This is a genomic window from uncultured Roseovarius sp. (assembly GCF_913054395.1).
Taxonomy (GTDB): Bacteria; Pseudomonadota; Alphaproteobacteria; order Rhodobacterales; family Rhodobacteraceae; genus Roseovarius.
On the sequence record NZ_CAJXIP010000016.1, the window covers coordinates 1 to 45,386 of the forward strand.

A 45,386-nucleotide genomic window follows, 5' to 3' on the forward strand; every position below is an offset into this window, starting at 1 on the left:
ATTGGCGGCTTCGAGAGCCTGACCCAGATCATAGCGACCCGCCGGATGGCGCAACCCGGTCTCGCGGGCTAGATCGCGGGCACGTGTCAAATCAGCGGGTTTAAGGAAGGGTATTTCAGCAGCGCGTTCCTCGCCGATGGTGGTGACGGTGTCGGGGTCGGTCCAATAGTCCCATTCCTGCTTGCCGATCATATAGCTGGCATTGGCAAACACCGGATCGTCGAAATCATCCAGAACCCCCCAAAGGTGGTCGGGATGGCCGTGGGTAAAGACCACGTGGGTGATGTCATCCGGCGCCACGCCAAGGGCATCGAGCGTATCCACCAGATCGCCGGCACTTGGCATAAAGCCGCTGCCCGATCCGGCATCAAACAGAATGGTGCGCTCGCCGTCCTGAAGCAGGGTAACATTGCACGGCGGGCGCATCACATCGCCGGTGATCCCGTATTTTTCAAGGATGGGGGCGGCCTCGGCGGCGGGCAGGTCGCCAAGCAGAAACTCTTTCGGCAGCATCAGGTGGCCGTCGCTTGCCGTGGTGATCCTGGCCTGTCCCAATGTTATCTCGCTGGCCGCAAATGTCATGCGCGGCAAGCCGAAAACCGCGCTTGCGCCGAGGGCGCCAAGAACCTGGCGTCTGGTCGGTTTCATTCTCTTTCCCCCCATTTATTCGTATTTGTGAATATGACCACAGGGCAGGGTCAGAGTACAAGGGTTATTTTGCCGTTGCCCATGGGTTGCGCGGCTCTGTTTCCTGCTGATTTCCCGAATGCGATGGGCTATCCTGCGGTGAGCAGAGAGATTTCAGAAGGCGCTTTTCAAAGTATGGATACCCAACAGCCCGCCTATTTGACGACCAAGGAGGTGGCCGATCTTTTGCGTGTGAAAGAGCGCAAGGTTTATGATCTGGTCGCCGCCGAAGAGATCCCGCACCGCAAGATCACTGGCAAGCTGTTGTTTCCCGCCGCAGAATTGACCGCCTGGATCGAGGGCTCTGGCGAGGGGGCGGGTGGTGAGCGTCCGGCGGTTGTGACCGGCTCGCATGATCCGTTGCTTGACTGGGCGCTGCGCGAATCCGGTGCCGGATTGGCAACGCTTTTGAACGGAAGCCGCGAGGGCCTTGAATGTTTTGCCCGCGGTCAGGCGGCCGTGGCGGGGATGCATATCCCGGACGAGCAGGGCTGGAACATCGCGGCGACCAAGGCGGCGGGTCTGCGCGATTGCGTGTTGATCGGATGGGCCGTGCGGGCGCGCGGGCTTATCCTGTCGGAAGGTGCGGCACGGAATGTGCAGGGGGTTGCCGATCTGCGCGGCAAGCGGGTGATCCTGCGCCAGCCCGGCGCCGGGGCGGCGGCACTGTTTCAGCGGCTCATGGCCGAGGTGGGGCTTGGCGAAGATGATATCGTCGTGACGGGCGGGCGGGCCCATACCGAAAGCGATGCGGCCGCTGCGGTTGCGGCAGGCGAGGCCGATGCGACGCTTGGGATCAAGGCAATGGCGCAGCAGTTTCACCTGCCGTTCGTGCCGCTTGTGGAGGAGCGGTTTGATTTGCTGATTGACCGGCGGTCCTATTTCACCGAGCCGGTACAAAACCTCTTGCGCTTTGCCCGGAGCGAGGCCTTTGCCGCCAAGGCGGGGGCGCTTGGCGGCTATGATATCGGTGATCTCGGGCAGGTGCGCTGGATCTCGAAATAGAGGCGGGCTGATCTAGCCCGCGTTCGGGAAGAACAGCTGTTGGCCGTCGACCTTGTAACCGGCGATCGCGGCCTGGCCCTCATCCGACAGAACCCAGTCGATAAAGCTCTGACCGGCCTCGGCCTTGACGTTTCCATGCATCTCGGGGTTCACGAGGATGATGCCATATTGGTTGAACATCTTCGCATCGCCCTCGACCGCGATGCCATAGTCGCCCTTGTTGCCAAAGGCGATCCACGTGGCGCGGTCGGTCATGATATAGGCGCCCATGGCGGTGCCGGTATTGAGTGTCGCGCCCATGCCCGACCCGGTTTCGCGATACCATCCGCCAGAGGCGGCGCGCGCGTCGATACCGGTTGCTGCCCAAAGGCGCAGTTCTGCCTTGTTGGTGCCGCTGTCATCCCCGCGCGACGCAAACGGCGCCTCTGCCTCGGCGATGCGTGTAAGGGCGGCCACAACATCGGACATGCCCGCAACACCGGCGGGATCGGCGGGCGGCCCGACGATGACAAAGTCGTTGTACATCACGTCAGAGCGGGCAAGCCCGTGACCCTGGGCGACGAATTTTTCCTCGGCGGGTTTGGCATGCACGAACAGGACATCACCATCGCCATTGGCGGCGTTCTTGATCGCCTGCCCGGTGCCGACGGCCACAACGCGCACTTCGATTCCGGTCTTTTCGGTAAAGATCGGCAGGATGTGATCGAACAGGCCGGAATTCTGTGTCGAAGTGGTAGATTGCACGACAATAAAGTCGTCCTCGGCCTGCGCGGCCCCGCCAAGGCCAAAGGCCAGAACTGTGGTGGCGGCAAGGGCCAGGAAATGACGTCTGATCATTAAAAGTCTCCGTAGGGTTTGAATAAGGGGTCAGGGGGCCGGGGCGGTGTAAAGCCGCCCTTCAAGCCAGGCCCGCGTCGCGGCGGATTTCGGGGCGGCCAGAACGTTCTTGAGGGTGCCGGTTTCGGCCAGCTTGCCGTCCTGCAAAAAGATGAGATCGTCGCCGATGCGCCGGGCCTGTCCAAGATCATGGGTGACCATCACGATGCTGACACCGCGTTGGCAGGCGGCGTTGATCAGATCCTCGATCGCGCGGGTCGAGGCGGGATCAAGGCTTGAGGTGGGTTCGTCGAGGAACAAAAGCCGGGGCTGCCCGACAAGGGCCCGCGCCAGGGCAAGGCGCTGCTGCTCGCCCCCAGAGAGAACCCGCGCGGGGCGCCGTGCCATATCCGTGAGCCGGGCCATGTCAAGCGCCTCGGCGGCTTTGGCCGCGCGGGCCGCGCCAGTGATACCACGCACCGTCAGGGCAAACCTGAGGTTGGCAAGCACCGACCGGCGCAGCATCACGGGACGCTGGAACACCATTGCCTGTGCGGCGCGCGCGCCTCGGTCAAGCGGGCGGCCCTGCCAGAGCAGCTCGCCGGTGGTGGGCGCGATCAGCCCGTGCAGAAGGCGCAACAGCATGCTTTTTCCGGCGCCGTTCGGACCCATCACCAGGGTGCGCCGACCGGGGTGGATTTCAAGCGTCAGATCATCAATCAGCCGTTTGCCGCCCGCATCGAACGACAAGCCCTGACAGGCCAGCAAGGCAGGCGCCGTGGCACTGTCGGCTGTGTGCATATCCAGGGTCATGTCACGCATAGGCCGCCCGCACCGCAGAAGCCCTGAGCGCCATCACAAGAGCATTCACGATCACCGCGATCGACAACAGCAAGAGCCCGAGGGCGAGGGCCAGTTCAAGGTTCCCCTTTGAGGTTTCAAGCGCGATGGTGGTGGTCATCACGCGGGTCACGTGGTTGATATTTCCGCCAACGATCAATACCGCGCCAACCTCGGCCACGGCGCGGCCAAACCCGGCGAGCGCCACGGTCAGAACGCTATAGCGGGCATCCCACAAAAGCGCAGTCATACGGGCAAAGGCGCCGACGCCAAGCGAGGCAAACTGTTCTCGGTACTCGTCGTGCAGATCCTCGACCACCTGCTTGGTCAGTGCCGCTATGATCGGGGTGACAAGGATGGTTTGTGCGATGATCATCGCGCTTGGGGTATAAAGCAGTTGCAGCACCCCAAGTGGCCCCGAGGCCGAGAGCATTAGGTAGACCACCAGCCCCACCACCACCGGCGGAAGGCCCATCAGGGCGTTCAGCACAACGGTGACCGTGCCGCGCCCGGTAAAGCGGAACGCCCCGACCATTGCGCCAAGCGGCAGGCCGATCAGGCAGGAAATCACCACCGCCGTCAGGGTCACGCGCAGTGAAAGCATCACGATCTCGCTCAGGTCCCGATCCCATGTCAGGATCAGGCCAAGCGCCTCGCTCAGGATGTCAGTCAGGCTGAACACGTGTATTTCCTCCCCTATCTGGGAAAAAATACACAATTATGCACAGCAATCCAGTCAAAAGCGACTGGATCAGGCGAATTATCCGGGATTTCCCCGCAAGCGCCAGATTTTCAGGGGTTGAACAAGCTGCTGACCGGTGGGCCCGTTGACCACGTTCTGGGCGAAAAGCCGGGCCAGATCGTGGCGCAGGCCCTCGGCCAGAGCGCGGCGGGCAGGATCAACCGCGCTCAGATAGTCGATGAAGGCCTCAAGATCGGGCATCGGTGTGGCGCGCTCATAGATCACCGGCGCGGGGCCGGTGGCTTGCGACTGCGCCAGGATGTCGTCGATTGCGCGTTGCGCGGCCTCGCGGATTTCGGTTTCATCCTCGACCGGGCGCATGACCTCGAAGAACGACCCTTCTGCCAGCGGTTCGACAATGATCATCTCGCCGTTTGGGCGCAGCACGCGCAGCGCCTCTTTCAGGGCGGCCTGCATGTCGGGCACGGGGACGTGGTGCAGCGCATTGAGGAATATCGCCGCGTCAAAACTGGCCGGGGCGAAGGGAAGCGCTTCGGCCCCGGCGGTGACGAAGGTGGCGCCCGGAACGCGTGTTGTGGCCGCTGCGATGGCCTCGGCACTTGGATCGAGGCCGGTCACGTGAAAACCGTCGCGGCAGAGGCTTTTGGCAAGCGCGCCATGGCCACAGCCGATATCAAGCACTTCGCGTGCGCCGATGTCTTGCAGGATGGCGACGATGCGCGCGCGGGTGTCGGCGGGATTACTCATGCTCAGGTCCGCAATCACCCTCGGGGGGCTCGACCTCGATCGCGCGCCTCTCCGGCATCGATTGGCGGCCAATCGGCTTGAGGGGTCTGGTTGTGGCAAGGTTGGTCATCTTGGGGGTATCCCTTTGGGCCGGTGCGAATTGCCCGCGCATATAACAGGGGATCGGGCGTGATTGACAAGTGTGGCACGCGATAGGGTTTGCCTATGTCTCAGTAGGGCGTTTCCGGGCTTTGTGGCTTGTGACGGATATTTGGCCGCGCTAGCCTTTGGGCCGCAGATGATCCTGCCTATTTTGCAGGCAGGTCTTGCGGTTTGTGATCGGGGAGCGCACAAATTTGCTGACAATACGCAAAAATAATTTTACCAATTGGTAAAACAAAAAAGCTGCCAACAAGGAGAGACCCATGACCACCCTGAAAACACGGACCAATGCGCCCCTGTCGCGCCGCCAGTTCATGGCCAGCACCGCCGCCGTGGCGCTTGTTGCCGGGGCGTCGACGCTGGCCACGCCCCTGCGTGCCGCAGAGCCGATCAAGACCGCCGGTATCTATACCGTGCCCGTTGAGCAGCAATGGGTAAGCCGCATTCACAAGGCTGCCACCATCGCGCAGGAACGCGGCGATGTGGACTATGTGTTCTCGGAGAATGTCAGCAATACCGATTACGCCCGCGTGATGCGCGAATATGCCGAACAGGGTTACAAGCTTATCATCGGCGAGGCCTTCGCCGTGGAACAGGAAGCGCGCGAAGTGGCGGCGGAATATCCCGATATCGCCTTCCTTCTGGGCTCAAGCTTCAAGCCGGACGAGGCCCTGCCGAACTTCGCCGTGTTTGACAACTATATCCAGGATGCCTCCTACCTGTCGGGGATCATCGCCGGGTCGATGAGCAAGACTGGCAATATCGGCATGGTCGGCGGCTTTCCGATCCCCGAAGTGAACCGCCTGATGCATGCCTTCATGGCGGGTGCGAAAGAGATGAACCCGGATATCAAGTTCCAGGTCAGCTTTATCGGTTCGTGGTTCGATCCGCCCAAGGCCAAGGAAACCGCCTTTGCAATGATCGAGAACGGCGCCGACCTTTTGTATGCCGAACGCTTTGGCGTGTCGGATGCGGCGATGGAAAAGGGGATTCTTGCGATTGGCAACGTGATCGACACGCAGGCGGATTATCCCGATACGGTTGTCGCCTCGGCGATCTGGCACTTTGAACCGACGCTGGACAAGGCGATTGCCGAAGTGAACGCCGGCACTTTCAAGGCCGCCGATTACGGGGTCTATTCCTTCATGAGCGAGGGCGGTTCGTCGCTGGCGCCGCTTGGCACATTCGAGGGCAAAGTGCCCGAGGCCGCCATCGCGCTTGTCGATGAACGCAGCGCGGCGATCAAGGCAGGCACCTTCACGGTAGAGATCAACGACGACGAACCGAAGTCGTCATAAATGACGGGCGCAGAGGCGGCGCAGGTCGTTCTGCGCCTTGATCGCATTACCAAGAGCTTTGGCAAGCTGGTCGCGAATGATGCGGTCAGCTTGTCCTTGCATCGTGGCGAGGTGATCGCGCTTTTGGGCGAGAACGGCGCGGGCAAGACGACGCTTATGAATATCCTGTTCGGCCAGTACACCGCCGACAGTGGCCGGGTCGAGGTCTTCGGTCATGACCTGCCGCCCGGCAATCCGCGCGCGGCGCTGGATGCGGGGGTTGGCATGGTGCATCAGCATTTCACGCTGGCCGACAACATGACCGTTCTGGAAAACGTCGCCCTGGGCACGGTGCCGCTCTGGCGGCCCCGTCTTGACCGGGCGGCAGTGCGCGCCAAGATTGCCGGGCTGGCCGAAGATTTCCGCCTTGCGGTCGATCCCGATGCCCGCGTCGGCACCCTTACCGTGGGCGAGCGTCAGCGGGTCGAGATCCTCAAGGCGCTTTACCGCGAAGCCAAGATCCTCATTCTGGACGAGCCGACGGCGGTGCTTACCCCGCAGGAAACCGATGACCTTTTCGCGACCCTGCGCAAGGCGGTGGCGCTTGGGCTTTCGATCGTGTTCATCAGTCACAAGTTGCACGAGGTCATGGATATTTCCGACCGGGTGGTGATCCTGCGTCATGGGCGGCTTGTGGGCGAGATGCGCACGCAGGATACCGACCGCCACGCGCTTGCCGCAGCCATGGTCGGCGCCGAGGTGAGCGCCCCCAAGGTGGCCCCCGCCACCCCCGGCGCGGCGCTGTTGCGGCTTGGCGAGGTGAGCACCCCCGATAAGGGCAATGCGCCGGGGCTCAAATCGGTCTCGCTTGATCTGCGCGCCGGGCAAATCACCGGGCTTGCGGGGGTGTCGGGCAACGGGCAGGCGGCGCTTGCCGATCTGATTGGCGGGTTGTGCGCCCCCAAGACCGGGCAGCTTGATCTTGACGGTCAGGCGCTTGCAAGATGGTCGCCGCGCATCGCGGTACAAAGCGGCATCGCGCGAATTCCCGAAGACAGGCACAAAACCGGCACGATTGCCGATTTCAATCTCACCGAAAATGCGATTCTCGAAAGCTATCACACCCCGCCAATGAGCAAGCATGGCTGGATGAACTGGACTCGTGCCGAGATTGCCACCCGTGACATCATCACGCGGTATGACGTGCGCTGTCCGGGCCCCGAGACGCGGATCAGGCTGTTGTCGGGCGGCAATATGCAAAAGCTTATCCTTGGTCGGGTGCTTGAGGCCGCGCCGCGCATCATTCTGGCCAATCAGCCGGTGCGCGGGCTTGATATCGGCGCGGTCAATTACGTGCATTCGCAATTATTGGAGGCCCGGGCGCGCGGCGCGGCGGTTTTGTTGATTTCCGAGGATCTCGACGAGATCATGGCACTGTCAGACGTGATCCACGTGATTTCCGAGGGGCGGCTTTCGCCCGAATTCGGGCGCGGCACCATGGCCCCTGCCGATCTTGGCGTGTGGATGGCCGGGCATGGGTTTGAAGAGGGGCTAGCCCATGCGTCTTGAACCGATTGCCAACCCAAGCCTTGCCCGCACGATCCTGCCGCCTGCGATCGCGATTGCGATGACTGTCGTGGTGGCATCCTTGCTTGCGATGCTGGCCGGGGCGAACCCGTTTTCGGTTCTGGGTTTGATCCTGAAGGGCGCGTTCGGGTCGAAATTCGCCGCGTTGGAGACGTTGAACCGGGCCACGCCGCTTATCTTTACCGGCCTGTCGGTCGCGGTGGCGTTTCGCGCGCGGCTCTGGAATATCGGCGCCGAGGCACAGCTATACGCCGGGGCGCTGATCACCGTTGTGCTTGGCACCGGGGCCCTGCCTTGGGGGGCGGGGGCGCTTTTGCCGGTGCTGGCGCTTGGCGCGATGCTGGCGGGGGCGCTTGTGCTGTTGGTCCCCGCCCTCTTGAAGGTGCGCTTTGGCGTTGACGAGGTGGTGACGACGCTTTTGTTCAACTTCATCTTCCTGCTGTTCATCTCGATGCTTCTGGAAGGGCCGCTCAAGGATCCGATGGGCATGGGCTGGCCGAAATCCGAACGCCTGATCGCCGAGGCGCGCCTGCCGCGGATGATGGAGGGGCTGCGCCTGCACTGGGGGTTCGGGCTTGCGATCATTGCGGCGGCTGTGGTCTGGGTCATTCAGCGACGCACGACGCTTGGCTATGAAATGCGCGCGGTCGGGCTTAACCGCGATGCGGCGCGCTTTGCCGGGATTGCGGTCAATGGCGTGCTGATCAAGACGGCGCTTTTGTCGGGCGGATTGGCGGCGCTTGCGGGCTTTTCCGAGGTGGCCGGCCTCAAGGGAAACCTGACGCTCGATTTGTCACCCGGCTTTGGCTACACGGGGATCATCGTGGCGATGCTGGCGCTTCTCAACCCGCTTGCGGTGGTCGCTGCCGCGCTGTTCGTGGCGGGCATCTTTGTCGGCGCAGACAGCATGAGCCGCGCCATCGGGGTGCCGACATATCTTGCCGATATCATGCTGGCGACGGCGCTTTTGCTTATGGTACTGGCGATATTGCTCACCCGGTTCCGGGTGGTGAGGGAATAGCCATGGACATGCTCGATATCCTCTTATCCGCCAGTTTCTGGGCCGCCGCGATCCGTATCGCGAGCCCGCTTATATTTGCCACCCTGGGCGAGCTGATCTGTGAACGCGCCGGTGTTTTGAACCTCGGAATCGAAGGGATCATGGTTGCCGGGGCCTTTGCCGGCTGGATGGCGGTCTATTCCGGCACCGGCCTCTGGACCGGGGTGCTGGTGGCGATGGTGGTGGGGATGATGTTCGGGCTGATCCATAGCGTGCTGACCGTGCCCTTTGGATTGTCGCAGCATGTGGTCGGTCTGGGGGTGACCCTGCTGGCGACCTCAAGCACTTATTACGCCTATCGCCTTGCCCTGCCAGAGGTGACAAGCCCGCCCAAGATCACCGCGTTTCAACCCTTTGAGATACCGATCCTGTCGGATATTCCATTACTCGGTCCGGCGCTTTTCGCGCAGACACCGATGACCTATCTGGCCTTCGTCCTCGTCGCGGTGGTGGCCCTTGTACTGTACTGCACGCCGCTTGGGCTGGCCCTTCGCGCGGCGGGGGAAAACCCCTCGGCGGTGGCGGCGCAGGGGCTTTCGGTGACGGGCATCCGCATGGGCGCGGTGATTGTCGGTAGCGGATTCATGGCAATGGGCGGCGCGTTTCTGACCATGTCGGCGTTTGATTCCTTCTTCTTCGAGATGGTCAACGGGCGTGGCTGGATCTGTATCGCGCTTGTGGTATTCGGCGCGTGGAAGCCGGGCAAGGCCCTGCTGGGTGCGGTGCTTTTCGCGGCCTTTGATGCGCTGCAAATCAGGGTGCAACAGACCCCGCTTGGCGCCGATATCCCCTATCAGATATTCCTGATGACGCCCTATGTTCTGTCGATCCTTGCGCTTATCGCGATGTCGCGCCGCGCAGAGGTGCCCGGCGCGCTTATGGTGCCGTTCAACAAAGGAGAGCGCTGATGTTCGATCTGATCGTCAAGGGCGGCACATTGCCCGATGGCCGGGTGGCCGATATCGGTATCACCGGCGCCACGATCACGGCGATTGGCAATCTGGCCGAGTCAGACGCGGGCGAGGTGATCGACGCCAGCGGCGATCTTGTCAGCCCGCCGTTTGTCGATCCGCACTTTCATCTGGATGCGACGCTTAGCTATGGCACCCCGCGGATCAACGCGAGCGGCACCCTGCTTGAGGGTATCGGCCTTTGGGGTGAGCTCAAACAGATCGTGACCCAGGAAGAGATGGTTACCCGCGCGCTCGCCTATTGCGATTGGGCGGCGAGCATGGGCCTTCTGGCGATCCGCAGCCACGTCGATACCTGTGACGACCGCCTGCTTGGGGTCGCCGCGATGCTTGAGGTGCGCGACAAGGTCAAACCCTACATCGACCTGCAATTGGTGGCCTTTCCGCAAGACGGATTTTACCGCGATCCCACCGCGCGCGACAACACCATCCGCGCGCTTGATATGGGGGTGGATGTGGTCGGCGGCATCCCGCATTTCGAGCGCACAATGGCCGATGGCGCGGCCTCGGTGCGCGAGCTGTGCGAACTTGCGGCGGCGCGCGGCTTGCAGGTGGACATGCACTGCGACGAGACCGACGACCCCCATAGCCGCCATATCGAAACGCTCGCCTGCGAGGCACAGCGCCTGGGGCTCGGCGGGCGGGTGGCGGGCAGTCACCTGACCTCGATGCATTCGATGGACAATTACTATGTGTCGAAACTCTTGCCACTCATGGCCGAGGCAGGGGTTGCGGCGATCCCCAATCCGCTGATCAACATCATGTTGCAGGGGCGGCACGACACCTTTCCGAAACGCCGTGGCCTGACCCGTGTCAAGGAGATGCAGGCGCAGGGCATCACCGTCGGCTGGGGCCAGGATTGCGTGCTTGATCCGTGGTATTCGCTTGGTACGGCGGACATGCTTGATGTGGCCTTTATGGGGCTGCATGTGGGGCAGATGTCTCACCCCGACGAGATGCGCCGGTGCTTTGACATGGTGACCACGCAAAACGCCCGTATCCTTGGGCTTGAGGGATACGGTTTGCAAGTTGGCGCGCAGGCCTCATTGGTGGTGCTCGATGCGGGTGACCCGATCGAGGCGCTGCGCCTGCGCCCGGCGCGTCTTGCGGTGGTCTCCAAAGGCCGGGTGATTGCCAGGACGGCAAGGCAGGATGCGGCCCTGACGCTGCCGGGACGGCCCGGTACGATCCGGCGGCGCCATCCGCAGGGCGGCTAGGCGCGATGATCGCAGTTTTGCAGGGACTGGCGCGCCACGGGCGGCTTGTTCTTATCCTTGGGCTGGTGGTTGGGGTCACGGCGCCGGGGCTTGCCCGCACGCTTGCGCCGCTGATCTTTCCGATGATCGTTTGCCTGCTGTTTCTGGCCACGCTCCGGGTCGATCCGGTTGCGGCCTTTCCGGACCGGCGGCACCTGCCGCGCTACCTCGGGCTTGCGATGGGATTGCAGATTGGCATGCCGGTCCTGGCAATTGCACTGCTTTGGGCGATCGGGGGGCTGGAGTCGATCCTCGGGATTGGCGCGGTTCTGGTGCTGGCGGGTGCGCCCCTGACCGGAAGCCCCGGCCTTGCGATCCTGTCGGGGGCCGACCCAAGCCCGGCCCTGCGCCAGCTTGTGGTGGGCACTGCGATCCTGCCGCTGACGGTCCTGCCGGTGTTCTGGCTGATGCCGGTTTTTGGGGCGGCGCAGGTTGTGGCACTTGCGGCGCTCAAGCTTCTGGCGGTGATTGCGCTTGCCGGTGGGGCGGCGGTCATCCTGCGCCGGGCTGTGCCCTGGCTGCGAGGGGCGGACGGGCAGGGGGCCATTGACGGGGTCATCACACTGGCGATGGCGGTGGTTGTCGTGGGCCTGATGTCGGCGGTGGGGCCGGCGATCCTGTCGGGGGACCCGGGGCTGTGGGTGGCGCTTGCGGTGGTGTTCGGGCTGAATTTCGGCGCCCAGATCGTGGTGTACGCCTTGATGCGCCGAACCGGGCAACCATCCGCGGCACCGGCACTTGGGATCGTCGCGGGCAACCGCAATCTGGCGCTGTTTCTGGGGGCATTGCCACCTGAAACCGGGGCGGCATTGCTGCTTTTCATCGGCTGTTACCAGGTGCCGATGTATCTTACGCCGATGCTGGTCGGTCCGCTGGCGCGGCGCGTGAGAGCCTAGTTAAGCGCGCCCGGCAGGTAAAGCGCCAGTTGCGGAAAGGCGATCAACGCGGCGGCCATGATCAGCATGACACAGACGAACGGGATCGAGCCGATCATCACATCGCTCATCTTGCCGGATTTGCGCGCGCCCTGAACCACGTAAAGGTTAAGCCCCACAGGCGGCGTGATCAGCGCCATTTCGATCAGCACGATCATCAGGATGCCGAACCAGATCGGATCATAGCCCTGCGCCACCACCAGCGGCACGATGATCGGGATGGTCACCACCATCAGCGACAGCGTTTCGATGAAAAAGCCGAGCACGACATAGATCATCACCACCACAAGGATGAAAGCGAGCGGCGACAGGCCGAGCCCTTCCAGAAATTCCTTGAGCTCGCGGCCAAGACCGGCCGAGGACAGGGTGAAGTTCAGGAAGGACGCGCCGATCACCACCAGCATGATCATCGAGGTGACTTTGATGGTGCCCAAAAGGCTGTCAGAGATCATCTTGAAGGAAATGCCACTCGCAAAACCGGCGATGACAAAAGCGACGGCAACACCGACGGCGGCGGCCTCGGTCGGGGTGGCCCAGCCTTTGTAAATGGTGCCGATGATCATGGTGAACAAAAAGATGATCGGCAGAAGGTGCACGAGCGCGCCAAGCATTTGCGACAGCGGAAAGATACGGCGCTCGCCGCCAAGATCGGGGCGGACCAGGCAGATGATCACCGTGATCACGATAAACCCGACCGCAAGAAGGATGCCGGGCAAAAGCCCCGCAAGGAATAGCTGCGGAATCGAGGATTGGGTGAGAAAGCCATAAACGATCAGGTTGATCGACGGCGGGATCATGATGCCAAGCGTCCCCCCGGCAGCAATCGCGCCGGAAAACAGCTTGGGGTCATAGCCCAACCGTTCGGCCTGTGGCATGGCGACGGTCGCCACGGTCGCGGCGGTGGCCACGGACGAGCCCGAGATCGCCGAAAACATGGTCGAGGTCGCAACATTGGCATGCACCAAGCCGCCCGGAAGCCATGACACCCACCGGTCAAGCGCCTCATAGGTGCGCGCGGCCACGCCGCTTCGCACAAGGATCTCGCCGAGCAGGACAAAGAACGGGATCGCGATAAGCGTGGCGCTGTTGGACGAGGACCACACCATCTGGCCCAAGCCCTTGATCAGGGGAAAGGGGCTAAAGAACGTATCAACGCCAAAGCCGAGCAGGAAAAGCACGATCCCGACCGGGATCGACAGGCTCAGCAGGGCGAGAAGGCCGACCGACACATAGGCGATCATTGAAAGGCCTCCTCTTCGGCAAAGACGCCGATCGCCGCCTCTGCGGCATCAAAGCGGCCCTGAAGCACCATCAAAAGGGCGGTGACAAAGGTCAGCCAGGCCATCAGTGCGAACCAGACCCAACCTGCGAACCACGGCAGTTGCACCAGCCAGAGCGGCGTTTCCAGGGCGGTATTGGCACGCGACATATTGCTGATCGAGCGCTCGACCACCGGCCAGCAGCGCAGGGCGATCACGCTAACCGTGCCCGCCATGATCATCAGCGAAGCCAGATCGAACAGGCTCCGGCCCTTTGGCCCTGCCCGGCTGCGCAGGATGTCGATACGCACATGTCCGAGTTCCAGCATCGCATAACCCATGCCCCAGGAGGTGGCGATGGCCATGACATAGCCGGACACCTCGTCGGTGCCGCCGAAAGAGGACCCTACTTGCCGCAGAATGATATCAAGCAGAACGAAGCCGGCACAGGCCAGTAGCATGATGCCAATCAGCACCGCCACTCCCCGGTTGAGCGCACGTAACCCTGTCAGTAATCTGTCGGTCATTTGGGGCCCTCTCTGGCAGGTGTCGGATCAGTTGGCGGTGACCTTGACGCCGACAACTTCGCCCACAGAGTCATTCCAGCGCGCTACCCAGTCATCCCCGGCGCGACCGGCCCAATCGGGCAGCACTTCGGTTTCAAGGATCTCGCGGGCACGGGCGAAATCGGCATCGCTCGCCTCGACAAGGGTCATCGAGCGCGCATCACCGGCGGGGCATTCGCCGTTCCCGGTCAGACAGGCAATGTCGTTAACCAGCGCGCCCTGCGCCGATGCCCATGCAGGGGCCTCGAAATTGGCCTTGATCTCGGAGGAGATCAGACTTTGCATGTCGCCGCTCAGGCTGTTCCATTTGTCGAGGTTGATCGCGGTGACCACCGAATCCCAGCCGCCAAGCGGCAGGGTCAGAAGGTGCGAGGACACTTCCCACCAACCCGCGCTATACCCCGATCCGGCGCCAGTCACGGCACAATCCACCACGCCTTTTTGCAAAGCGCCGGGCACTTCGGAGAACGACACGTTCACGCCTTCGGCGCCGAGGGCGTCCAGGAACTTGGCGGTCATGCGACCAGAGGCGCGCACCTTGAGACCCTTGAGGTCGGCCAGCCCACCGATCGGCGCGTTGCAGAACACGACCTGCGGCGGATAGGGGGCAATGGCAAGAACGTGGCTGTTGAAACGAGCGTTATAGATGTCCTCGACCATCGGGCGGGCGGCATCGACCATCGCCTTGGCCTCATCCGCAGTGAGCGCCAGAAGCGGCACATCGAGGCCCTCAAGCTCGGGGGCGTCGGCCACGGCGTAATCGGCAACGGTCATGGCGACGTCGTAGACGCCATCGCCAAGCAGGCGGTAAATGTCACCGACACCCAGACCCATCTGATCGTGGGTGGTGACGGCTGTGGCAAGCTCTCCGTCCGAGGCGGCGGGCAGGGTCTCGCCCCAGAAGGGCGCCTCGTATTGCTTGTGCAGCGGCAGGCCCGACCAGCTTCCGACGACCGACAGGTCCTCGGCCATCGCCGGAGCGGCGACAAGCGCGGTTGTGGCAAGCAGGGTTAGTGTCTTTTTCATGTGATTTCTCCTTGTTGGAACGTATTTTTGGGTTCAGGGCCGGAACACCGGTACTTCTGCATCCTCGGCAATGTCGGTAATCAGCATATGACCCGGCTTATGGGTGATACAAATCGGAAGTTTGGCGCGCGCGACGGCGGCCTGCGGGGTGACACCACAGGCCCAGAACACCGGGATCTTGCCGGGTTCCTGCGGCACCGGATCGCCCCAGTCGGGACCGTCGGCATTGGCGATGCCGATCTCTGACGGGTCGCCCCAATGCACCGGCGCGCCATGGGCCAGCGGATAGCGGCGGCAGATCGTTTGCACCTGTTCAAGCCGTACCGGGTCGATCATCCGCATGCTGACCACCATCGGGCCGCTGAACGGCCCGGCGGGTGTGGTTTCGATATTGGTGCGATACATCGGCACGGTGGTGTTGTTCCGGATATGCCAGAGGCTGATCCCGGCCTTTTCAAGGGCATGTTCAAACGTGAAGGAACAGCCAAGCGCGAAGGCTACGAAATCATCCTGCCAGAGGGCGGTGATATCGGTCGTGCTCTCGGCGAGGACCCCATCGCGGTAGACGTTATAGGCGGGCACGTCGTGGCGGATATCAATGTCGCGGCCAAGCGTGAACATCATCGGATTGCCGGTATCGGACACCCCGGTCAGCGGGCAGGGTTTCGGATTGCGTTGGCAAAATCGCATGAAATCAAGGGCATAACGTTCCGGCATGATGGCAAGGTTGGCCTGAAGCAGGCCCGCCCCAAGCCCTGCGGTATGCGATGTATAGGCCCCGGCGCGAAAGGCGGCGCGCAGCGTTTCAGGGGAACGCCCCCTCAAGGATTGATAATCGACGCTCAAATCTTGCTCTCCCGGTTGGGGACAGGCTGACGGGTTGCAGACATAAAGGCAAATCGAAACTATTTGCCCATTTGCATCAGGAAATTTTATGCAACCGGATAGGCATTGGCCACGCCAAGCGCAATCTTGGCGGCTGATTCAACCACATGGCTTTTGGGGTCGCCGAGATAGGACAGCGAAAAGCGCAGCGGCCCCGGCGTCCAGCCGGGATCAAACTGGCGCAGGGTGCCATTTGCAAGGTACGGCGCCGCAAGCGCCTTGGGCAGGGCCGCAACGCCAAGCCCGGCCTCGACCAGTCGGAAACAGGCCGAGAGCGATGACGAGGGAAACAGCGAGACACCGGGGCCGACCCGTTCAAACAGGACCGTTTTCAACTCGCGGTAGGGGCGGGTGTTGCGGGCATAGGTGATGATCGGCTTGCTTGCCAAAAGTATGGCATCATCGCCATCCTGTCCACGCATATCGGCGGCGGCATACCACGCCAGATCAAAGCCCGGCAGCTCGATGTTATTGACCGAGTACTCCGAGATAGGCCCGAGAAGAATGGCAAGATCTATCTCGCGGTTGAGTAATCCGTCGCGCAGGTTGGTTGAAATGTCGACGTTGATTTCAATCTCGACCTTGGGAAATTCCCTGTGCAACGCCGAGACAAATTCGGGCAGCCAGCATTGCGCGATGGTTTCCGACACGCCAAGCCGCAGGATGAAATCAATCCCCTGCGGGTCGATGATATTTGCCTCGACCAGTTGCGACAGGTGCTCGAACTGTTCGGCATAACTCACAAGGCGCTCGCCGCGCTTGGTCAGGCGCAAACCGCTTGCGGTGCGATCGAACAACGGTGCGGCAAGCGATTGCTCAAGGTTCTTGATCCGCGCGGTGACCGCCGGTTGGGTGATATTGAGGCCAAGCGCGGCCTTGCGGACACTGCCAAGGCGCACCGTGGTGAGAAAGGTGCGAAGCTGTTCTATGTTGATTCTGGCCATCGCGCGATGATTGCCCGCGACGGGGCAAAAGGAAAGGTTCGCATCAAAGGCCGAGCAAGGCAGCCAAGAGCGCGATATAGGTTAATTGATGCGCGCCCTGATCAAGCCCCAGAAAGTGCCAAAAGGCGGTTTGGCTTACATCGAGATCGCGTCGCCTGACCGCGCGGGCCTTGGCCCAGTCAATGTGGTAATGCACCGTGGCCTCGGCGAGGGCCAAGAGGAGCGCCGTACCGATCGCCACCCCGGCCCAGATCAGGATCGGCAGAGTAAGCGCGCCATGCACCCCCGCATGAACAAGCCCACCGGGGTGGCCATAACGCCCCTTGTTGGCCAGCATCCAATCGGTCTGCCAGAGGTAATCGCCGATAAAATGTTTGATCTGGAAGAGGATCAGAACAGCAATCATCTCAGGGTTGGTGATCATCGTGACCCCTCTTTCGCGCAGTTGATAGGCGTTTATTGGCGGCGACAAGCTTGGCGCGGGTATCGCGCGACATGGCGTTTTCCACCATCAGGCGCAGATCGCTGTCGCGCCAGATAAGGCGGTTCAGTGCGCCGCCGGTGATGGTGAAAAGGCGCGCGGGCCGTGTCAGGGTGACGCTGGCAGTGGCGGACCCGCCGTCAAGCACATTCATTTCCCCGATAAGGCCCTGCCCAAGTCGGCCGATCAGGCGGGTATCGCTTGTCACTTCGGCCTCGCCGCGCAGGAGAAAGGTAAGCGCGGTCACCGGTTTACCTTCGGTGGTAAGGATCAGGCCGGCCTCGCCATCCAGCCAATGACCATTGTCAAGAAACTGACGGGCCAGGGGCTTGGGCATGGGGCCAAAGACTTGTGTGATCAGCGCCTTGTCTTCGGGTGAAAACCGCAGCCCGCTATTGAGCCAGATCAGCCGGGCAAGCCCGCCAAGGCTAATCGCGATCCAGAACACCTGAATAAGGGCCGAGGACAAGTTGAAGGCCGCGCTCAGGCTTATCAGAACAAAAGAGGCCGCAAGCAGGTTGAGCAGCGCGTAGATATAACTGCTGCCGCGGATCAGTCCGGCCTGAAGCGCCGCGTAAGACCCCAGATAAAGCGCCACCCCCAGATGACCGGACCAGTCGAAGACCCAAGGCGGCAGCGTGGAATACATCTTGAGAAAAATCCTTTAATCGCGGGGCAATCCCATCGTGACGAGGGTTTCAAGCTGTGGGGCGACACCCTCTACAAGCACGGGCCATTTGGGAAAGTGAAAGGCGTGCTTGATGATGTGCAGCGTCAGGCTCGGGCGCACGCCAAGGGCATTCTCAAGCGCCCGGCGCGCGGCCGTTTCATCGCCGCGCTTGAGAGCGGTCACCGCGACGGCGATATGCACAAAGGCTTCCGCCCCGGGCAGGCGCGCGGCGGGATCGAGATAATGGCGCACGTTTTCGCCCAGATCCATGTCGCGAAGCCAGATCGCCATCACCAGCATCCAGTAGAATGACCAGGCCAGCGGGTCCTGCGGACTAAGACGCACGGCCGCGAGGCCAGCGGCCTCCATCTCATGGGTGTCGGGCTCTGCCTGAAAGAGGTTGATATAGGTCTGAACGCTATAGGCGAGGGCATCATTATCGTTCAGCGACTTGGCGCGGGCCAGGGCGCTCCTCGCGTGATCTTCGCGGCCCTGAATGGTCAGAAGTTGGGCGAGGGTGGCGTGGCCAAGTTCAAGCCGGTCGTCGAGCTGAACGGCGAGAGTGGCGTGTTTCATGCCCTCTGCAACGTCGGCCTGCGGGTCGGTGCTTCGGCCGGAATAGATCCGCACCGCATGCACCCGCCCCAACAGGGCATGCGGAAGCGCATATGTGGGATCGGCCTTGGCGGCGGCCTCAAACAGGCCATAGGCGTTGCGAAAGCTGCCAGAGGTGCGCATGTCGATCTCGGCCAGGCCCTTTTGGCAAAGTTCCCAGGCGGACAGGCTGTCGGTGGGCTTGCTGCGCGAGATATAGCGTTCGTGCGCGCCGATTTCCGGGGTGAGACCGGTGACAAGACAGCGGGTGATGTCATCCTGCAACTCGAAGATATCTTCGATGTCGCGGTCGTATTTGTCCGACCAGATCTGTTGCCCGGTCGCGGCCTCAATCAGTTGCGCCGACACCCTAAGGCGTTGTCCGGCACGACGCACGGCACCCTTGACCACATAGCGCGCGCCGGTGTCCTGTGCGATCTGGCGCACATCATGGGCGCGGTCCTTGTAGACAAAGCTTGAACCGCGCGCGATCACGAAGAGCGAGCGAAAGCGCGACAGGGCGTTGATCACATCCTCGGCAATGCCGTCGGCCAGGAACCCGTCTTCGATCGAGGGCGACATATTGTCAAACGGCAAAACGATCACCGAGGGGCGGTCGGTGCGGCGCTGTTCCTGGTCGGGGCTGTCGCCTTCGACGCCGGTCAGGACCTGCCAGACCTCGACCGGGGTGGGGATGTTGCGCACATATTGCATGCCCTGGCCGCTGAAGGTCAGCGTGGGGTCATTGGCGAGCATGTCGCGCACGCTACGCGAGACACAGATGCCACCCGGCGGTGACAGGGTTTCAAGGCGCGCGGCGACATTGACGACATCGCCAAGCACATCGTCGCCGTCAATCAGAACGCTGCCGTGGTTGATGCCGACGCGAAAGCGGATCCGGGTGCTTTCGGGACGGTCGGCCTCATGGGTCGCAAGGGCGCGCTGTACCGTGGTCGCGGCGCGAACGCCGGCTTCGGGTTTCGGGAACTCGACCAAAAGGCCATCGCCCATGGTCTTGACCACGCGACCGCCCTCGGCTTTCACGGCGGGGTCGATGATGGACTGGCGCAGATCGTAAAGGCGGCCGAACACCTCTTCCTCGTTCTGTGCAACGAGGCGGGAAAACCCCGCCACGTCGGCAGCAACGATCGTTGTTGCCTTTCGTTCCATCGTTTTCACAGGTTTCTCCCTTCCCTGATTCAGTCGACAGGTGCCGCCCGCGACCCCCCGATCACGGGCGGACCCGTTCATGTCGCCCTGTCTATCGCCGTAACCTTGGCGTTCAGGGTGATATTTAACGTAGCCGCCATTCGTTTCCAGATATCAAGCCAGCCCTTTGACAAGACCGTCACGGAGGGCTTGTCACTAAAGATCATCCCGACGGTAAGCGGCAGCGAGATCCAGATCAGGCCATAATAGGCCGGGATCTGTTTCAATGGCCCATAGCCCTGGACGGAATAGGCATATTCAAGCATGCCAGTCAGCAAGAGCAGGTCGTTTTTCTCGAGGAAATCGTAAAAACTGTCGTATTGCAGCAACTCTTCCGGCGGGCTTAGCGGCATCGGAAGCGTCAGCCCGCGATAGAGCGCCAGAAGAGCGTCATATTCCAAAAGCTTGAGAAGCATCTCAAGCTTGAGCTTGTCCGCATCGAACCCGTCCATCCATTTGGCCGGATCGGCAAAGGGTTTGTTGGCTTCGTAATAGCCCTTGAGCAGAGTGTATTCGGTATAGTCGATCAGGGGCGCGGGCATCGGGACGCCGTCAAATTGATTGGCGGTGGTCATGCCGCGGATGGTTTCGCCCTTGGGGTCCTTGTGGTTAGGAGTCAGATACATACCCTCGCGGATATTGTCCTTCATGAAGTCGCAGTCGGCAAAATGACTGGCCATGGCATCATAGGCAGGCGAAAGGTAACAGGTGCCCAGTTCACAGGCGGTTACATCGCCATTAGGCGAGGGTGTGTCATAGGTGACGGTATGGGTCTTGCCGCCAAAACGACCGGTGCTTTCAAGGATTTCGACATTGGTATACTTAAGCTCTTTCAGGCGATGCGCGAACATCATGCCACTTGGCCCGGCGCCGAGTACGATGATCTTGGCGTCTTTCCTATCGGGCAGGGACCAGCCGAGGCGCCCCTGATTTTCAATCAGCATGCCGCCGTATTGCCAGCATTGCAGCACCGATTCAAAACAGGTCGAGCCATGCACATAGATCGTGTTGTTCTTGCCCTGAAGGTCCAGGTACTCCCAAGGCCCGCCCGAACGAAGCCCGGCGTTGTCGAAGTGATCGAAATAGGGCGTGCGCAGATCGACCGGCAATTGGGCGGGATCGGTGACAATCTCGTAATCCGGATAGGGCCACCACTCAAGCGTGGGCAGCGTGGCGTTCAGGTTGTCCAGAAACTCCTGTTCGGTCATCGGCTTGGTTTCGGGCCCCTGAAGCTGATAGACGGTGACCAGGTTCTCAGTCATGCCATTGGCGGTTTCCAGCGAGAATTGCTTGGCCGTTTCGTTGCGGTAGCCGCTAACGTGTCCGGCCATGTTTTCAATCTCCTGCGGAGACAGGATGATGCCGAACCTTGGTGGCGTGGCGGGCACCTGTACCTTCACCAGAGTGGTATGAAAGGTGTAGTTCTTGAACTTTGAAAACAGGTCAAGCTCGGCCGGGGTGTAATCACATATCCCGATCAGGTTGCGCGGCTCACAGGCCACAACCAAAAGATCGCATGTTTCGGTGGTTGGCGTGCCCCCATTGCGGGAAACGGTCAGTGAAACGGGAGGGTTTAAAGTTGAATTTGTCATGGAAAGTTCCTTCAATATCTGTTGGAAACCGCGTGAAACATCAAAATGAGAATACTGATCTTATTAACCTCGCAGGAAAAGGCTTTGGATAAGGATTTTATAGCACAGCCTGAAAATGTGATCAGCAATTAACTAATAGCTTCGCCGTGATCAGGCACGCGTCAGCAAGGCGTTGGTTTGTGTTACCTTGAGAGCAACCGAACGCGCCAGAATAAGCCACAAAAGCGCCGCAAGGTCGCGGTCTTCACGTTCAAGGCGTTCGATCGTGCCGGCCGAAAGACGATAGACCCGCGCCGCCGCCTCACAGATCACATCGGCGTTGCGCGGGGTCTTCAAAAGGCTCGCCAACTCGCCCACAACCGCGCCGGGCCCCATTGAACGCACGCGGATCGCGGGGCCGCTGCGTTGTGCCAACAGCACGCCCAACCGGCCCGAGGCAAGGAAATAGATATCGGCCTGGGTGTCGGCCGCACGAATAAGGACGTCACCCGGTTCGAGATCAAGCGCCTCCATCTGGTCGATCAGATCGGGCAGGCGCGGATGGTTCTGCCCCATCAGGGCCAGCAGGGCGGCAAAATCGGGCGCGTCCGCAGGGCGCTCAAGCGCGGCCAGAAGGGTCGTTTCGCAGGCCTCAAGCGCGGCATCCAGCGAAGGCCAGAGCCGAAAACCGCCGGGGGTCACGTCTTTTGTCGTTCCGGTGATCGGCAGGCCCCAGCGGGTGAAAACGGCCAGCAGGGCAGGCGACAACCCGGTCAGATGCGTCTCGATGCCCTGCGCATGCATCAGGAACCCCAGCTTTTGAAGCGCCGCGCAGGCCGAGCTGTCAAAGGTGTTCACTGCTCTGAAATCAAGGATTACGGCCTTTGTGGTCTGGGGGCGGCCGGGCTTGCGCCGCAGGCTGTCGATCAGTTGCTCGACTGACCCAAAGAACAGCGCACCCTGCAAGGCCAGCACGCGGATCGCCTCGCCGTTCTCGGCCAGATAGGCGTTTTCAACGGCATTGCGGTCAAGGGTGCTTCGATGGGTGCGCGCGTCAGAGCTGTGGCGGATCACCGGCAGGCGCATATAGCCAAAGGTAAAGCCAAGCACGGCAAGCCCAAGGCCCACTCCGACGGCGGGCAGGATGCCAAAGCCGATGGTCACCGCGACGATCCCGAGAACGATAAGCCAGTCCATCCGCACAAGCCGGTGTCGCGCCGCGATCAGCCAATCCTCGATCATCGCAAAGCCGATGAACATCAACAGCCCCGCCGCGACAAAGGTGGGCACGGCGGCCACGATGGTCTCGGCAAACCCGCTGGCAATCAGCAGGACCATCACATGCCCGAACACAAGCCCGCCTGCATGCACCCCAAGCCGTGCGGCGATGATCGTGGCGCCGCCCTGAAGATAACTGGTGATCCCGCCGATCGCACCGATTACGATATTGCCAAGCCCGGTGATCCGAAGTTCGCGGTTTTCATCGCTGTCCTGACGGGTGGCAAGTTCCACCCCCGAGGTATTGAGCAGCACGCCGATCAGGTTCAGCAGGACCACGGCGGCAAAGGTCGGCGCGATGGTCAGCAAGAGCGGCCAGTCGACAAGCCGGATCATCCACAGGCCGGGGCCAAGCCCGCCACCCTCGCCAAGATGCGGTAAAAGGCCCATCTCGACCACCTCGGTCCGGCTCAGGCCAAACCAGGCAAGAAGGCCGTAGAACCCGGCAAGAAACAGCAGGATAATCACCAGAACCGGGGTTGATCCCTGCCAGATGCGCAACGCGCCGATCAGCGCAAACGCCATAAGCGATGCTGGCACTACCCCCATGAGAACCTGAGGTGAAACAAGCGCCTGTGCGATGGCACCATAGCCCTGCGCGCCGGTCAGGATCGACAGGGCGGCAGTGACAAGCAACACCCCCGAAGAGGCGAGAAATCCCGCGGCGACGGGATAGGGGAACATGCGCAAAAGCCGCCCCAGCCCCAGCCGCCCCACCAGCCAGAAGGCCAATCCCGATAATGCCGCCGAGGCGCCGATGGCGGCAATCGCGGTGGCGACCTTCGCCTCTGGCGGTCCGCTTGCGGCGGCGGCGACAAGCGCCACGGCGGGGGCGAGAATGGCCACGGTGGTGTCCTGCGTGATGCCAAGCGCCGGGCGAAATCCGCCAAAGCGGAACAAGACAATGGTGATAAGCGCCGTCGACAGCAAAAAGGTGGCCGTCGCAAGCCCCAGACCCGCCGCCAGGCCCCCGGCGAAGAACACCGTCGCAAGCGCAAGACAATGCCCCGCCGCATCAATGCCAAGAACGGCGCCGACAAGGGCGGATTGCGCGGGGCCCGTCTTGGGTGGGATAGAGGCCCTGTGCATCCGGGGAAATCCTGTTCTTGCCTTACTGAAGATGACGCTTTCAATAGCCAAGGCCTAGTGCCAATTTTCCGGGCTGGCAAGCAGGTGGCTAACTTCGGTCAGACATCCGGCTTGAGAGCAGATCACCGGTTTCCGTCAGGATTGGGTAGGCGACCATCGAAAACGACGTGTTGACCTGTTTCAGCGCGCGCAGGGTTTCCTGATGGATATTGCTGGTCTCAATGCTTTCGGTCAGCCCCTCGCGCAGGCGTCCGAGGTGCAGGCGCTGAAGCTTTTGTTCGAGATCGCGAATACTGTCCTTTTCGGCGACAAGTTCGCGCGCGTCATCGGGGTTCTGCGTCATCATCACGCTAAGGGCCAGCTGCGCATTGGCCAGCACGCGGTCGTGGAAATCACAGATCTCGTCCCAGCCGGGTTTCGAGAAATGCACCCCCTCGGTATGAAGCCGCCGCGCAAGAGCAAGCATCTTGCGCGCGATCATGTCGCCTGCGGCCTCAAGATTGGCGGCAATCGTTGCCAGGTCCATCGAGCGGCGGCTGTTGTCTTCGCCAAGCCCGGTGCGGTGCAGTTGTGCAAGGTAAAGCTTGGTTTCGAAATGGCGCTTGCGCAGGGTTTTCTCATTGGTGGCGATGGCCTCGGCGCTCGCGTCATCCCAGGCGGCATAAAGCGTGGGGATCGGGCGCAACATCGCCTCGACCGTTTCGCCGATGCGCATTACCTCGCGCGCAGCACATGACAGCGCGCGGTCGGGATCACCCAGGGCCGCCGGATCAAGCGCGCTGAAATGATCATGCGCGCCAGAGGTCGGCGGACTGGCCAGCAGGGCCGCGGCCATGCGTGCGGCCAGCCCGGTGAAAGGCAGCATCACGATCACAAGCGCAAGGTTAAAGAGGATATGCAGGTGGATCGCCTGATTGGCGGGGCTGGTGCCAAGCCAGTCAAGCGGCGGCTGAAACGTGCGGAAGGCAATCAGTGTCAGGGCCGCGCCACCACCCCGCAAAACGAGATTGGCAATGATCATCCGGCGCGCTTCGATCGGGGCGGCCAGGGTCAGGACGAAGGCGATGAACGCCCCGCCGAGATTGGCCCCGAGGATAAGCGCCACCGCCGCTGACAATGGCAGGACGCCCTGCAAGACCAGCGTCACGAATAGCAGGACCGCCGCCACGCTTGAATGCACCACCCAGGCAAAAAGCGCACCGATGACAAAGGCAGTCAGCGTATCGCGCCCAAGATATTGCATCGCCATGATCGCGCCGGTGCTGTCGGTCAGCGGCGCTGTCGCCGCGCGCAGCATGTCGAGTGACACGAAGATAAGCGCCAGACCGATAAGGATGCGCCCGCCCTGGCGTACTCGCTTCTGGTTGCCGCGCAGGAACATGGCGACCCCGACAAGAAGAAGGATCGGCACAAGCCATGTCTGGCGCACCAGCAATAGCTTGGCCACAAGGGCAGAGCCAAGATCGGCCCCGATCAGGATCGCAAGCCCGGCCGCCACGGCAATGCCGCCAGCAGCCACGAAATTCGCCGCGAGGATCGCAACGGCGGTCGAGCTTTGCAGCGCCATCGCAGAGGCGGTGCCGGTCAGCGCCGCCCAGATCCGGCTTTTGCCAGAGCGCCGCAGCCAGAGCCGCAACTGGGTGGAAAAGGCGCGTTCGACCCCGGTGCGCACCAGGCGCACTGCCCAGATCAAAAGGGCGGCGGCGCCTGCGATATGCAGGAAAAACAGGGTCAGATTGGGTGTTTCCAAGGCAGGTGTCCAAGTCTTTAAAAAGGATGCGGCCCGGTGCCAGAGGCCAGCGACACGCAGGTGCTTTGAAATCCGTCGCGCCAGTCGTGTAACATATAGCCGCCCGGTGCAGTTGTAAAACCAACCGGGGCGTCCGCGCGAAAGTCGACGGGAAAGCTGCTTGAGATTGCCGCACTGGTAAGGGCGATGCAAGGGCCGACCTGACCGATAAAGGTGTTATGCACATGGCCCGCGATCAGGCGCACTTCGGATCGGGCTCGGCCAAGGATATCGGCCAGCGGGGCAGTCGCGTCGAGCCCGATCCTGTCCATGAAATGAATGCCGCAGGCAAAGGGTGGATGATGCAGCGCCACAAGCGTCGGCACGTCGGGGCGCGCCTGCAAGGCATCCTCGAGAAAGGCCAGCGTCTCGCGGTCAAGCGTACCGCCGCCCTGCCCCTCAATCAGCGTATCAAGCCCGATCAGCCGCAGGTCGGCAAAATCACGGGTCCAGTTCAGCCGCCCCTCGGCAGGCAGATAGTCAAGGTCGCCAAGCGCCGCGCGCATCGGCGCGCGCAGGTCGTGATTGCCGGGAATGGCAAACCACGGCAGGCCAAGCCGCTCGACCTGGCGACGCAAAAGGCGATAACTTTCGGCATCGCCATGATCGGTGAGATCGCCAGTGACCACCACCGCATCAATCGGCCCCAATCGATCCAGGTCGGTGACAATCCGGGTCACGGCAGCGCCCAGCAGGGTAAAGGTATCAAGCTCGCCCGAGACGCGGTGCGGCGGCACGGTAACATGGGTATCGGTCAGCTGAAGGATACGGGTCATTTGATACCTGCGCGCAAGAAAGCCTGAACGAATTGACGCTGGAACACCAGGAAGGCGATCAGCAGCGGGGCGATCGACATCAGCGTGGCGGCCGAGATGACCGAAATATCAACGCCGTTTTCCGGCGCCCCAAAGATCGACAGGCCCACCGTCAGGGGCCGCGTGTCGGGCGAGTTGGTGACGATAAGCGGCCACAGGAAGTTGTTCCAATGGGTCGAAACCGACACGAGCGCATAGGCAAGATAGGTCGGCTTGGCGAGCGGCACATAGACCCGGATCAGGATGCCGAACCAGCTGCACCCCTCGATACGCGCCGCTTCGTGCAATTCGATCGGCACCGATTTGAAGGCCTGGCGCATCAGGAATATGCCAAAGGCGCTTGCCATATAGGGCAGGCCGATCCCAAGGATCGTATCGAAAAGCCCAAGCCGCGAAATCATGGCATAGTTTTCCACGATCAGAACCTCGGGCAGGATGAACAGCTGTAACAATACAAGGATGAACACGAAATCCTTGCCGGGGAACTGTACCTGCGCAAAGGCAAAACCGGCCAGTGTGGTCAGGATGAACTGTCCGGTCAGGACGACGGTAACCAGCAAGAAAGTGTTGAGGAAATAGCGCATCCATGGCGCGCCATCCCAGGCGGTACGGAAGTTCTCAAGCGTCCAGGGCGCCGCAACGTTGAAGTTCACAGCATCCGAGGTTGAATGAAACGCCGCCCAAAAGGCAAACAGCAGCGGCGAAATCCAGATTACTGCCAGCAGGATGGCCCCGGCTGCGTCGAGAGAGGGCATGAGGCGCTTCATTGGTAATGTGTCCTGCGGTCGATCAGGAAGAACTGGATCGCGGCAACGATCCCGAGAACCAGAAGCACCAGCATCGTCATCGCGGCGGCATGGGGCGCGTCAAAGAAGGCAAAGGCCATTTCCCAGACGTAGTAAAGGATGAGTTTGGAGGCGTCCGAGGGGCCGCCCTTGGTCAGGATGAACAGGTGGTCAATCAATTTGACCGAGTTGATCATCGCATTGACCATGATGAAAAGCGTGGTCGGCATAAGCAACGGCAAGACGATCCGCCGGGTATAGGTCCAGCGGCTGGCGCCCTCTATATCGGCGGCCTCTTTCAGGTCCTCGGGGATGGTCTGAAGCGCGGCGAGATAGAAGATCATGAAAAACCCGGCCTCTTTCCAGATCGTTACGATGATGATTGCCCAAAGCGCGGTTTCCGGCTGACCAAGCCAGTTGACCGATGGCAGGCCAAACAGCGCGCCGATCTGATCAAGCACACCAAGGCCGGGCGTATAGAAGAACAGCCAGAGATTGGCGGCGGCGATCATCGGCAGGACCGTCGGCGTGAAATAGGCAGTGCGCACAAAACCGCGCGCAGGAATTTTGGAATTGGCCCAAAGCGCCATCGAGAGGGCGATGAAAATCGACACCGGAATGGTGATGCCGGCGTAAAACAGGTTGTTGCGCACCACCAGCCAGAAGGTCGGATCGGCAAACAGGTCGGCATAGTTTTCAAGCCCGATATATTCCGACGGATTGCGCCGGTTGCCGCGCGAAAACGTGCTTGACCAGAGTGTCGCCAGGGACGGGTAAAAGGCAAAGACCGACAACAGCAATGCCGCCGGGCTAAGCAGGAGCCAGCCGTAAATCGCCTGTCTGCGCCGTTCCAGATTGGCATGTGGGTTTGACATCGACCTGCCTTTTCAAAGCGGAAAACACCGGCCCCACGGTTCGGGGGCCGGTGTCGATGGTCCGGTTACTGGTATCCGGCCAGAAGACGCTTGGCGCCTGCCTGTGCTTCGGCAAGGGCTTCGGCCGGGGTCTTGGCCCCGGTCAGCGCCGACTGGATCGCATTGTTAAGCCCGTCGCGCACGCGCGCCGTTTCAAACGTCGAGAATTCGGCGACCGCATGTTCAAGCTGGTTGCGGGCCACAAGGGCCGGCGGAAACTCGGCGGTATAGGATTGCAACGCCTCGGTTTCATAGGCGGCGGGCGACACGCCCATATAACCGGTGGCGATCGACCAGGCGGCGGCCTGTTCGGGTGAAGTCATGAACTGGATGAGCTTCATGGCCGCTTCGCGCTCTTCGTCGGTGGTATCCTTGAAGAGATAGAAGTTGCCGCCGCCGGTGGGGGACCCAAGCCGTTTGTTCCCCGGCAGCATCGCGACGCCAAAGTCAAACTGGGCGGCATTCTTGACCGCGGTCAGGTTGCCGGTGGAATGCCACATCATCGCGGTCTGCCCCTCAAGGAACGCCTGGCGCAGGGTGCCCCATTCGACGGTGCCGGTGGGCATGATGCCGTGTTCTGCCGAGAGCGATTTCCAGAATTCGAGTGTCTCGACAACCTCCGGGTCGTCGAAATAGGTGGTCAGCCCGTCACTGGCCATCAGTTCCTTGCCGTTCTGGATCGCGAGCGCCTGGAACATCCAATAGGGATAACCTGTCGAGGGGATCATCACGCCATAGGTGTCATCCTTGGTCAGGGCCTTGCCCATGCTGACCATCTCGTCCCAGGTGGTGGGGGCCTTTTCGGGGTCAAGCCCGGCGGCGCGGAACATGTCCTTGTTGTAATAGGCCACGATGGTCGCGCGTTGGAACGGCACGCCCCATGTCTTGCCCTCAATCCGGCCATTGGCCATCAGCGCCGGATAAAACCCGTCAAGCCAGGCGCGATCGGCATCGCTTTTGGCCACATCCTCGAACGGCAGGATAAGATCCTGTTCGATCAGGTCATAGGCGTCGATCGAGAACATCACCGCCAGTTGCGCCGGCTCGCCGGAGTTGAGCGCCGAAAGCGCGCGCACACGGGTGTCATCATAGTTGCCCGAATAGATCGCATTGACCTTGATGTCGGGGTTCTCGGCCTGAAAATCGGCGACGATGCGATCGACCACCTCGGTCAGGGCGCCGCCCACGGCAATCGGATAGTACATGGTCAGTTCGGTTTCGGCCTGCGCCTGGGACGCCAGCGAAAGGGCCATGGCGCCGGAAAGCGCGAGCCCGAGATGCTTGGTGAAATACATTGTATCCTCCTAAGGAATGGGTTTGTGCGGTCTTGGTTGATGCGCCACTTGTTATGCTTGGTCGTGGCGTTTGGCGGTTGGGGTCAGCGAGGTGCGGGCCACCCGTTTGCCCCCGGAATCGAAAATATGCAGGTCATCGTCGGCAAAGCCGATCTCGACGGTGTGCCCGCTTGGATGAAGCGCCATGCCCGGCGCCTTGAGCGTCAGGCCGGTGGCGTGCTCGTGGGCGAGGCCGATAAAGGTTTCGGCGCCAAGGAATTCGCATTCGGTGACCGTGCAGGTAAGCCGCCCCTTGCCGGTCTCTTCAAGGCGGATGTTCTCGGCGCGCAATCCGATGGTTGCCGCATTGTCAAACCCGGCCAGAGCATGCCCCTTGATCAACGCCATCGGTGGAGCGCCGACAAACTCGGCCACGAAGGTGTTGACCGGCGCATTATAAAGCTCTTGCGGCGTGCCTATCTGTTGAATGTGCCCGTCTTTCATCAGCACCACGATATCGGCCATGCTCATCGCTTCGGTCTGATCGTGGGTCACGTAAACCACGGTGATGCCAAGATCCTGTTGCAGCTTCTTGATGTCCTTGCGCACGGCATGTCGCAGCTTTGCATCGAGGTTCGAGAGCGGTTCATCCATCAGGCACAGGCGCTGACCGGCGACGATAGCGCGGGCGAGGGCGACGCGCTGACGCTGACCGCCGGACAGTTCGCCGGGTTTGCGATCCTCAAGCCCGGTGAGACCGGTGATCTCAAGGGCACGCCTGAGTTTCTCAAGCCGCTCGGCACGCGGCACCCGGCGCACCTTGAGGCCGAAAATCACATTTTCAGCGACCGAGAGATGCGGGAAAAGCGCGTAGGATTGAAACACCATCGACAGGTTGCGATCCGAGGCGGCGCTGTTCGTGACATCGCGCCCGTCGATGACGATCCTGCCTTCGTCCGGGATTTCAAGCCCCGCCAAAAGCCGCAGCGTGGTCGACTTGCCACAGCCCGACGGCCCAAGCAGCGCAACAAAGGCGCCTTCGGGGATATCAAGGCTGACATCCTCGACGCCAATTTTACCGTTCCAGCTTTTGGCAATGCCATCGAGCGATACAAAGGGTTGCGGGATCATGGCGTCCCCCCTTCGACAAGTATCAGCCGATCCGCCACCCGCTCAAGTACCGGGGCAAAGCGGGCATCGGGGGCGCGGTCCATGATGATGCGGTCAGCATCGCCAAGGTTGCCGCCCACGACCGGGGCAACGCGGCCGAACTTGGTATGGTCAAGCACAAGGATCGAGGTTTCACAGGCGGTGCGGATCTGTTCGCGCACGCGCACTTCCGAGGCGTGAAAATCCAACAGCGCGCCATCCTCGGCGACACCGGCGACACCGCAAATGCCAAACTCGGCGCGGTAACCTTCAAAAAAGCGGGTCACCTCGTCGCCCAGAATATCAAGGTCCGGCAGACGCACCTCGCCTCCTGGCACGATGATCCGGTTGGTTAGCTCATTTGACAGCGCCATGACCACGTTGAGGTTGTTGGTCACCACCGTCAGGCGTTTGCGCGCGCGCAGTGCTTCGGCGACAAAAGCGGGCGTCGTGCCGATGGAAAAGAACACCGTCGCATCATCCGGAATAAGGGCGGCGGCGGCATGGGCAATCGCCTCTTTCGCCTCCGAATTGGTGGTCTTGCGCTGTTGGTAGGGCAGGTTGAGTTGCTTTTCGAAAAGGTCCGCCCCGCCATGGCGCCGCCGCAACAGGTTTTCGTGACACAGGTGGTTGATATCGCGGCGCACGGTCTGTGCCGAGACGCCAAAGGTGGTGACAAGCTCATCGACCGAAACGCTTTTTTGCGTCTGCATGAGGTCCAGTATCGCGTCCCTGCGTTTTCGTTTTTTGGATGACATTTTGGGCATATCTCCATTTCTGATCACAGAATGAGCGAAACGATCATTAAAGCAACATTTTTCTAAGACACGCCGCAGATTTGACTTGCGGCGCTGATACGCGGATTTTGTGACAGTTATTTGAATGCTTTCGGGAAAAATGCCGCGATTTGCGGAAATTTATTCTGACGTCAGGCGGTTTATTTTGATCATTCGCGCTTTTTAGCGCCTGCGCGCCCGGATAGGCTTGCCCCGGTCGAATCAGGTGTCGGCCGTCTGGGGGAGGATCACGCATGAATGGCCTGCGCGGCATTTTTGACCGATACGAGGCGATCCGAACCCGCTTGCCGGTTGCCCCTGTTCAACCGCGCCCCCAAAGCATCGCTAATCTTGGCGAAATCGCCGATCAGGTCGATGCCTTTGTGTTCGATGCCTTTGGCGTGCTCAACGTCGGTGAAACGCCGATCCCCGGCGCGGCCAGCCGGGTGGCCGATCTTCGTGCGCGCGGCTGCCAGATCCGGGTGCTGACCAATGCCGCAAGCTATGATCGCGCGGGGGCGGTTGCCAAGTTCGAAAAGCTTGGAATCGTGCTTGAGCCTGCTGAGATCATCACCAGCCGCGACGCCGCCCTTGGTGCGGTTGATGCCCGCCATTGGGGTGTCATTGCCGCACCCGAAGATACGTTGGGTGATTTCGACATGCCGGTGATCCGACTTGGCGATGATCGCGTCGATTATGACCGAGCCGAGGGATTTCTGTTTCTCTCCAGTGCCGATTGGAGCGATGCGCGCCAGGGTTTGCTTGAGAGGTCATTGTTGGACCATCCGCGCCGCGTGATCATCGCCAACGCCGATTTGGTCGCCCCGCGCGATCACGGGTTTTCGACAGAGCCGGGGTTTTACGGCCACCGGATTGCCGACCTCACGGTGGCAGAGGTGGTCTTTTTCGGCAAGCCCTTTGCCGCGGTCCATGCCATGGCGGGGCGAAGTCTTGGCGGGGTCGATCCGCGCCGGATCGCGATGGTGGGGGACACGCTTCACACCGATATCCTTGGCGGGGCCGCAGCGGGCTGGCGGACGGTTCTGGTCACGCAGGACGGGCTTTTCGCCGGGCATGACGTGGCCCCGTTCATGGCGCAAAGCAACCTCTTTCCCGACTGGCAGGTCGCGCGCATCTAGCGATAGGTGCGCTGATCCATCGGGGTTTCGTCGATGCGCTGCAACAGGCGATCCAACAACCATTTTTCGGCCCGGTTCAGCACCGCGCGCGGGTTCCATACCACGTGCACGTCTATCGGTGCGGTCTGATCATAGGGCGGCAATTGCCAGAGCTGCCCATCACGCACATCACGTGCCGCCACATGAAGCGGCAGCGGTCCGACGCCAAGCCCGGCGATGATCATGCGGCGGACCTCTTCAAGGTGGCTCGAGGTGGCAATTATCTGATCGCCGAGCTCGGCCTGGGCGCGCATCAGGGTCACCGGCTTGAGGGCATCCTGAAGCCGGTCAGTGCCAAAGCTGACCGCCGAATGCCCCGCCAGATCGGCACGGGTCAGGTTCTTGCGCCCGAACAACGGGTGTGGCGGGCCGCAAAACAGGCCAAAGTATTCCCGGAACAGGCGCTTGTATTCAAGCTTGGAATTGCGCGAATGCACAAGGCAGATCGCAAACGAAGCCGAGCGCGTCGTGACCGATTCAATTGCCAGAGCCGAGGTGAAAACATCGATCGTCAGGGTGGCGCGCGGGTTCTCGGCGTGGAATTCCGCCAGCACCTGATTAAAAAGCGGGCAGATGACATGGCTGGCCAGTGACAGGCGCACATGGCCCGTGACCTCGTCGGTCATGTCGCGCATCAGGGTAGAGAGGCGCAGGATAGAGCCCTGGATATCGACCGCTTCGCGATAGAGAACCTGCCCCGCGTCGGTCAGCTCAAAGCGCCCCGGACTTCGATCAATAAGCTTCTTCCCAACCTTGTTTTCAAGCCTTTTCAATGCCGTAGACACCGACGGCTGGGTCAGGCGAAGCCGGGTGGCGGCATCGGTCACAGAGCGCGACTGTGCCAGCACGACGAAGGTGCGCAAGAGGTTCCAATCCATTTCGCGCATGATGCGTTCGGGGCTTTCGCGCTCTATCATAGATTTCATCTATTGTCACAATTCTCATTATCTATTTGATTAATGATTGCCCGGTTTGCATCCTGATCGCAAGCCTTCAAAGGCGAATTGATACAGCTAGGAAACCGCATGTCAGTCGAAGCCCGAGAGGCAAGGCAACCTTGGATTTTGCTGTCACCGGCGCTTGGCGCGGTGGCGCTTTTGTTGTTCGTGCCGCTAGTGTTCATCGTGGTCTATTCGTTCTGGCTCCGGACCTCGACAGGGGCGGATCAGGTCGGGTTCTACCTTGAGAACTGGCAAGAGGTTCTGAGCGATGCATTTTACCGCGACATCCTGCTGAACACGCTGAAGATCGCCTCGATCACCACGGTGGTCTGTGCCTTGATGGGTTATCCGGCGGCTTATTTCATTGCCCGTTCAAGCGGCAACAAGGCGATCTTGCTTTTGCTTTTGATGCTGCCGTTCTGGATCAGCTATATCATCCGCACGATGAGCTGGATCAACATCCTTGGCGTGTCGGGGGCGTTCAACACCTTCATGCTCTGGATCGGGATCATAGATGAGCCGCTCCAGATGCTTTACAACCAGACGACGGTGATCCTCGGACTGGTGCATTTTCTTCTGCCCTTCATGGTGCTGAACGTCTTTGTAAGTCTCGATGGCATCGACACCAATCTTGAGGATGCCGCGAATTCGCTTGGGGCCACCCGCTGGCAGGCGTTCGTGCAGGTCACCCTGCCGCTGTCGCTTCCGGGTCTGGCGGCGGGCGGGTTGCTGTGTTTCGTTCTTGGGGCGGGCACCTATATCACGCCGCTCGTGCTTGGCGGGCCTAGGGATGCGATGTTTGCAAACCTCGTGTTCGAGGCGATCATCACCCAGCTCAACTGGCCGCTTGGCAGCGCGCTTAGCCTGATGCTTCTGGCGGTACTTGGTGCGCTGGTTCTTATCTACAATCGCTATCTTGGCATGGCACAGCTTATGAAGGGGCTTGGCTGATGGCGGCTAAAACCAACACGGGCTGGCACCTGATCCGGATTTGGGCGATTGCGGTTTACGTTTTCATGTTCCTGCCGGTGGCGGTCGTGGTCTTGCTAAGCTTCAACGCAAGCCAGTTCGGCAGCTTTCCGATGACCGGGTTTTCGTTTCGCTGGTTTGCCGAACTGGCGCAGAACGAGGCGATCCTGCGCGCCTTTCGCACCTCGATGATCCTTGGCGCGCTGACGGCGCTGTTTTCGACCACGCTTGGGGTTTTGGCCAGCCTCGCGCTGGTGCGTTACAATGTGCCGGGCCGCAACATGATCACCACCATGCTGATCGCACCGATCCTCGTGCCGGAAGTGGTGCTTGCGGTGGCGCTCTTGTTGTTTCTCAACTTTCTCGGCCTGCCCAAGAGTTTCCCGCTTTTGCTGGCCGGGCATGTGATCTTTACGCTTCCTTTCGTGATTTTGGTGGTGCAGGCCCGCCTCGTCAGCATCAAGCGCGATATCGAAGAGGCCGCGCTTAGCCTTGGCGCCAGCCCGCGCCAGACGTTTTTTGAAATCACCCTGCCGTTGATGATGCCTGCGGTGCTGGCCGGGGGGCTGTTTGCCTTCACGATAAGTTTTGACGACATCACCGGCACGCTGTTCTGGAAACCCGGCGGGGTGGAAACCGTGCCGACACAGATTTTCGCCATGCTGCGCAATTCCATCAGCCCCGAAATCAACGCTTTGGGTACGGTCATGATCTTCATGACCGTGGGCCTGCCCCTGCTTGGGCTGGCGATTGCGCGCAGGGTGGCAAGCAAGGGCGGCACCTGAGAACCGCCCGAACAGATGAAGACCCCAGTCAACAAGGAGATGAAAATGACCAAGAAAATGGACAACACGACCCGCTACGAGCGCATGCGCGAGCGGTACATGAACGGCGATCTGGACCGGCGCAGCTTTCTCGGGCTGATCGGGGCGGCGGGCCTTGCTTATGGTGTGCAAACGCCCTTTGCCAAATATGCCAGTGCCCAGACCGTATCGCAGGTGCGCTTTGACGGTTGGGGCGGTGTCGTGTCCGAGGCCTTCCGCAAGCACGCCTTTGACCCCTATACCGCCGCGACCGGCATCAACGTGGTCGATGGCACCTTTGGTGGCCCCGATGAATATATCAGCCGCATCAAGGCAAGCCAGGAAGGCGAATACAACATCGCCCACCTGTCGGGCGTGTTCGATTATGCGCGCTATCACAACCTCGGCTTTTCCAGTGTGCTGAACGAGGACAATATCCCGAACCTGAAATTCGTCATCCCCAAGCTGGTCGATGTGTTCCGCAAGGTGACGGATGGCAAGCTGTCCTGCGTGCCTTATGACTATGGCACCACGGGCCTGGCCTATAACCGCAAGTATATCTCGGATGACGAGATGAAGGAAAAAGGCGCCAAGATCCTGATCGACGAGACCCACAAAGGCAAGATTGCCGGCTGGGGCGATTGGCGCACGCGGATCTGGTTTGGTTCGCTGCAAACCGGGCAGGATCCGAACGGCGCCACCGATATGGATGCGGTATGGGATGCGGTCCGCACGCATCGTGATCTTTCGCTGAAATACTGGGGCTCGGGCGCCGAATTGATGAGCCTGCTTGCCGAAGAGGAAATCCATGTGACCGAAGCCTGGTCCGGCCGGATCTTTGCACTTCAGGAGCAAGGCCATGACATCGGCTATATGGATCCGCCCAACGGCTATGGCTGGCAGGAATGCCTGTTCGTGATCAAGGGAAGCCCGATGGAGGCCTGTGAAGAACTGTTGAACTTCATGCTTGATCCGGCGACTTCGATTGCGGTGGCGGAAGGTCAGAACTATCCACCCGCGCTTGACCCGACCAAGGTCGATCTCGGCGCCAAGATCCCGACGCTGCCGGCCTTTGATCCGACCGGCACGCTTGAGAACCTGACCTTTGCCGATCCGGCCTATTGGAACGAGCATGAACAGGAATGGACCAAGACCTTTGGCCGCGTCCAGAAGGGCTATTAAGCCCGGCCTGTCCTTGTCTGCCCCGGTAGTACCGGGGCGGACCACCATTTTTCCGCCCGCCCAAGGAGGCCGCCAATGAGCGCCGTCACCCTGAAAAACATCGTCAAACGGTTTGGCGGCTTTACCGCCGTTCACGAGACCTCGCTTGAGATACCCGAAGGGGCGTTCGTGACGCTTCTGGGGCCGTCGGGCTGTGGCAAGACCACCAATCTGCGGATGATCGCGGGGCTTCTTGACCCGACCGAAGGCGAAATCCTGATCGGTGACAAGCGGGTCAACGACGTGCCGATCCATAAGCGTAATCTTGGGCTGGTGTTTCAGAACTATGCCCTGTTCCCGCATAAGACCGTGGCCGAGAATGTAGCCTTTGGCCTCAGGTACCGCGATGTGCCGGGCGCCGATATTACGGCCAAGGTCAAGGCCGCGCTGGAACTGGTACAGTTGCCGGATGTTGGCCACCGCTATCCCAAGGAATTGTCAGGCGGCCAGCAACAGCGCATCGCGCTTGCCCGTGCCATCGTGATCGAGCCGGATGTTCTTTTGCTTGACGAGCCGCTGTCGGCGCTTGATGCCAACCTGCGCGAGGATATGCGCGTGGAACTCAAGCGCATTCAGGAACGCATCGGCGTGACGACTGTCTTTGTGACCCATGACCAGTCCGAGGCGCTCGCCATGTCCGACTTTATTGTCGTAATGTCCGAGGGGCGCGTTGAACAGGTTGGCAAGCCGGAAGAGGTTTACAACACGCCTGCCTCTGAATTCGTGGCAAATTTCCTTGGCGCGTCGAATATTTTCGGGGCCACCTGTACCACGCTCGGCGGGTCGGCGGTGGGGATCGAGGCCCCCGTTTTCGGGGGCATGGATATTCCGGCCGAAAAGGCGCCCAATCTCAAATCCAAGGGCGCGGCCAAGCTTGTGGTGCGCGCCGAAAAGCTCTTGCTGTCGAAATCGGCGGCGCCCAAGGGGGTCATTTCGGTCCCTGCCAAGGTCGAAACCGTCGATTATCAGGGCCAGGCCGTGCGCTATTTCGTGCGCGCGGGCGAGACCCAGTTACAGGCCATCAACATGATCGACGACCACCCCTTTGCCGTCGGCGACGATGTTCATCTCCACCTTCGCCCGCAAGATTGCGCGGCGCTTCCGGGATAAGACCATGAGTGCTAAACCGAGCCATCTTTTTTATCAGGGCAGAGAGCGTAAACCGGTGCTGGATCAGGCGCGCGGCGTTTACATGTGGGACGTCGATGGCAAGCGCTATCTTGACGGGTCGTCCGGCGCGATGGTTTGCAACATCGGCCATTCCAACGAGAACGTGCTGGAGGCAATGCGCCGCCAGATGGAGAAATCGACCTTTGGCTATCGGCTTCATTTTGAAACCGAGGCCTCGGAAAAGCTGGCGTCGAAAACTGCGGCGCTGACGCCCGAGGGTCTCAATAAGGTGTTTTTTGTTTCCGGCGGCTCCGAAGCGGTGGAAAGCGCGATCAAGCTGGCCCGGCAGTATGCGTTGGCCGTTGGCGAGGGCAGCCGCTGGAAGGTGATTTCGCGCAGTCCAAGCTATCATGGCTGCACCCTCGGGGCACTTTCGATCACCGGCTATGCGCCGCTTACCCGCCCGTTCGAGCCAATGATGCAGATGATGCCGAAAGTGCCCGCGCCGCGCGCTTATCTTGACGGGCTCGACCCTGACGACATCGCCACCGGGCATCACTATGCCAATATGCTTGAGGCGCAGATTCTGACCGAGGGGCCGGACTCGGTGCTTGCCTTTATCGTCGAGCCGGTCGGCGGCGCCTCGACCGGTGCGCTTGTGCCGCCGCGCGGATATATGGAGCGGGTGCAAGAGATTTGCCGTCAGTACGGCGTGTTGCTGATCCTTGACGAGGTCATGACCGGCGCCGGGCGCACGGGTAAATTCCTGGCCTCGGAACATTGGGATCTTGCACCCGATATCATGGTCATGTCGAAAGGCTTTGCCGCCGGTTACATGCCGCTTGGCGGGATGGTCGCACATGAGCGGCTGGTCGAGCCGGTGCTTGACGCGGGCGGCTTTTTGCACGGGTTCACCTATGCCGGCAATCCATTGGCCTGCGCCGCCGGTCTTGCCGTGATCGACGAGATCGAGCGCTTGGGACTGGTACAGAACGCGGCCGCGATGGGAGAGAGGTTGCTGGACCGGCTGCGCGGGCTGATGGATCGCCATGCGATCATTGGCGATGTGCGCGGCATGGGCCTTTTGACGGCCTTCGAATTCATGTCGGACCGTGCCACCAAGGCCCCCCTGCCGAAAGAATTGCGCGCCTTTGACCGCTTTGTGCAGATCGCCTATGACAAGGGCCTGATTGTCTATTCGCGCCGCACGCGCGATGGCGTCGAAGGGGATCACATCCTTGTCTGCCCGCCGATGATCGTGAATGAAACCCACCTGGACGAGATCACCGAAATGCTGGATGCCGCGCTTGTGCAATTCACCGCCGAAATTCGCCCCAGCCTCGACAAGATCGCGTAAGGGGCGGGCATGCGCGAGATCATCATCACCTGTGCCCTGACCGGCTCTATCCACACGCCGAGCATGTCGCCACATTTGCCGGTCACGGCGGATGAGATCACGGCGGCGGGTCTTGGCGCAGCTGAGGCGGGGGCGGCGATCCTGCACCTGCATGCGCGTGATCCCGAGACCGGCAAACCCTCGGCCGAACCCGATCATTTCAGGGGGTTCCTGCCCCGTCTGAAACAGGCGAGCGATGCAGTGCTCAACCTCTCGACCGGCGGCAGCGCGGTGATGACGCTTGATCAACGGCTGGCCGCGCCGAAACAGGCCGAGCCGGAAATGGCCTCGCTCAACATGGGCACGATGAATTTCGCGCTCTACCCGATGGCCGAGCGGATTTCGGACTGGAAATACGATTGGGAAAAGCCGTTCCTAGAGGGGTCAGACGACCTTGTCTTCAAGAACACCCCGCGCGATATCGCCCGTATCCTGACCGAGCTTGGCCAAGAGCGCGGCGCGCGCTTTGAATTCGAATGCTATGACCTCAGCCACCTTTACATGTTGCGCCATTTTGCCGATCGCGGGCTGATCAAGGCCCCGTTCTTCGTTCAGTTCGTGTTCGGCGTCTTGGGCGGCATGGGGCCGGACCCCGAGAACCTGACCCATATGGTGCGCATCGCGGACAAACTTTTTGGCGAAGAGTACATGTTTTCGGTTCTTGCGGCGGGACGTCATCAGATGCCGCTAATCACCATGTCGGCAGCCATGGGCGGGCATGTGCGCGTCGGCCTTGAAGACAGCCTGACCATCGCGCGTGGCACTCTGGCGCAGAGCAACGCCGAACAGGTTTCCAAGATCCGCGACATCGTCGAGGCCCTGGGGCGTACCGTTGCCACACCCGATCAGGCACGCGCAATTCTGGGCCTCAAGGGCGCGGACAAGACGGCGATCTGAAGGATGGGAAAAATCGAGTTTCGCCCGGTCGAAAGTGCCGATGACCTGGACCTGTTGGACGAGGCCTTGCGCGCGCTCAGCGTCGAGCTGGGCGACGAGCATCTTGCCGACAAAGGTGCGTTGCGCGGGGGAATATTCGGGCCGGTGCCCTCGGCCTATGGCCTCTTGGCCCTAAGCGGCGGCAAGTTGATGGGCGCCGCCCTGTTCAGCCCGGTGTTTTCCACCGCACGCGGCGCGGCGGGGGTTTATGTCTCTGACCTCTGGATCGCCGAGGCGGCGCGCGGACGCAAACTTGGCGCGGGCGTACTGGCCGAGGTCGCCAAACGCACGGGCCTGCTCTGGGGGGCGAAGTGGATGACCCTTGCCGTTTATGCCCATAGCACCGCCTCGCGCCGGTTCTACACGCGCCTCGGTTTCGAGGCACAAAAAAATGCCACGACCATGCGCCTGTCACGGGACGCGATGCAACGACTGATGAGGAATGTGCAATGAAGGCCATTTTCGACGACCGCCAATGGCACCATGATCCGAAACATTTCATGGCCAACGGCAAGGTCCTGCCCAGCCCGGAACAGCCCGAGCGGATCACCCGCCTGCATCATGGCGCCGAGGCGGCAGGGTGCGAATTCATCGCGCCCAAAGATGCCGGGCTTGGCCCGATTGCGGCGCTGCATTCTCCGGAATACGTGAGCTTTCTTCAGAATATCTATACCCGCTGGCAGCGGATCGAGGGCGCGGGCGAAGAGGTGATCCCGAACATCCACCCCGCCAACCGATCCGATAATTACCCGAAATCCGCCGTCGGGCAGGCGGGCTATCATCAGGCCGACACGGCCTGTCCGATTGGCCAAGGCACATGGGAGGCCGCTTATTGGTCGGCGCAATCGGCGGTGACCGGCGCCGATCTTTTGGCGGATGGGGCGCGGGCGGGCTATGCGCTTTGCCGCCCGCCGGGGCATCACGCTTACGGCGATCTGGCGGGGGGATTTTGTTTTCTCAACAACGCCGGGATTGCGGCCGAGCGGCTTCGCGCCAAGGGGTTGCGGGCCGCCATTCTCGATGTTGATGTACATCACGGCAACGGCACACAGGGTATTTTCTATGACCGCGACGATGTACTGACCGTGTCGATCCATGCCGATCCCGCGCGGTTCTATCCGTTCTTCTGGGGGCATGCCACGGAACGCGGGGCGGGGCGGGGCATTGGCTATAATCTCAACCTGCCGCTGGCGCGGGGCACCGGCGATGATGCCTATCTCAAGGTGCTCGATACTGCGCTTGAGAGGGTGGCCGCCTTTGGGGCCGATGTGGTTGTGGTCGCACTTGGGCTTGATGCATACGAGGGCGACCCGTTCAAGGGGCTGGCGATCACGACGCCGGGGTTCGGCCGTATCGGCGCGGCGATTGCGGGTCTCGGCCTGCCGACGCTTTTCGTGCAGGAGGGCGGCTATCTCTGTGCCGAATTGGGCGAGAACCTGACCAGCACCTTGACCGGGTTTGAAGGGGCATGACCCGGCCTGACATCATCGTGATCGGCGGCGGAATCGCCGGGGTCAGTGCCGCAGCAGAGCTTGCACGCGGCGGGGCGCGGGTGACCTTGCTGGAGGGCGAGGCGCAGCTTGGCTATCACTCGACCGGGCGGTCGGCGGCGATATTCATCCGCAACTATGGCAATGCCACCCTGCGTGCGCTGAATGCCGCCGCCGAGCCGGTCTTTGAAAATCCCGGCGATATTTGCGAGGGTCCGCTGCTTAGCCCGCGTGGCGAGTTGTTGATCGCCAGCGAGGAAGAATTGCCGGTGCTTGAGGCCTATCTTGACGGCTCTAACGGGATCGAGCGCCTGACCGGGGCAGAGGCGGCAGAGATAGTGCCGATCCTGCGTGCCGACCGGATCGCCGGGGCCATGATCGAACACGGCGCACAGGGCATTGATGTGGACCTGATGCTTCAGGGCTATGCCCGGCTTTTGCGCGCACATTCGGGCCAGATTGTCACCCGCGCTCAGGTCGGCGATATCCGCCATGACGGGACACTCTGGCAGGTTGAAACCCCGCAGGGCACATTTGCCGCGCCGATCATTGTGAACGCCGCCGGGGCTTGGGCCGATGAGGTGGCAAAGCGCGCGGGCACGGCACAGGTGGGCCTGCAACCGATGCGCCGCTCGGCGGCGATCATCCCCGCGCCCGAGGGGTATGAGTGCGAGACCTGGCCGATTTTCGGGTCTATCGCCGAGACATGGTATGCCAAGCCGGAGGCAGGCAAACTGATGGTGTCACCCGCCGATGAAGACCCGGTCGATCCACATGATGCCTGGGCCGATGACATGGTTCTGGCCGAGGGGCTCCACCGGTTTGAACAGGCGGTCACGGTGCCGGTCACGCGGGTAGAACACAGCTGGGCCGGTTTGCGCAGCTTTGTTGCGGATCGCACACCGGTGACGGGGTTTGCGCCCGGAAAGCCGGGTTTTTTCTGGCTGGCGGGGCAGGGGGGGTACGGGGTTCAGACCGCGCCCGCGCTGTCGCGGCTGACAGCGGCGCTTGTGCTTGGGCAAAGCCCTGAGCTTGCACCAGAGGTGATCGCGGCGCTGTCACCAGAGCGGTTTGCGACGTGATGTCGGCCTAACCTTTGCCTGAGATCGAGGCGAGCTTTTTCAAAAGGTGCTCTTTCATCCGCTGCGCCGTGGTTGCCGCGTCGCGCGCGCAAAGCGCCTTTGCAATCGCCTCGTGTTCCTCGACCGCCGCGCGCCAGCGTTCCGGCGTCAGGTTCGCCTGATAGCGCGCCCGCTGAACGCGATAGGCCAAAAGCTCGTGCGAGCGTTGCAGGGTTTCGTTCCCTGTTGCCCGCAGGATAGCCTTGTGAATGGCCTGATTGATACGGAAATAGGTGGGCCGGTCGGTTTCCTCATACGAGCGGCGAAGCTTTTGCGTCATGGCTTCGATCTCGTTGAGATCGGCATCGCTTGCGGCAAGTGTTGCCAATTCGCCGGCCAGCCCCTCAAGCGCGGCAAGCACATGGAACACCTCGGCCAACTCGTCTTCGCTTTGCCGGGTGATGACCGCGCCGCGATGAGGGATCAGGTCAAGCAGCCCTTCCGCCGCCAGCACCTTGAGGGCCTCGCGCAACGGGGTGCGCGACACGCCGAACTGTTCGGTCAGAAGCTTTTCATTGATCTTTTCACCGGCCTCCAGCTGTCCTTCAAGGATCATCTGACGCAGGCGGTTGGTGATCTCGACGGCCAGGGCAGTGCGCCCGATCGGGTCTGGTTTCAGTTCGGACATAGAGGGGGCCTCTTGGCGGTCGTTGTACATTCTACTGGCCCTTTCCTACTTCATTTTGCGAGGCTCTGTCGAAAACTTCCGCGATATGCAAGGCCCGGCGTCCGGTTCCGTCGGCAATCTGATGGCGACAGGAGGTGCCGTTGGCGATCACAAGGTCATCCGTCGCGGCCGCCCGCACGGCTGGCAAAAGCGAGAGTTCGCCCATGCGAACCGACACTTCATGGGTTTCCGCACCATAGCCAAAGGCGCCGGCCATGCCGCAGCAACTGCTTTCGATATTCTGCGCCGCAAGCCCCGGCACAAGGTCAAGTGCGGCCCCCATATCGTCCATCACACCGGCGGATTTCTGGTGGCAATGACCATGCACATGCGCGCCTTGGCCGGTGTCGGTCATCGGCAGGTCAAAGCGCCCGGCCCTGGCCTCGCGCGTTACGAATTCCTCGAACAAAAACGCGTTTTGCGACAGCGCGCGGGCGTCTTCACCAGGCAGTAGGGTCAGGAATTCATCCCGCAGCGTCAAAAGGCAGGAGGGTTCCAGACCCACGATCGGCGTGCCGGCCCGCACATGCGGCATCAGGGCATCAAGCGTGCGCTGCGCCTCGGCGCGGGCACGGTCCATCATGCCGGCCGCCAGATATGTCCGCCCACAGCACAGCGGACGACCGGGGGCCGATGCGGTGATCACCTCATATCCCGCGCGGGTCAGAACCCGCAGCGCGGCGCGCGGGATTTCGGGCTCCATCCAGCGGTTGAAGGTATCGGTGAACAGGATCACCTTGCCCGCCTTGCCATTTGCCGGGGTCTGTCGCACCTCGCTGTCGCGAAAGAAATCGCCACGAAACAGCGGCAGGCTTCGCGCCGCAGCCAACCCGAACAGCTTTTCCCCCAAGGCGGCAAGGACTGGCACCCGGTTGCGCAGGGCAATCAGGCCGCGCAGGACCACGGCTAGGCGCGCATAACGCGGCATTTCCGCGATCAGTCGTTCGCGCAGCCCATAGCCAAGTTTCTGACCGCGCTGATAAAGAACCTCGGTTTTCATTTTGGCCATATCCACCCCGGTGGGGCATTCGCGCTTGCAGGCCTTGCAGCCGACGCAAAGCTTCATCGTTTCGGCCATCTCATCGGAAAACAGGGCGTCCTTGCCCAGACGTCCTGACAGTGCAAGGCGCAATGTATTGGCCCGGCCACGGGTCACGTCACGCTCGTCGCGGGTGACGCGATAGCTTGGGCACATGGCGCCCCCGGCCAGTTTGCGACAGGCGCCGTTGTTGTTGCACATCTCGACCGCGCCCTGAAATCCGCCGCCCTTGCCGGTCCACGCCGACCAGTCATGCCCGGTTTTCAGATCAGCGAAATCATAGCCCGGCGGATAGCGCATCAGGCTGCGGTCATCCATTTTCGGTGCATGCACGATCTTGCCGGGGTTAAGCCGGGCCGCGGGATCGAACGCCGCCTTGACCTCTTCAAAGGCGCTCAGGATACGTTGCCCGAACATGAACCCGTGAAATTCAGAGCGCACGATACCATCGCCATGTTCGCCAGAGTGCGACCCCTTGTAGTCGCGCACCATTTCGAACGCGGCCTCGGCGATCTCACGCATGGCGCGCACGTCCTTTTCAAGCTTGAGATTGAGGATCGGACGCACATGAAGGCACCCCTCAGAGGCATGCGCATACCATGTGCCGGTGGTGTCATGGCGATGAAACACCTCGGTCAGGCGGTCGGTGTAATCGGCCAGATGATCAAGCGGCACGGCGCAATCCTCGACAAAGGACACAGGTTTTCCCGCCTCTTTCATCGACATCATGATATTGAGACCGGCCTTGCGCAGCTCGCCTATCTCGGCGGCAAGGGTCATGTCCCAGACCTCGACAACGCCGCCTTCCTGATCGCCGCCCTTGCCAAACCCGAACCCGAGATCGGACATGGTATCGGCAAGGCGCCGCATGTTCTCCTGATTCTCATCGGGGCTATCGGCGAATTCCACGAACAGCATTGCGGCGGGGGTCCCGCGCACGAAGGACTCTAACGTCTTGGCATACATCGGGATGGATCGGGCGAGGTCGATCATCGTGGAATCGACCAGCTCGACCGAGGTGGGCCCGAGCGCCACAAGCGGCTTTGCAGCCTCCATTGCAGCCCGGAAGGTGGGGAAATGACATACACCCATCACGCGGGTTTTTGAGGGCAGGGGCGAAAGCCTGATCTCGATCGCGGTTGAAATGGCCAGAGTGCCTTCGGAGCCGATCAGAAGGTGGGCAAGGTTGACTGGCGTGTCGCCGGGTACAAGCGCGTCGATGTTATAGCCGCCGACGCGGCGCTGAACTTTGGGAAAACGCGCGGCAATTTCATCCGCTTCGCGCAGGCCAAGATCAAGCATCTGACGCAACAGAGGTTCGGGCACGCGATTGCCCGAGCCGGGACCGAAATCAAACGCCGTGCCATCGGCCAAAAGCCCCTCGATTCGCGCCACGTTATTGCGTGTCGTGCCATA

At 61.3% G+C, this 45,386-nt stretch carries 42 protein-coding genes; 17 read left to right on the forward strand and 25 right to left on the reverse strand.

What is annotated here, in order from left to right:
• A partial coding sequence (locus tag QZ522_RS03860) for an MBL fold metallo-hydrolase (RefSeq protein ID WP_294607720.1) occupies nt 1-648 on the reverse strand: 648 nt, incomplete at its 3' end.
• A 174-nt stretch (nt 649-822) separates the two neighbouring features.
• Here QZ522_RS03860 and QZ522_RS03865 point away from each other — a divergent pair.
• Nucleotides 823-1,692 carry a substrate-binding domain-containing protein gene (locus tag QZ522_RS03865; RefSeq protein ID WP_294607721.1) on the forward strand — a complete coding sequence of 290 codons (870 nt, stop codon included), beginning with the start codon at nt 823-825 and terminating at the stop codon, nt 1,690-1,692.
• A 12-nt stretch (nt 1,693-1,704) separates the two neighbouring features.
• Here QZ522_RS03865 and QZ522_RS03870 read toward each other — a convergent pair whose 3' ends face one another.
• The 4 genes from QZ522_RS03870 to QZ522_RS03885 all read right to left on the reverse strand — a co-directional run bounded on the left by QZ522_RS03870 (nt 1,705) and on the right by QZ522_RS03885 (nt 4,798).
• Nucleotides 1,705-2,529, reverse strand: a complete 825-nt coding sequence (locus QZ522_RS03870) for an extracellular solute-binding protein (protein ID WP_294607725.1) — start codon at nt 2,527-2,529, stop codon at nt 1,705-1,707.
• Between the two features lie 30 nt (nt 2,530-2,559).
• Complete coding sequence (locus QZ522_RS03875) at nt 2,560-3,330, reverse strand: ATP-binding cassette domain-containing protein (protein ID WP_294607728.1); 771 nt, start codon at nt 3,328-3,330, stop codon at nt 2,560-2,562.
• Complete coding sequence (locus tag QZ522_RS03880) at nt 3,323-4,030, reverse strand: ABC transporter permease (RefSeq protein ID WP_294607731.1); 708 nt, start codon at nt 4,028-4,030, stop codon at nt 3,323-3,325. The genes QZ522_RS03875 and QZ522_RS03880 overlap by 8 nt, the downstream gene beginning before the upstream one ends.
• A gap of 78 nt (nt 4,031-4,108) precedes the next feature.
• Nucleotides 4,109-4,798: a class I SAM-dependent methyltransferase gene (locus QZ522_RS03885; RefSeq protein ID WP_294607735.1), complete on the reverse strand. Its 690-nt coding sequence runs from the start codon at nt 4,796-4,798 to the stop codon at nt 4,109-4,111.
• Nucleotides 4,799-5,202: 404 nt separating this feature from the next.
• Between QZ522_RS03885 and QZ522_RS03890 the strand changes: the two genes are divergently transcribed.
• Genes QZ522_RS03890 through QZ522_RS03915 form a run of 6 tightly spaced genes read left to right on the forward strand, consistent with a single transcriptional unit; the run spans nt 5,203 to nt 11,986 of the window.
• Nucleotides 5,203-6,237 carry a BMP family protein gene (locus tag QZ522_RS03890; RefSeq protein ID WP_294607737.1) on the forward strand — a complete coding sequence of 345 codons (1,035 nt, stop codon included), beginning with the start codon at nt 5,203-5,205 and terminating at the stop codon, nt 6,235-6,237.
• Nucleotides 6,238-7,785 (forward strand): ABC transporter ATP-binding protein, encoded by a 1,548-nt coding sequence (locus tag QZ522_RS03895; RefSeq protein WP_294607740.1) that lies wholly within the window; start codon nt 6,238-6,240, stop codon nt 7,783-7,785.
• Nucleotides 7,775-8,824, forward strand: coding sequence for an ABC transporter permease (locus QZ522_RS03900; protein WP_294607742.1), 1,050 nt, complete (start codon nt 7,775-7,777; stop codon nt 8,822-8,824). Before QZ522_RS03895 ends, QZ522_RS03900 begins: the two co-directional genes overlap by 11 nt.
• 2 nt (nt 8,825-8,826) lie before the next feature.
• On the forward strand, nt 8,827-9,771 hold the full coding sequence (locus QZ522_RS03905; protein ID WP_294607745.1) for an ABC transporter permease: 945 nt from the start codon (nt 8,827-8,829) through the stop codon (nt 9,769-9,771).
• The gene (locus QZ522_RS03910; protein WP_294607748.1) at nt 9,771-11,051 is read left to right on the forward strand and encodes an amidohydrolase family protein; all 1,281 of its coding nucleotides are present in this window, start codon (nt 9,771-9,773) and stop codon (nt 11,049-11,051) included. The genes QZ522_RS03905 and QZ522_RS03910 overlap by 1 nt, the downstream gene beginning before the upstream one ends.
• Before the next feature lie 5 nt (nt 11,052-11,056).
• On the forward strand, nt 11,057-11,986 hold the full coding sequence (locus tag QZ522_RS03915; protein WP_294607750.1) for a hypothetical protein: 930 nt from the start codon (nt 11,057-11,059) through the stop codon (nt 11,984-11,986).
• Here QZ522_RS03915 and QZ522_RS03920 read toward each other — a convergent pair.
• The 17 genes from QZ522_RS03920 to QZ522_RS04000 form a co-directional block, all read right to left on the reverse strand.
• Entirely contained in the window at nt 11,983-13,266 is a 1,284-nt protein-coding gene (locus QZ522_RS03920) for a TRAP transporter large permease (RefSeq protein WP_294607752.1), read from the reverse strand. The two genes, QZ522_RS03915 and QZ522_RS03920, sit on opposite strands and share 4 nt — an antisense overlap.
• Nucleotides 13,263-13,811 carry a TRAP transporter small permease gene (locus QZ522_RS03925; RefSeq protein ID WP_294607755.1) on the reverse strand — a complete coding sequence of 183 codons (549 nt, stop codon included), beginning with the start codon at nt 13,809-13,811 and terminating at the stop codon, nt 13,263-13,265. Before QZ522_RS03925 ends, QZ522_RS03920 begins: the two co-directional genes overlap by 4 nt.
• 27 nt (nt 13,812-13,838) lie before the next feature.
• Nucleotides 13,839-14,876, reverse strand: a complete 1,038-nt coding sequence (locus QZ522_RS03930) for a TRAP transporter substrate-binding protein (protein ID WP_294607758.1) — start codon at nt 14,874-14,876, stop codon at nt 13,839-13,841.
• 33 nt (nt 14,877-14,909) lie between these two features.
• Complete coding sequence (locus QZ522_RS03935; RefSeq protein ID WP_294607760.1) at nt 14,910-15,722, reverse strand: putative hydro-lyase; 813 nt, start codon at nt 15,720-15,722, stop codon at nt 14,910-14,912.
• An 86-nt stretch (nt 15,723-15,808) separates the two neighbouring features.
• Nucleotides 15,809-16,705, reverse strand: a complete 897-nt coding sequence (locus tag QZ522_RS03940) for a LysR family transcriptional regulator (protein WP_294607762.1) — start codon at nt 16,703-16,705, stop codon at nt 15,809-15,811.
• A gap of 43 nt (nt 16,706-16,748) precedes the next feature.
• Entirely contained in the window at nt 16,749-17,129 is a 381-nt protein-coding gene (locus QZ522_RS03945) for a DUF3307 domain-containing protein (protein ID WP_294607765.1), read from the reverse strand.
• On the reverse strand, nt 17,113-17,835 hold the full coding sequence (locus tag QZ522_RS03950; protein ID WP_294607766.1) for a cyclic nucleotide-binding domain-containing protein: 723 nt from the start codon (nt 17,833-17,835) through the stop codon (nt 17,113-17,115). Before QZ522_RS03950 ends, QZ522_RS03945 begins: the two co-directional genes overlap by 17 nt.
• A 15-nt stretch (nt 17,836-17,850) precedes the next feature.
• The gene (locus tag QZ522_RS03955) at nt 17,851-19,620 is read right to left on the reverse strand and encodes an adenylate/guanylate cyclase domain-containing protein (RefSeq protein ID WP_294607821.1); all 1,770 of its coding nucleotides are present in this window, start codon (nt 19,618-19,620) and stop codon (nt 17,851-17,853) included.
• A 77-nt stretch (nt 19,621-19,697) separates the two neighbouring features.
• Nucleotides 19,698-21,251 carry an NAD(P)-binding protein gene (locus QZ522_RS03960; RefSeq protein WP_294607770.1) on the reverse strand — a complete coding sequence of 518 codons (1,554 nt, stop codon included), beginning with the start codon at nt 21,249-21,251 and terminating at the stop codon, nt 19,698-19,700.
• Between the two features lie 150 nt (nt 21,252-21,401).
• Nucleotides 21,402-23,597: a SulP family inorganic anion transporter gene (locus QZ522_RS03965; RefSeq protein WP_294607773.1), complete on the reverse strand. Its 2,196-nt coding sequence runs from the start codon at nt 23,595-23,597 to the stop codon at nt 21,402-21,404.
• 88 nt (nt 23,598-23,685) lie between these two features.
• Nucleotides 23,686-25,347 carry a Na/Pi cotransporter family protein gene (locus QZ522_RS03970; RefSeq protein ID WP_294607775.1) on the reverse strand — a complete coding sequence of 554 codons (1,662 nt, stop codon included), beginning with the start codon at nt 25,345-25,347 and terminating at the stop codon, nt 23,686-23,688.
• A 17-nt stretch (nt 25,348-25,364) separates the two neighbouring features.
• Nucleotides 25,365-26,162 (reverse strand): phosphodiesterase, encoded by a 798-nt coding sequence (locus QZ522_RS03975; RefSeq protein WP_294607778.1) that lies wholly within the window; start codon nt 26,160-26,162, stop codon nt 25,365-25,367.
• Nucleotides 26,159-26,968 carry a carbohydrate ABC transporter permease gene (locus tag QZ522_RS03980; RefSeq protein WP_294607781.1) on the reverse strand — a complete coding sequence of 270 codons (810 nt, stop codon included), beginning with the start codon at nt 26,966-26,968 and terminating at the stop codon, nt 26,159-26,161. The genes QZ522_RS03975 and QZ522_RS03980 overlap by 4 nt, the downstream gene beginning before the upstream one ends.
• Nucleotides 26,965-27,861 carry a sugar ABC transporter permease gene (locus QZ522_RS03985; RefSeq protein ID WP_294607783.1) on the reverse strand — a complete coding sequence of 299 codons (897 nt, stop codon included), beginning with the start codon at nt 27,859-27,861 and terminating at the stop codon, nt 26,965-26,967. Before QZ522_RS03985 ends, QZ522_RS03980 begins: the two co-directional genes overlap by 4 nt.
• 65 nt (nt 27,862-27,926) lie before the next feature.
• On the reverse strand, nt 27,927-29,153 hold the full coding sequence (locus QZ522_RS03990) for an ABC transporter substrate-binding protein (protein ID WP_294607825.1): 1,227 nt from the start codon (nt 29,151-29,153) through the stop codon (nt 27,927-27,929).
• Between the two features lie 93 nt (nt 29,154-29,246).
• Nucleotides 29,247-30,305: an ABC transporter ATP-binding protein gene (locus tag QZ522_RS03995; RefSeq protein WP_294607785.1), complete on the reverse strand. Its 1,059-nt coding sequence runs from the start codon at nt 30,303-30,305 to the stop codon at nt 29,247-29,249.
• A complete protein-coding gene (locus QZ522_RS04000) occupies nt 30,302-31,090 on the reverse strand; it encodes a DeoR/GlpR family DNA-binding transcription regulator (RefSeq protein WP_365353418.1) in 789 nt (262 codons plus the stop codon). The genes QZ522_RS03995 and QZ522_RS04000 overlap by 4 nt, the downstream gene beginning before the upstream one ends.
• A gap of 263 nt (nt 31,091-31,353) precedes the next feature.
• On the opposite strand from QZ522_RS04000, the gene QZ522_RS04005 reads away from it, so the two are divergent.
• Nucleotides 31,354-32,238 (forward strand): HAD hydrolase-like protein, encoded by an 885-nt coding sequence (locus QZ522_RS04005; protein WP_294607789.1) that lies wholly within the window; start codon nt 31,354-31,356, stop codon nt 32,236-32,238.
• Here QZ522_RS04005 and QZ522_RS04010 read toward each other — a convergent pair.
• Nucleotides 32,235-33,203: a LysR family transcriptional regulator gene (locus QZ522_RS04010; RefSeq protein ID WP_294607792.1), complete on the reverse strand. Its 969-nt coding sequence runs from the start codon at nt 33,201-33,203 to the stop codon at nt 32,235-32,237. The two genes, QZ522_RS04005 and QZ522_RS04010, sit on opposite strands and share 4 nt — an antisense overlap.
• A gap of 99 nt (nt 33,204-33,302) precedes the next feature.
• Between QZ522_RS04010 and QZ522_RS04015 the strand changes: the two genes are divergently transcribed.
• From QZ522_RS04015 to QZ522_RS04055, 9 genes are all read left to right on the forward strand, one after another.
• Nucleotides 33,303-34,169: an ABC transporter permease gene (locus QZ522_RS04015; RefSeq protein WP_294607795.1), complete on the forward strand. Its 867-nt coding sequence runs from the start codon at nt 33,303-33,305 to the stop codon at nt 34,167-34,169.
• Nucleotides 34,169-34,972, forward strand: a complete 804-nt coding sequence (locus QZ522_RS04020) for an ABC transporter permease (protein WP_294607798.1) — start codon at nt 34,169-34,171, stop codon at nt 34,970-34,972. Before QZ522_RS04015 ends, QZ522_RS04020 begins: the two co-directional genes overlap by 1 nt.
• A gap of 57 nt (nt 34,973-35,029) precedes the next feature.
• On the forward strand, nt 35,030-36,172 hold the full coding sequence (locus tag QZ522_RS04025; protein ID WP_363319840.1) for an extracellular solute-binding protein: 1,143 nt from the start codon (nt 35,030-35,032) through the stop codon (nt 36,170-36,172).
• Nucleotides 36,173-36,247: 75 nt separating this feature from the next.
• On the forward strand, nt 36,248-37,321 hold the full coding sequence (locus QZ522_RS04030) for an ABC transporter ATP-binding protein (RefSeq protein WP_294607803.1): 1,074 nt from the start codon (nt 36,248-36,250) through the stop codon (nt 37,319-37,321).
• Nucleotides 37,322-37,325: 4 nt separating this feature from the next.
• Nucleotides 37,326-38,678 (forward strand): aspartate aminotransferase family protein, encoded by a 1,353-nt coding sequence (locus QZ522_RS04035; protein WP_294607805.1) that lies wholly within the window; start codon nt 37,326-37,328, stop codon nt 38,676-38,678.
• A gap of 9 nt (nt 38,679-38,687) precedes the next feature.
• Nucleotides 38,688-39,614 carry a 3-keto-5-aminohexanoate cleavage protein gene (locus QZ522_RS04040; protein WP_294607807.1) on the forward strand — a complete coding sequence of 309 codons (927 nt, stop codon included), beginning with the start codon at nt 38,688-38,690 and terminating at the stop codon, nt 39,612-39,614.
• Nucleotides 39,615-39,617: 3 nt separating this feature from the next.
• Nucleotides 39,618-40,106, forward strand: a complete 489-nt coding sequence (locus QZ522_RS04045; RefSeq protein WP_294607809.1) for a GNAT family N-acetyltransferase — start codon at nt 39,618-39,620, stop codon at nt 40,104-40,106.
• Nucleotides 40,103-41,125 (forward strand): histone deacetylase family protein, encoded by a 1,023-nt coding sequence (locus QZ522_RS04050; protein WP_294607811.1) that lies wholly within the window; start codon nt 40,103-40,105, stop codon nt 41,123-41,125. Before QZ522_RS04045 ends, QZ522_RS04050 begins: the two co-directional genes overlap by 4 nt.
• Complete coding sequence (locus tag QZ522_RS04055) at nt 41,122-42,225, forward strand: FAD-binding oxidoreductase (protein ID WP_294607814.1); 1,104 nt, start codon at nt 41,122-41,124, stop codon at nt 42,223-42,225. The genes QZ522_RS04050 and QZ522_RS04055 overlap by 4 nt, the downstream gene beginning before the upstream one ends.
• A 7-nt stretch (nt 42,226-42,232) precedes the next feature.
• Here QZ522_RS04055 and QZ522_RS04060 read toward each other — a convergent pair whose 3' ends face one another.
• Together QZ522_RS04060 and QZ522_RS04065 are read right to left on the reverse strand one after the other, a co-directional pair.
• The gene (locus QZ522_RS04060; protein ID WP_294607817.1) at nt 42,233-42,922 is read right to left on the reverse strand and encodes a GntR family transcriptional regulator; all 690 of its coding nucleotides are present in this window, start codon (nt 42,920-42,922) and stop codon (nt 42,233-42,235) included.
• A 1-nt stretch (nt 42,923) separates the two neighbouring features.
• Nucleotides 42,924-45,386, reverse strand: a 2,463-nt coding sequence (locus QZ522_RS04065; RefSeq protein ID WP_294607819.1) for an FAD-linked oxidase C-terminal domain-containing protein, incomplete at its 5' end; no start/stop codon positions are given.

What these genes read in the sequence shown, in the direction of transcription:
- QZ522_RS03865 (WP_294607721.1), top strand. Translation starts at nt 823, where the DNA reads ATGGATACCCAACAGCCCGCCTATTTGACGACCAAGGAGGTGGCCGAT.
- QZ522_RS03870 (WP_294607725.1), bottom strand. Translation starts at nt 2,529, where the DNA reads ATGATCAGACGTCATTTCCTGGCCCTTGCCGCCACCACAGTTCTGGCC.
- QZ522_RS03875 (WP_294607728.1), bottom strand. Translation starts at nt 3,330, where the DNA reads ATGCGTGACATGACCCTGGATATGCACACAGCCGACAGTGCCACGGCG.
- QZ522_RS03885 (WP_294607735.1), bottom strand. Translation starts at nt 4,798, where the DNA reads ATGAGTAATCCCGCCGACACCCGCGCGCGCATCGTCGCCATCCTGCAA.
- QZ522_RS03890 (WP_294607737.1), top strand. Translation starts at nt 5,203, where the DNA reads ATGACCACCCTGAAAACACGGACCAATGCGCCCCTGTCGCGCCGCCAG.
- QZ522_RS03895 (WP_294607740.1), top strand. Translation starts at nt 6,238, where the DNA reads ATGACGGGCGCAGAGGCGGCGCAGGTCGTTCTGCGCCTTGATCGCATT.
- QZ522_RS03900 (WP_294607742.1), top strand. Translation starts at nt 7,775, where the DNA reads ATGCGTCTTGAACCGATTGCCAACCCAAGCCTTGCCCGCACGATCCTG.
- QZ522_RS03905 (WP_294607745.1), top strand. Translation starts at nt 8,827, where the DNA reads ATGGACATGCTCGATATCCTCTTATCCGCCAGTTTCTGGGCCGCCGCG.
- QZ522_RS03910 (WP_294607748.1), top strand. Translation starts at nt 9,771, where the DNA reads ATGTTCGATCTGATCGTCAAGGGCGGCACATTGCCCGATGGCCGGGTG.
- QZ522_RS03915 (WP_294607750.1), top strand. Translation starts at nt 11,057, where the DNA reads ATGATCGCAGTTTTGCAGGGACTGGCGCGCCACGGGCGGCTTGTTCTT.
- QZ522_RS03920 (WP_294607752.1), bottom strand. Translation starts at nt 13,266, where the DNA reads ATGATCGCCTATGTGTCGGTCGGCCTTCTCGCCCTGCTGAGCCTGTCG.
- QZ522_RS03925 (WP_294607755.1), bottom strand. Translation starts at nt 13,811, where the DNA reads ATGACCGACAGATTACTGACAGGGTTACGTGCGCTCAACCGGGGAGTG.
- QZ522_RS03930 (WP_294607758.1), bottom strand. Translation starts at nt 14,876, where the DNA reads ATGAAAAAGACACTAACCCTGCTTGCCACAACCGCGCTTGTCGCCGCT.
- QZ522_RS03940 (WP_294607762.1), bottom strand. Translation starts at nt 16,705, where the DNA reads ATGGCCAGAATCAACATAGAACAGCTTCGCACCTTTCTCACCACGGTG.
- QZ522_RS03945 (WP_294607765.1), bottom strand. Translation starts at nt 17,129, where the DNA reads ATGATCACCAACCCTGAGATGATTGCTGTTCTGATCCTCTTCCAGATC.
- QZ522_RS03950 (WP_294607766.1), bottom strand. Translation starts at nt 17,835, where the DNA reads ATGTATTCCACGCTGCCGCCTTGGGTCTTCGACTGGTCCGGTCATCTG.
- QZ522_RS03955 (WP_294607821.1), bottom strand. Translation starts at nt 19,620, where the DNA reads ATGGAACGAAAGGCAACAACGATCGTTGCTGCCGACGTGGCGGGGTTT.
- QZ522_RS03960 (WP_294607770.1), bottom strand. Translation starts at nt 21,251, where the DNA reads ATGACAAATTCAACTTTAAACCCTCCCGTTTCACTGACCGTTTCCCGC.
- QZ522_RS03965 (WP_294607773.1), bottom strand. Translation starts at nt 23,597, where the DNA reads ATGCACAGGGCCTCTATCCCACCCAAGACGGGCCCCGCGCAATCCGCC.
- QZ522_RS03975 (WP_294607778.1), bottom strand. Translation starts at nt 26,162, where the DNA reads ATGACCCGTATCCTTCAGCTGACCGATACCCATGTTACCGTGCCGCCG.
- QZ522_RS03980 (WP_294607781.1), bottom strand. Translation starts at nt 26,968, where the DNA reads ATGAAGCGCCTCATGCCCTCTCTCGACGCAGCCGGGGCCATCCTGCTG.
- QZ522_RS03985 (WP_294607783.1), bottom strand. Translation starts at nt 27,861, where the DNA reads ATGTCAAACCCACATGCCAATCTGGAACGGCGCAGACAGGCGATTTAC.
- QZ522_RS03990 (WP_294607825.1), bottom strand. Translation starts at nt 29,153, where the DNA reads ATGGCCCTTTCGCTGGCGTCCCAGGCGCAGGCCGAAACCGAACTGACC.
- QZ522_RS03995 (WP_294607785.1), bottom strand. Translation starts at nt 30,305, where the DNA reads ATGATCCCGCAACCCTTTGTATCGCTCGATGGCATTGCCAAAAGCTGG.
- QZ522_RS04000 (WP_365353418.1), bottom strand. Translation starts at nt 31,090, where the DNA reads ATGCCCAAAATGTCATCCAAAAAACGAAAACGCAGGGACGCGATACTG.
- QZ522_RS04005 (WP_294607789.1), top strand. Translation starts at nt 31,354, where the DNA reads ATGAATGGCCTGCGCGGCATTTTTGACCGATACGAGGCGATCCGAACC.
- QZ522_RS04010 (WP_294607792.1), bottom strand. Translation starts at nt 33,203, where the DNA reads ATGAAATCTATGATAGAGCGCGAAAGCCCCGAACGCATCATGCGCGAA.
- QZ522_RS04015 (WP_294607795.1), top strand. Translation starts at nt 33,303, where the DNA reads ATGTCAGTCGAAGCCCGAGAGGCAAGGCAACCTTGGATTTTGCTGTCA.
- QZ522_RS04020 (WP_294607798.1), top strand. Translation starts at nt 34,169, where the DNA reads ATGGCGGCTAAAACCAACACGGGCTGGCACCTGATCCGGATTTGGGCG.
- QZ522_RS04025 (WP_363319840.1), top strand. Translation starts at nt 35,030, where the DNA reads ATGGACAACACGACCCGCTACGAGCGCATGCGCGAGCGGTACATGAAC.
- QZ522_RS04030 (WP_294607803.1), top strand. Translation starts at nt 36,248, where the DNA reads ATGAGCGCCGTCACCCTGAAAAACATCGTCAAACGGTTTGGCGGCTTT.
- QZ522_RS04035 (WP_294607805.1), top strand. Translation starts at nt 37,326, where the DNA reads ATGAGTGCTAAACCGAGCCATCTTTTTTATCAGGGCAGAGAGCGTAAA.
- QZ522_RS04040 (WP_294607807.1), top strand. Translation starts at nt 38,688, where the DNA reads ATGCGCGAGATCATCATCACCTGTGCCCTGACCGGCTCTATCCACACG.
- QZ522_RS04045 (WP_294607809.1), top strand. Translation starts at nt 39,618, where the DNA reads ATGGGAAAAATCGAGTTTCGCCCGGTCGAAAGTGCCGATGACCTGGAC.
- QZ522_RS04050 (WP_294607811.1), top strand. Translation starts at nt 40,103, where the DNA reads ATGAAGGCCATTTTCGACGACCGCCAATGGCACCATGATCCGAAACAT.
- QZ522_RS04055 (WP_294607814.1), top strand. Translation starts at nt 41,122, where the DNA reads ATGACCCGGCCTGACATCATCGTGATCGGCGGCGGAATCGCCGGGGTC.
- QZ522_RS04060 (WP_294607817.1), bottom strand. Translation starts at nt 42,922, where the DNA reads ATGTACAACGACCGCCAAGAGGCCCCCTCTATGTCCGAACTGAAACCA.